Below are 46,673 nucleotides of genomic sequence, written 5' to 3'. Positions count from 1 at the left end.
ACGTAAAGACTTTATTTCCGATGCGATTATTGCCAAAGCGCCACGTAAAGTGGGGGTATACCGTTTGGTGATGAAGGCAGGCTCTGATAATTTCCGTGCCTCTGCGGTGCAGGGCGTGATGAAACGTATTAAGGCCAAAGGTATCGAAGTGATTGTGTATGAGCCAGTGCTGAAAGAAGATGAGTTCTTCCGCTCGAAAGTCTACCGTGACCTTGAGGCCTTTAAAGCGGACAGCGACATTATTTTGGCTAACCGGATGGTGCCTGAAATCGAAGATGTGGCGGATAAAGTGTATACCCGCGACCTATTTGGTAACGATTAATTCCCTTATTTTTCTGATCTATCACTAGCCAGCTGTTATGCTGGCTAGCTCACAGTGGATACTTGCCATTCTTTAACTATAATCTGCAACAATCGCTAAGAAATGAATGTAGGTAATTGTTAGCATTGGTTGAAACAGATGGTACGGTGAAATGGCGAGCAATGAAAAATATAATAAAGTCACAAAAAAATGGGTATCAGGTCTATCAAAAAGAGAGTGATATAGATTATTGGCAAGTCATTGATGATTATATCCAAGGCAAAATTGTTGGTAAAAATCTCAATAGTGGCAATATGGAGCGCAGTGTCGCTCGTATTACGATTAATGGGAAAAACTACATCATTAAGTGTGAAAAAGAGCGCGATAGTCGTTTAGAAAAGCGAATTATGCGTATGGTGCATGGCCCTTATTTTTCCCGCCTACTTTATCGTTTAGTGCGTGCGCAAAATCAAGGTTGTACTATCACAAATGATATCTATTTTGTGGCCGAAAAGATGCGCTGCCGAGAATCCATTGAAACATGGATTATTGCCGAATATGTTGAGGGCACAGTACTTTCGGAGGTCAGCGATATCACGCCTTATTACCGCGAAATAGCAGCACTTATTAACCAACTCCATGCTTATGATTTAGCATCGAATGATATTCATGCAGGTAATCTGGTGCTCACCGATAATGGACTTAAAATTATCGATTTATCAGACTTTGGTCATCTCGCGATTTGCAAAGCGAATGACTTAATTGCATTAAAACGGTTTTATGGTATCGAACCTGATAAAAAGAATTTTATGTACCAATTTATCATGTTGCGAAATAACATGCGTCATTGGTCGCGTAAAATACGTGGTAAGAAAACGCGTTTATAAATGTCGCGATATACGGCATTAACGCTGATTTAGCGTGATGATAATGCGTCCAAAAATTCAGGCACAAAGCTACCCGTTCCACGACAGCGTTGCTTTGCAATTTCGCCTGCTTGTTTCATGATGGCACATGTATTCGCGATATTGGCTAACCGATCTCCGGGTAATGCACAGCTTGCCGCAACAACGGCAGATAACCCACAACCGGTACCGACAACACGGGTCATTATTGGGTGGCCCCCAGAGATAGCCATCGTTCTTTGACCATCGGTAATATAGTCAATTTCTCCACTTATCACGACAATGGTTTGGGCTGTTTGGGCAAGAGATTGGGCGGCAGGTAGGGCATCATTCGTGGTGTTTAATGAATCGACACCTCGACCACCTTGGTTAAATCCTGCTAGCGCCATAATCTCAGACGCATTACCACGAACGGCAGTTGGCGATAAAGCCAGCAGTTCATGACAAAAGCGGGTGCGAAAGGTCAGTGCACCAGCCGCAACGGGATCTAACACCCATGGCTTTTCAGCTTTTTTAGCACTGTGTACCGCTAATGCCATGGCATTTTGGCGGTTTGCGGTCAATGTGCCTACATTAATTAATAAACCATCAGCAATAGCAGCAAATTGCTCCGCTTCTTCGGGTTCAATCACCATAGCAGGGGAACAGCCGAGGGCTAATAAAATATTAGCAGTAAAGGTTTGTACAACGTCATTGGTCATACAATGGATCAGGGGTGAATGTTCAATAAATCGCTGCTTAGTTTTTGAAATTTGCTCTTCTGAAGTCGTTTCAAATTGCATCACTGTCTCCTATGTCACCTGATCTCGCCAGTCTTTGTTAACCTAAAATTAATCCGCCAAATAATTTTCTAATACCATTCCACCCGCACCTTGAGCGACGACTTCATAGGAGTCATTTGCTGGAAAAATACGGGTTTTAATATGTGGAAATGCAGCCATTTTCGCTTCTATCGACTTTTTCGTCATGGCAAAAAAATGGTTTTTAGGTGTCAATGTACCACCACATACCACAACATCCGGCTGTAATGTTAAAATAGCGTTTGCAATCGCAAGGCCATAATAATAGGCAGCTTCCTCTAGCACTTCTAAACATAATTTATCATCCATAGCGAGTGCTTGGAAAATAGTATGATAATTAATCTCCGATTCAGTGCTGACTAACTGATTAATGATTGAAAATTTTCCTAATCGAATTTGCTGAATAATGCGTGCTTTTATGGCCGATAGCGAACTGTATTGTTTTAAGCATCCATAAGAGCCACATTCACATCTTAACCCTCGAATATCAATCGTCGTGTGACCAAAAGCTTGAGCGGTACTGATTGGCGCAGGGGCAAAGGTATTATTGATGATGGTACAGCTACGTATGTCCGTATCACAAGTTGTAAATAAAAAACGTTGGCTTTTTGAATGATACCTTAAACGGTATTCGGCAAGCGCGGCAAAGGTGATACCACTGCCCAGTGTCACAAAACAGGGCACTTTATTATCAATATAATTGAATAGGCTACTGATCCGCTCATCATATTTAGTAAAGTCGACCTTATCTCGTTCTAGAATATGATCAATGGCGATGCCAATACCCAGTATTTTTTCGATTGTTAATTGGTGCTCAGATAATAACTGTTCAACTTTGATCAATAGGTGATCCAGCATATTTTCTGCTGTCTCTAGCTGTTCATTTTTTATTTTCAGCATGCCTAAAATATCTAATTTTAGGTTAAGCAACATAATGGTTGAGTAGAGATCGCTCATCTCAATCCCAACAACATACCCATCATCCGAGTTGATACTATACAATATTGGCTTGCGTCCCCCCGTTGATTCCCCCAATTCCGATGTCGAAATTAATTGGCTTTTACTTAACTCATCAAGCAGTCTTGCACAAGTCGCGGGTTTCATACTGGCTAATGATGATAGCTCTTCTGCTCTTACTGGCCCATGATTCAGGATTAGCCTATACAGCATTTTGAGTTTACGAGTTTTTGAATTTTTCGAGGTGCGAAATTCATTCAATAGTGTAAGTAACAAGTCATCACCTTTTTCTTATCAAGACACGCCGCGTCCAAGATTAGCAGATCTGCTCAAAAAATCCTGCTGTTTAAATAAGATCATAGCGAGAATCTTTTTCTTAAAATGAGATTAAGATCGCTGATTGATTTTTAAATTACTTTATCATTACCTCATTCACTCTTTTGGGCACGATCCGGAGATTTCCATGCATAACACCAATGATATTTTAGAAAGCTTGCGTTTTATTGAATCACGTACAGCGACAAAACCAACGATTGGTATCATTTTAGGGTCTGGTTTGGGGCCATTTGCCGATACATTAGAAAATGCAGTCCATATCCCGTATAGCGAGATCCCACATTTCGCTAAGTCCGAAGCGGTTGGCCATGCGAATGAATTGGTGATCGGTACTATCGCAGGTAAAAATGTGGTCGCAATGAAAGGCCGTTTTCATTATTACGAAGGTTTTTCTCTCGACCAAGTCACTTTTCCTGTGCGCCTGATGAAAGCATTAGGTGTCGAGAAATTGATCATTACCAATGCTTGCGGTGCCGTCAATACTGACTTTAACCCCGGTGACCTGATGGTTATCACTGACCATATCAACCTAACTGCTAATAACCCGCTGATAGGGCCAAATAACCCGGAATTAGGTGTTCGCTTTTTGGATGTGAGCGAAGTTTATAACAAAGAGTTGCGCCAAGTGATCCTTGATGTTGCCAAAGAACAAGGCGTTTCGCTACGCCAAGGTGTCTATGCCTGGTGGACTGGCCCGACTTATGAAACACCAGCCGAAATTCGCATGATTAGAACGTTAGGGGCGGATGCCGTCGGTATGTCAACCGTACCGGAAGCACTGGTCGCTCACCATTCACAAATCAAAACAGTGGGTATTTCCTGCTTAACCAATATGGCGTGTGGCATTTTAGAGCAACCATTAAGCCATGATGAAGTGATTGAAACTGCCGAGAAAGTGAAGGCGACATTCTTGAAATTAGTCACTGGCGTGATCGCTCGCTTCTAACTTATTCTCAAAACAATATAAAGAGTGCCATAGAACACCATGTAGGTAGGTATGAAATGAAATTAAAGGGGTTAGTTTTAGTTTCACTGGGCGCTTGCAGCTATGGCATTTTGTCAACATTGGTTGTATTGGCTTATCAGGCCGGATTTTCTTTGAATGATGTCATCGGTAGCCAAACCGTGCTAGGGGCGGTTCTGCTCTGGCTATTTGTTTTGATTGGCTCCGCCATTAGGCGAAAGTCACTCAGTTGGCCATCGAAGAAACAATCAATATTGATGTTATTGACGGGGACAACAACAGGATTAACTGGGCTATTGTATTACGCATCATTGCAGTATTTATCTCCTGCTTTAGGTGTTGTGCTATTTCTGCAATTTACTTGGATGGGGGTGGCGATAAATACGGCTGTAACTCGCCGAGCTCCTACAGCAATGACGCTGGTGTCAGTATTATTTATCTTAATTGGTACGACATTCGCTACGGGGTTGCTTAATACGATGCATATCCAATTCCATTGGTTAGGTGTTGCATTAGGTTTATGTGCTGCTTTGTCGAATGCGATACGTGTCTATGTGAGTGGTGCACTCGCGGTGAAAACCGATCCTATGATGCGTTCCGCAATTATGGTAACGGGGGGAGCGATACTCACTTCAGTCATTGTACCTCCTACCTTTTTATGCCATTTCTCAACATTTAACTCACTCTTTTTTTCTTATGGATTACCCTTAGCCTTTTTTGGCTCTTTTTTTGGTATGTGGATGTTTGCTAAAGGAACTCCACTTATCGGAACGAGCCTTGCGACAATTTTAAGCTCAATGCAATTACCTGTAACAATCTTGCTGTCTGTTACCGTCTTACATCTACCTCTCGAATTCATTCAGTTTGTAGGCGTTGCCATTATCTTATTCGGTGTCACTATTGCTGAAGTGAAAATAAAAACAAATAAACAAATGCTCTTGAATAAACTGAGGCGCAGTAAGGCGACACGTTAATCAACGTTTAAACTCATCGAACAATATGTCCCGTATGAGTTAGCCAATAATGCTGCCAACCTAAAGAATGACGAGTATAACTCCAAATGGAGACTTGTATGAATATTAAAACCCGCTTAAAAATTATGTTGTTTTTGCAATATTTTGTCTGGGGAAGCTGGTTAGTGACGCTCGGTGCCTATATGATGAAAACACTCAATTTCTCAGGTGCCGAAGTCGGAATGGTTTATAGTTCTAAAGGGATTGCCGCCATTTTGATGCCGGGCATTATCGGAATAATTGCAGATAAATATATTCCCGCGAATCGGTTATATATGATCTGCCATATTATTTGTGCAGGCTCCTTATTCTACGCTGCAACAGTTACTGACTCGACATTGATGTTCTGGATCATGCTAATTAATGCGATGGCATTTATGCCAACCATTGCTTTATCCAACTCAATTAGTTACTCCTCATTAAGCCAATACCAATTAGACTCTGTGGCTAATTTCCCATCAATCCGAGTGTTTGGTACGGTAGGTTTTATTATTGCTATGTGGAGCATTAGCTTATTAAAATTTGAATTAAGTAGCATGCAGCTCTATATCGCAGGAAGTTGTTCGTTATTGTTGGCACTATATTCTTTGACACTACCTCATATTGCCGTGAATAAAAAAGCTATCTCAAGTAGTTGGGTCAGTAAACTGGGCCTTGACGCTTTGGTGTTATTTAAAAAAACTATTATGGCTGTCTTCTTTTTATTTGCGATGTTATTAGGCGCTGTTTTACAAATAACCAATACGTTTGGCAGCCCATTCCTACATGATTTTGCTCGTGACCCGCTATTTCAAGATAGTTTAATCGTACAGTATCCATCTATTTTACTGTCTATCTCACAAATGGCAGAAGTTGGTTTTATTTTAGCCATTCCATTTTTCTTGAAGCGTTATGGCATTAAAACTGTCATGTTATTAAGTATGTTCGCTTGGACATTAAGATTTGGTTTCTTTGCTTTTGGTGACCCTTCTGCAATAGGTTTAATGTTCTTGATCTTATCCATGATTGTTTATGGATGTGCTTTTGATTTCTTCAATATTTCGGGTTCTATTTTTATTGAAAAGGAAGTTGATAATCGAATGAGAGCAAGCGCTCAGGGGCTATTTATGACAATGGTCAATGGTGTCGGCGCTTATTTTGGGGCGATATTAAGTGGTCTCGTCGTTGACTACTTTAGCGTCGATGGCGTAAAAGATTGGCATACCATTTGGCTTGTTTTTGCCTCTTATACTGTTGTTCTTGCTGTTATTTTCTACTTCACGTTCCACTACCATCATGATAGGAAAGGTGAACTTGCAGCAGCAAAAGGGTAATGTATTTTATTCGATAGGAGATAAACTGCCCCCTACAATTGGAGGGCAGTTTGCATAATCATTAATGTTCAGCTTGAGAACCCCAAATTGCTTTTGAAACTGGGATTGTCGTAAATTCCTTAATGATTTGATTATAGGTTTCTTCAGGTTTCAGTGACTTAAATTGTTCGGGATAGATGAATTTCGCTAGATACTCCATACCGACAATATTGTAAGGGTGGTTATAAAAATTATGGTAAACGCCATATAGGCGGTTATTTTTTACTGCACTGATTTGGTTAAAACCAACACGTTTTTTGAGCCGTTCAAAACCACGTTGATTTTCGTCTTCAGTTACGCCATAACCAAAGGGTGCTGCAATATTATTTTTATTGACCCAACGAGAGCCTGTAACAATATAGACATCAGGCTTAGTGGCAATCACTTGTTCTAAAGAGACAGTACCAGAAGCGCCAGGCAAGAATTGGCTACCAATATTATCTGCACCAATTGCCTGTACTAACCCACCCCAACCTGCGTTGTTATGGGTGAAGCAGCAGCTATCGCTACCATTTGCGCCCGCTTTGGCTTCAATAAAAACACGTGGTTTATTTTCAATTTTTGCAGTCGTTTTCTGGATATCAGACAAGCGTGTGTTGTAGAAATCAGTATATGCTTTGGCCTCTTTTTCCTTATTGAGCACTAATCCAAGTATATCGACGCTAGCTGGCGTATTTTTGACGGGCTGTAAGAAAGTATCAATATATAGGACAGGAATATTGGCATCTTTTAAGCGGCTGACAACACCTGAACCTTCTAAGGCTGGCTTTGCACGCAGTTGAGCAATTAATACATCCGGTTTTTGCGCAATAACCACTTCTGTATTGACCTCACCTTTATCATTAAACCCCATGTCTGGGATTTTCTGCATATCCTCTTGCCATTTTTTCTCCAGTAACGTTACTGTTTGTGGATCAGATTTTTTAAGGTTGTTGTTCCATGCAACAACACGACTAAATGGATCGTCCCTATCAAGCAAAGCAAGGGTTAAAATATCTCGACCATCCTGTAGCACAACACGTTTAGGCTCTTGCTTTAACGTGATTTTTTGACCGTCCATATCGGTGATTGTGATTGGATAAGTCGTTGCTAATGCTGAAAATGAGAGTGATGTGATAAATGTTATTGAGAGCAGGTGATTAACTATCTTCATATTTAGACCCCTTTTGAGCAAGATTAGATAATAACAATTATCATTATCATATGTAAAATGTCCGGAACAATAACCTATAATCTTTTTCTATTTATTGATGAATTAATGTTTTTTTTGATTTAATTCATCAGGTTATAATCTTAATCATTTGAATAAGTTTTCGGGTGGCGTTAAAAAAGAGAGGAGAAAAATGTACCTCGATTAGCGGAGAAGTACGCTGTAAGCGACTGATGGTAGGATGATATTTGCAGTTGAATAAGGTGGGTGTTGAAGTTATCACTGCATTTTTTCGGCGTGCAGCACCTTCTTTTAGCCTTATAGTAAAAGTAAGTATAGTTTACTGATATGCATTAGTTTCAATAAATTGTATGGATTACGTTAATACTATCAAGGCCAGCGAATACAGTGTATCGGCTGGCTTGGTAATATGTTTTAAAATACTATTCGATATTCTGAATTTGCTCTCTCATTTGTTCTATCAAGACCTTTAACTCAACTGCAGAGTTAGTCACTTCACTATTGATAGACTTTGACGCTAATGTATTGGATTCACGGTTAAATTCTTGCATCATAAAATCTAAACGTCGGCCATTTGCATCTTTCTTTTTAAGAATATTGCGGGTCTCTTTAACATGAGCTTCAAGCCTATCAAGCTCTTCAGCGACATCAATACGTTGAGCGAGCAAAATCAGCTCTTGCTCTAAACGATTACTATCGACTTGAATATCAGCCTCTTCTAACTTCGCCTGTAAACGGTCACGTTGCCATTGTAAAATTTCAGGCATATGCTGACGAACTTTGGCTACTTCCACTAAAACACCATCAAGGCGCTGCTCAATAAGAGCGTGTAACGCAGCACCTTCAGCTTCTCGACTTTGAATGAAAGCATCTAAGGTCTCATCAAGGCCAGCTAATAGCTGCTCACTGATAGCATCTAAATCTTGCTCCTCAGCGGACATAACGCCTGGCCAGCGCAGAATTTCAAGTGGGTTAATTTCACCTTCGTGGCTGTAGTTTTTCACCCAGTTAGCCGCACTAATAATTTGGCGAGCTAGATCCTCATTAAGGATAAGCTCTCCACGTTTTGCACCATCTAATTCAAAACGTAAGTTACACTCGACTTTACCGCGAGTAAGGCGTGCACGGATCCGCTCGCGGATCACCGGTTCAAGGCTTCGAAATTGTTCAGGTAGGCGGATATATGTTTCTAGGTAACGTTGGTTTACGGAACGCAGCTCCCAGGCCGCACTCCCCCATTCACCCTTGATGTCACGGCGGGCAAAAGCGGTCATACTACGGATCATAATTCGTTCCTATCAAAATGAATACTAGAAGGATTATAGCGCTATGCGCGATGTCAGGATAGGCATTATCGGTTTAAGGACGTATAATGCGCGGCAATTAAGTTGAAAATGGAGATAACACCATGCGTCCAGAAGGCAGAATGGCAGACCAAATGCGTCCGATTAAAATATCACGCAACTATACTAAGCATGCGGAAGGCTCTGTTCTTATTGAGTTCGGCGACACTAAGGTGTTATGTAATGCAACAGTAGAGGAAGGTGTACCTCGTTTCCTAAAAGGGCAAGGTCAAGGTTGGGTTACCGCTGAGTATGGCATGTTACCTCGCGCAACCAACTCACGAAATCAACGTGAAGCAGCCAAAGGGAAGCAAACAGGCCGTACAATGGAAATCCAACGCCTGATAGCACGCTCTCTACGTGCTGCGGTTGACCTTAAAAAATTAGGTGAGTACACCATTACCTTAGATTGCGACGTAATACAAGCCGATGGCGGAACACGTACCGCTGCAATTTCAGGTGCTTGCGTTGCGTTGGTTGATGCCCTCAATAAAATGGTTGAACAGGGTAAACTTGCACAAAGCCCACTAAAATCTATGGTTGCAGCAGTTTCTGTCGGAATCGTTGATGGTGAAGCATTGTGCGATCTTGAATATGTCGAAGATTCAGCAGCAGAAACCGATATGAATGTTGTGATGATGGACGATGGTCGCATGATCGAAGTTCAGGGAACAGCAGAAGGTGAGCCGTTTAGCCATGATGAGCTTTTATCCTTATTAGCGCTAGCAAAAACGGGGCTAGGATCGATTTTTGAAGCTCAACGAGAAGCGTTGAAATAAAGTTATTTTTAATAGGCGGCTGAAATAGTCGCCTTTTTTATGTTCGGCGATTTGGTAAATATCGCCAGAGATATGCAACCTAATATATAGATGTTAACGATTGAGGAGATTGACCCATGAAAGCCTATCAGCGCGAATTTATAGAACTTGCCATGAAAAAACAGGTACTAAAATTTGGTGAGTTTACGCTGAAATCAGGCCGTAAAAGCCCTTATTTTTTTAATGCGGGTTTATTTAATACGGGGCGTGATTTGGCATTAGTTGGTCGCTTCTATGCCCAAGCGCTTAAGGAAAGTGCGATTGAGTGTGATGTGCTGTTTGGGCCTGCTTATAAAGGCATACCGATTGCCACAACCACGGCTGTCGCCCTTGCTGAGCATCATGATGTGGATATGCCATATTGCTTTAATCGTAAGGAAGCAAAAGATCATGGTGAGGGAGGCACTCTGGTTGGGAGCCCATTACAGGGGCGTATTGTTGTGGTCGATGATGTTATTACGGCAGGTACTGCTATCCGTGAGTCGATGGAAATTATTAAGCAACACAATGCAACGCTAAATGGTGTTCTGCTCTGCCTTGACCGTCAAGAGAAAGGGAAAGGTGAGATCTCTGCTGTACAGGAAGTTGAGCGTGATTATCACTGTAAAGTGTATTCTATTATCACCATGAGCGACTTGATCGCTTATCTGGCTGAACGTGAGGATATGCAGCAACACCTTATTGCGATGAAAGCTTATCGCCAGCAATATGGTATTTAATGTATTACACGTTGTTGGCTTTAAATTGGGCCGGAAATTAAGGGTGACTTGCCATAGTTACCCTATCAGTTTGCATAAAAGATGCCGAAGTAGCAGGCCTCTCTCTACAAGCAGTACTTTAGCTTTCAGTGAGTGTTAACTCAGGGAAATAACCCACTAAAAGAAAAAAGCCCTCGCCCAAAGAGTGGGCGGGGTGAGTAGTAGTTTAATCTGTTATTGTAACTGAGCTAAAATTAAAGGCCAGCGAGATTCAAATTCTACCGTTGGGCGATAGCGAAATTCTGAACGGACAAAACGCGATAGCATCCCTTCACAAAAAGCAAGTAATTGCGTTGCCAATAGGGATTCATCATGGATAAAGCCTTGACCGTCACGTATTTTTTTCTCTTTTAATACCTGCCGTAGCTGTGACTCAATCCGTTCAAAGAGCTGATTGATACGCCCTTGTAGCCTATCTTGCTCAAACATGAGCGCATGGCCTGTCATAATACGGGTTAGGCCAGGGTTTTTTTCTGAAAAACCTAAAATAAGCGCTAAAATCAATTTAATACGAGTTAACGTATCTTTTTCATCATTCAGGATAAGATTGATACGCGATACTAAAGAGTCCTCAATAAACTCAATTAAACTATCGAACATTTTGGTTTTACTTGGAAAATGTCGATAGAGTGCGGCTTCTGATACACCAACATTTGCCGCTAGTTTTGCGGTTGTAATTCGTTGACTACCATCACTACTTTCTAACATCAGCGCAAGTGATTGTAAAATCTCTTCGCGCCTGTTGCGTTTTTTTGTTATCGCTTTTTCTGCCATGTCTGATAAGACCCCTGCTAAAACAGCAAAACAAACTATCTAAAATTTTGCCCTGAGTAAATAGCCATCAAAGGGCAAAAAGAAGATAAAATAGGACGGTTTGTATGAGAGCTTATTAATTCCAAAGGTCTATTCTTGTTATCTATGGTTAGATGCACGCTCGTAACACTTCGTGTTAAATGAAGATATAACTATTCCTTGTTGTTGGAACGCTTTAAATCCTCTGAACACATTAGCGTATCAGCCCTCAATACGGTAAGACTTGAGGTTTTTTGTTAGAGATATCAAACAAACGTAGCACAACACATTCAACTCATCATTATTGTTAGCATTATTAAGACCCGTTGCATCAACGGATCTTTTGTCGTGATAAACAAGTGAGGGTTGAATAACAATACCCCTGGTAACAGAGCCCTTTTACTATAACGACACCGCCTATTTTCCGGTTAATTTACTGATAATTTTATTTTTATTCCGCCACTTAACATAGCGTTGATATTACCAGTAAAGCTTTGAATTAGGATTATGCAGATTTATTGACGACCTGAATGACCGAAACCACCGGCTCCACGCTCTGTAGCATCAAAGTCATCGACGATATTAAATTCTGCTTGAACAACGGGTACAAAGACCATTTGAGCCATGCGCTCACCTGGTTCTATTGTAAAGGTCTGGTTGCCTCTATTCCAAACAGACACCATCAGTTGGCCTTGATAGTCAGAGTCAATTAAGCCTACTAAATTACCGAGTACCACGCCGTGCTTATGACCGAGGCCTGAACGAGGGAGGATCACCGCTGCAAGTTGCTCATCAGCAATATGGATAGCGAGGCCAGTAGGAATTAGTTCAGTCTGACCGGGTGCCAAATCAATTGGCGCGTCAAGGCAGGCACGTAGATCTAACCCTGCGGAGCCAGATGTCGCATAAGTTGGTAACGGAAATTCATTACCAATACGGGGATCAAGAATTTTTAGATCAATTTTTTTCATAACGTTGAAGTATCTCGTCTAATAAACGGTGGCTTAATTCAAGTTTACTACTGTGTGGTAAACGGACATCACCAAAGGCATCGAAAAGATGTAACGCATTATTATCACTGTTAAAACCATTATCAGCGAGAGAAACATCATTCGCGCAAATTAGATCCAACTGTTTTTGTTGGCGCTTTTGGCGTGCGTATTCTTCCACATTTTGGGTTTCGGCTGCAAACCCAACCACATAAGGGCGATTTTGCGTTAACTGACCAACACTCGCAACAATATCTGGGTTTTTAACTAATGTAATGGCAACTTCATCACCTTGCTTTTTGATTTTATTTTCTGCGATGGTTTTTGCACGATAATCAGCAACGGCAGCACAACCAATAAAGATATCCTGTTGTGCAATAGTGTGGTGGACTTGCTCATACATATCAAGAGCGCTGATAACATCAACTCGTGTGACTCCGGAGGGCGTTGCTAAATTCACTGGGCCAGCGATTAAAGTGACTTGTGCCCCGCGTTGGCTTGCCGCTTCGGCGATTGCAAAACCCATTTTCCCAGAACTGTGATTACTGATAAAACGGACGGGATCTAAGTCTTCACGAGTAGGCCCAGCAGTAATCATGATTTTTACACCTTGTAAGTTTGTTCGAGAGCGGAAATGCTCGCAAGTTAGGCGTACTATCTCGAGTGGGTCTATCATTCGACCCGGCCCAACGTCGCCACAGGCTTGGCTACCATTATCTGGACCCCAGATAATATATTGACGTTGTTTCAGTTTAATTAAATTTTCTTGTGTTGCGGTTGCCCGATACATTTGTTGGTTCATGGCAGGTACAACAGCAATGGGGGCTGCCGAAGCTAAACAAATTGTCGTGAGTAGGTCATTAGCCATACCTGAAGTGACCCGAGCAATTAAATCTGCGGTAGCCGGCGCTAATATGATGATATCTGCCCATTTGGCCAATTCAATATGGCCCATTGCGGCCTCAGCAGAGGGATCAAGTAAATCATCAGAGACAGGATGACCGGAAACCGCTTGTAGCGTCAAAGGGGTTATAAAGGCTTTTGCACCATGGGTCATAACAACACGAACTATTGCGCCTTCATCACGTAACCGACGGGTTAGTTCAGGAATTTTATACGCGGCAATACCACCACTAATGCCGAGAACTATTTTTTTACCTAATAGCTGTGTCATGGTTCTATCCATCTAATTATCGTGAAGAGCATCTTATCATATCAGAAATATCGTTGAGAGCACTGTATATATCATCACCCTTTTATTTTTGCGAAGCGCTACGCAAATTCACCAGTTATGCGTTGTTGTGCCTAGCGTCTGCATATAAAAGTGGGAGCGCAAAAGGAGAAATAGGGGGGTGATGATGGAATATGAAGAGAACTTACAGCCAAGGGAAAAACTGTTAGCTTATGGTGCGGTAGCACTGACTGACGTAGAGCTACTAGCGATTTTTTTACGAACAGGCAGGCAAGGGGAATCAGTAATTGAACTTGCGGAACGTTTGCTCAAAGAGTTCGGTTCTTTATACCTTCTTTTACAAGCGGATTACTCAAAGCTGTCGAAATGCAAGGGAATTGGTGTGTGTAAGTTCTCTCAACTTCAGGCAATTAGTGAGCTGGCACGCCGGTTTTTTGCTGAACAATTTTTATATGAAGATGTGATATCAGACCCAAACCTATTAAAAATGAGGCTAGTCGAGCTATTTTCTGGTCAAGAAAGAGAGGTTTTCACCGTCTTATTTTTGAACAATCAACATCAAATTATTAGCTACGAAGAGTTATTTAGGGGAACGATCAATCGGGTAGAGGTGCATCCTCGAGAAATCATTCGTTTTGCAATGAAAATGAATGCCAGTGCGATTATATTGGCACATAACCATCCTTCAGGTAACCCAGAGCCGAGTGACGCTGATAGGCAAGTGACGTTTCGTATTAAGGAGGCTTGTACTTTAATGGGGATTAAATTACTTGACCATTTTGTTGTTGGGCATAAAAATTGTGTTTCGTTTCTTGAACGAGGGTGGTTGTAAAAGCATTTTTTTGACTAAAAAATGACAACTTTTGCCGCATTGGGCTTGAGTGAGAACGATTGAAAGCGTATACTACGCCACCTTTGAGGATCTTGGGTTTGGCGAGAAGAGCCTATCTCAGTAAATTTTTTTACTAAGATGATAACATTCTTTTCAGTCAATAAAGTTTGCTGAGATGGGCTCCTAAGCCTGACGAGGCGGCCATACCCAGAACAAAAAAGCTCGAGCTGATTAGATTTTTGGAGAATAGACATGTCACGAGTCTGCCAAGTTACTGGCAAGCGTCCAATGAGCGGTAACAACCGTTCACACGCATTAAACGCGACCAAGCGTCGTTTTTTGCCAAACCTGCACTCTCACCGTTTCTGGGTTGAGTCTGAGAAACGTTTCGTAACACTGCGTGTATCTGCTAAAGGCATGCGTATTATCGATAAAAAGGGTATTGATGCTGTTCTTGCTGAACTGCGTGCCCGCGGTGAGAAGTACTAAGGAGCTAAAAAATGGCTAAAGGTATTCGCGAGAAAATCAAGCTGGTTTCTTCTGAAGGTACTGGTCACTTCTATACCACTACGAAGAACAAGCGTACTATGCCAGAAAAACTGGAAATGAAAAAATTCGATCCAGTTGTTCGTAAGCATGTAATCTACAAAGAAGCAAAAATTAAATAATTTTTGTTTTCTTATAAAAAACCCAGCTTTGGCTGGGTTTTTTTATTTTAAAAATCAAAAAGCTATGACGATAGGCATTCAAAGCTATATCGATTATTACTAAAGTAGTAACATGTTTATTATTGATTGAATTAATAGTGTTAGTTTTTGTCAAAGAACTATGTCATTTTACGTATAGATATAATTAAGAGTGTCTGGTGAAAAAACAGTTTAAAAAAATTCTTGTTATCAAGATGCGGTTTCATGGGGATATGTTACTGACGACGCCCGTCATCAGTACATTAAAACAAAACTATCCTGATGCCGAGATTGACGTGTTACTTTATCAAGATACGATCCCTATTTTGTCTGAAAATAGGGAAATCCATGCCTTATATGGTATGAAAGGTAAAAAGGCTAATGGTCTAAGTAAAGCATGTAATTTTATTCGTTTATTATTCAAACTACGCCGTAATAAGTATGATTTAGTTGTGAATCTAGCCGACCAATGGATGGTGTCTCTTCTGGTGCGTTCTATCCCTGCCCAAATGAAAATCTCCCATAAATTTGGTCATCGAGATTCCAAATATTGGCTAAATAGCTTTACACACTTGACCGAGCCTCATGGTGAACACGTTGTTATGAATAATCTTTCTGTGCTTGAACCGTTAAAAATAACGAATCTAAAAACCAATTTAACGATGTCATACACAGAAGAAGATTGGAAAAATATCGATCAAAAGTTATTAGAGCTAGGTGTACACAGCAGTTATGTGGTGATCCAGCCAACCGCACGGCAGATATTTAAATGTTGGGATGATGAAAAATTTGCACAAGTCATTGATGCATTACAATCTCGTGGGTATCAGGTTGTTTTGACTTCAGGGCCAAGTAAAGAAGACCTAAACTGTATTGAGACGATTGCTTCTCATTGCCAAACCAAGCCTATTACTGAATTGGCAGGTAAAACGACGTTTCCTGAGCTTGGTGCCTTAATTGCGCATGCCGCGTTATTTATCGGGGTTGATTCAGCACCGATGCATATTGCAGCGGCTGTAAATACACCAATAGTGTGTTTGTTTGGCGCAACGAATAATGTATTTTGGCGTCCGTGGAGTGATAATGTTGTGCAGTTTTGGGCGGGTGATTATGAGGCGATGCCACCAAGAGAAAAGCTCGATAGAACTAAAAAATATCTTTCTATCATTCCCGCATCTGATGTTATTGAGGCAACAGAAAAAATGCTGCCTATGAATATTCGTTCAATAATGACAAGGCTCTGAGATGATTTTGGCATTTTGTCTGTACAAGTATTTTCCATTCGGTGGTTTGCAGCGTGATTTTTTGCGTATTGCATTAGCATGTCAGGCAAGAGGACAGCAGATCCGCGTCTATACTCAATCATGGGATGGCGATAAACCTGCAGGGTTTGAAATTATCATTGTGCCTGTGACTTCTAAAACCAACCATGGACGTAATGCGCAGTATTGTGAGTGGGTTCAGGCACATATTAAACAACATCCTGTAGCTCGTGTGGTTGGCTTTAATAAGATGCCGGGCTTAGATGTTTACTATGCAGCGGATGTTTGTTACGCAGAAAAAGTCGCCAATGAAAAAGGTTTTTTCTACAAATTGACGCCTCGCTATAAACATTATGCCCGGTTTGAAAAAGCGGTGTTTCAGACAGGGAAGCCGACTAAGCTATTAATGTTAACACCTCATCAAATTGCACATTTTAAAAAACACTATGCTACAGAAGCGTCGCGTTTTTATATGCTGCCGCCGGGGATTGCGCAAGATAGAAAATACGATAAACAAATCCCCAATGCGCGGCAAATTTATCGAGAGAAAAATCAGATACCTCAGTCAGCGTATTTGTTGTTGCAGGTTGGTTCCGACTTTAAGCGTAAAGGGGTCGATAGAACCTTAAGAGCGATGGCTGCATTGCCTGAGGAGATTAAGAAAAATACGTTATTAATGGTAGTTGGGCAGGATAAGCCTGAAAAATATCAGCGTCTAGCAAATACACTGGGTATAGGTAAACAAGTCTCCTTTTTTAGTGGGCGTAATGATGTTGCTGAGCTAATGGCAGCGGCTGATATCTTAATGCATCCAGCATACCAAGAAGCGGCGGGTATTGTGTTGCTGGAAGCTATAACAGCAGGTTTACCTATTATTGTTACGGAAGTTTGTGGTTATGCTTCATTTATTGCTGATGCTCAATGCGGTATTGTGATCCGTGAACCATTTGAGCAAAAAACGTTAGATTCTGCACTTTCAGAAAGCCTGCAAAATAAACAACAATTAAAAAATTGGGCAGAAAAGGCGCGGCATTTTGCGGATACAGAGGACTTATATAGTTTACCTGAAAAAGCGGCTGATATTATTTTAGGACATCTAGATGATTGAACTTAAAACACCTTTTAGTGAGCTATGGAAAAATAAAGATCCTTTTGTTGAAACTGAGCAGTTAGAAGGTGAGGTTTTTCGTCAGCTAGAAAGTCGCAAAACATTGCGCTTTGAGCTTGGTGGTGAGAGCTATTTTATCAAAATCCATTATGGTACAAGCTTAAAAGAGGTGTTAAAAAACCTGTTTTCATTAAGGCTACCAGTATTGGGGGCTGATAGGGAGTGGAACGCAATTCATCGGCTAACAAAAGCGGGTGTAGATACGATGGATGGCCGTGCATTTGGGCAAAAGGGTGTGAATCCGCTACGCCGCCATTCCTTTATTATTACGAAAGATTTAACGCCAACGGTGAGTTTGGAAGATTACTGTGCAAATTGGCCAAGCCTAGCGCCTGATTTTAGAGTTAAACAATTGATTATTCGCCGTGTTGCTCAAATGGTACGTAAAATGCACGCCGTTGGTATTAATCACCGCGACTGTTATATTTGCCATTTTTTACTACACTTGCCTTTCTCAGGTGAAGAGCAGGATTTGAAAATCTCGGTGATAGATTTACATCGAGCGCAACTTAGAAAGAAGGTTCCAACTCGTTGGCGTGATAAAGATCTTATTGGGTTATACTTTTCTTCATTAAATATCGGCCTAACAAGCAGAGATATTTTCCGTTTTATGAAGGTTTACTTTGATTTGCCTTTACGAGAAATTTTAAAAGAAGAACAAGCTTTGGTACTCAAGGCAGGAAGCAAGGCAAAAAAAATCCAAGAGCGTACAATTAGAAAGTCATTGTAACATTCTCCGAAAAAGAGAGTAAAAAGAATATGTTTTTTGATAAACAAAATGCAGTAACTAAACAGATAAATCTATCTTCTTCTGGTGAGGAACACCCTAGTACTAGCTTACATATCTCTTATGGTATAGACCGTAACTTCTTGTATGGATGTGGGATCTCTATTGCATCGATATTAAAAAATAATTCGGATATGCATTTTGTCTTCCATATTTTTACTGATTATTTTGACGATGAATGGAAAGGTTTATTTAAACAACTCGCAAGCCAGTATAATACTAGTATTATCATTTACCTAGTTGACTGTGAGCAACTAAAGTCATTACCAAGTACTAAAAATTGGTCATACGCAACCTATTTTCGATTTATTATCGCAGATTATTTTTCAAATCAATTAGAACGTATGATTTACATGGATGCAGATATTATATGTCAGGGTTCATTAAATGAATTGTTAGATATTAAGTTTAGCGATGATCAAGTTGCTGCTGTTGTACCTGAAAGAGATGCTGTTTGGTGGCAGAAAAGAGCTGATGCTTTAGGGGTTCCTAATATTTCCACTGGGTATTTTAACGCAGGGTTTTTACTAATCAATCTGATAAACTGGTCTCGACTAGATATTTCGGCTAAAGCGATGGAATTATTATCTCAAGAAGAGATAAAAGCAAAAATATCCTATTTAGATCAGGATATTCTTAATATATTACTAACAGGCAAAGTTATTTATCTTGATGGAAAGTATAATACACAATATAGCCTAAACTATGAGCTGCAAAAAGATAAAAAAGAGAACCCAATAACAGATAATACGATATTAATTCATTATATTGGTCCGACTAAACCATGGCATGAGTGGGCGAACTATGCGACTGCACAGCCATTTATTGAGGCCAAAAAATCTTCACCATGGAAGGATATTCCATTGCTAAAAGCAAAAAGTAGCAACCATTTGCGTTATAGTGCTAAGCATATGTTTAACCAAGGTAAATTATTTTCTGGAATCAAAAATAGCATTCAATACTTTTGGGCTAAATTAAGTAATTAATCATTGGATAAATTATGTCTTTTTTAGAAAGAAATCAAAATACTCTTTCGAAGTATAATAAAGCTTTAATCTTTATATTTGTTGTGCTTTTTTTTGTGGATAATGTTACTAGGTATAAACACATACTATTCTACCTAATGATAGCTACATGTTTGGTATATTTATCATTAGACACAAGAAAGGTGCTAAAAAGATTAAATAATAAACTTTTATACTTAGTCGTGTTGTTTTCATTGGTTTTTTATATTTCAATAAGTTACTCAAGCATGCCTAATGTATCAATGAGAGCGATTAATAATAAGTTCTTGAATTATGGGATACTTAGCCTATCTCTTTTATTACCGATTCTTCTCTACAAAGAAAATATAAAAACGATTTCAAATTTACTATTGACTAGTTTTTTTGCATCATTAGTGGTTGTTTTACTTATTGAACTATATCGGTACTATGAGGCTTATCAGAATGGTATTTTACCATTTACAACCTATAACTTTAGGAGTGTTTCAGATGCCTTGGTTTTTTACTTTCCTATAATTCCGATCCTTTGGTATCTATTGCCTAAATCTAAGCTGATTTATTTTTATATACTAAGTGTTGTATTTTTATTTGTTTTGCTAGGGACTCTTTCCCGAGGTGGGTGGGTTGCTGTGGCTATGGCAGGTTTATTATTTTTATGTTTTAAACGTCCATGGAAATTGATTGGCTCGATACTATGTATCTTGTTAATTTCATTGATCTCATTAAAATCAATCTACCCAGATATGACTAAAACTCTATTTTATAAGCTTGAACAAACTGATAGTACTCATCGATATAAAAATGGTACACAGGGAACAGCACTTGAGTTAATTTTAGAGAATCCAATTATTGGATATGGATTTGGTGATAAAATATACATTGATAAATATAATAGTGTTGTACCAGAAAAGCCTGATTGGGTATTTAAGAAGTCATTGGGGCCTCATAATATCTGGCTATATGTCTGGTTTGGTGTAGGTATCTCAGGGCTGATTGCTTTTAGTGCGGTTTTTTTGTCGATGTGTTTTTCCTTATTCAAGGAAATCAAAAGTACAGTCAATGAATCAAAAAGTTATTTTGCATTTATAGCGTTATTAATGAGCCTCATTAGCTTTTATCTGGTTCGAGGGATGTTTGAGCAAGTGGACCTAAAACCATTAGGTGTTCTTTTAGGTTTTTTAATTGCTATGATGGGGCACAGTTCAACAAAGAATAAGAGAAAGCACTATGAATAACCTCATAACAAATAAATATGTGCTCGGCGAAGTGTGTAAAGCTGATAATACCTTGTTATCATGCTTAGATGTTATTTATGGTTCTGATGAAAACTATCAGTTTGGGGCTGGGGTTTCAGCGGTGTCTTTACTCATAAATAATCCAACCACATTTTTTAGATTCCATTATTTTTTAGATAAAGTTAGCCCAGATTTTCTAGAGAAACTTAAAGTTATTGCAAGTCAGTTTCAAGTGGAATTTCATGTTTATGAATTAGATAACAAATTACTGAAAACACTTCCCGCTTCTGATGTTTGGTCATCAGCGATGTACTTTCGGTTAGTTGCCTTGGATTATCTGTCGAGTGATTATGATTTTGCTCTCTATTTAGACGCGGATGTTATGTGTAATGGTATCTTAGATTTAACGACTAATTTAATCAAAGACAAAGTCTGTGGTGTCGTTGCTGATGATATCGGTGTAAGAACAAAAAGTGAAACAAGGCTTCATGCGCCTTCACTAGCAAAGACTTACTTCAATTCTGGTGTCATGTTTGTCAACTTTAAAAAATGGCATGAAAAGCAGATTACCCAACAATGTTTTGAGTTGTTATCAGCAGAAAATGCTAAGCAACGATATAAATATCCTGATCAAGATGTGTTAAACCTTATTTTAAGAGAAGACTTAGAACTACTTAGTCAAAGATTTAATACTGTTTATACACTAAAAAATGAATTATATGACTCAACTCACCAAAAATATCAACAGGTTATTACACCTGAAACAGTCCTAATTCATTACACAGGTGTGAGTAAACCTTGGCACACATGGGCAAATTATCCCGCTTCCCAACCTTTTTATAAGGCTTTGATGCAATCGCCTTGGACAACGAATGACTTAAAACCTGCAACTAAATTTGTTGAAAGAAAAAAAGAGTATAAACACTTATTAAAACAAGGTAACTATTTAGCAGGTATCTTGTCTGGTATTCGGTATTCGTTTGAAAAACTCATGGGTAAAAGAAAATCATACTATGATTAATAAAATTGTCTTAACAGTTTCTCCAATATTTTCTATACCACCGAAAAGCGCGGCTGCTATTGAGTCGTGGATGTATAATGTTGCGAAGAGATTAGATATCGAAAACCGTATTGTTTGTATACAAAATGAAGGGTATTCGAGCCATTCTATTGTGAATAAAAATTGTGAAATTGAACGCATCAAATTTGGAAAGGTGTACACAAGGTTATTTAAAAAATGGACAAGGCTGGATCCTTATTCTTACGCTGATAGGATTGTTAAAATTAAACATAAATTCGCTCCAATTCCTAATGAAAGCGTTATTTTTGTGCATAATCATATTAAGTCTTTCAAGAAAATAATAAAAAAAGAAGGGCATAGCAATGTTGTATTGCATATGCATAACTTTTTTGAACCTAAAGACATACCAGAAGACATCAAAATTATTGTACCAAGCCGTTTTATGAAGGATTGGTTCCGTGAGCGATTGCCAAAAGCATATATTGAAGTGGTTCGTAATGGATTTGATGGTGAAATTTATGCTCAACCACCGGAAATCAATCGCGAAGATTTTGGACTGACACAAGAAGATAAAGTTATTTTATTTGCAGGTAGAATAGCTAGAGACAAGGGAGTGCTTGAGTTAATGCAGGCTTGTCAGGTTTTCTTCAAAGAAGATAAACGCTATAAGCTAGTGATTGTCGGTGACCCAAACGCGGCATTGAAAGGTGAATTAGCACAATATCAGGATGAGGTCAAAAACTACGCAAAAAACTTGGGTGAGCAGTGTATTTTCTTAGGTGGAGTGCACCCTGATAAAATTAGACACTATTATTCATTTGCAGATGTAATTGCAGTACCTTCTATAGCACCAGAACCATTTTGTATGGTAGCACTTGAGGCTATGGCTTCGGGTCGACCAGTTATTGCATCTCAACGTGGTGCAATGGTTGAATTTATTGCACATAACGAGACAGGGTTTATTTTCAGAGAACCACTTTCTCCTTTGAGTATGGCTGAAGATATTACTGATGCATTAAATAACCCAAAAAGTCAAGAAATAGCATGCCATGCGAAAAAATATGCTTATGATAATTTTACTTGGGAAATTGTTAAAGATGAGCTTCTTAGTGTGATCAAAAAATGGTATCCATAAGTTAAAAAGAGTTTGCATATGCCTGAATTACCAGAAGTTGAAACAAGCCGCCGTGGAATCGAGCCGCATTTAGTCGGTAATACAATTTGTTATGCAATTGTTCGTAACAGCCGCTTACGTTGGCCTGTATCAGAGCAAATTAAAAGTTTATCTGATGAAATGATTTTAAGTGTACAAAGGCGCGCTAAGTATCTGTTAATCGAACTAAAAAATGGTTGGATTATTATCCACTTAGGCATGTCGGGTAGTCTGCGTATATTGTTGGAAGAATTGCCTGAAGAAAAACATGACCATGTTGATTTGGTATTAAAAGATGGCAAAGTACTACGGTACACGGATCCTCGGCGCTTTGGCGCGTGGTTATGGTGTGATGATCTTGAAACGAGTCGTGTTTTATCCCATCTAGGCCCAGAACCTCTTTCTGATGAATTTAATGCTCAATATTTATTTGAGCAGGCAGGAAAGCGAAAAATAGCCATTAAACCTTGGCTGATGGATAACAAGGTTGTTGTGGGTGTTGGTAATATTTATGCTAATGAAGCACTATTTGCGGCGGGCATTTCACCAGAAAAAATCACGCACACATTGACTCTTGAACAATCGATTGATTTGGTCCAGCAGATCAAAAAGGTACTACAGCGCTCTATTGAGCAGGGTGGAACCACGCTGAAAGATTTTCTACAATCCGATGGGAAACCAGGGTACTTCGCCCAAGAATTATTTGTATATGGTAAAAAAGGTGAGCCTTGTTTGATATGTGGCACGCCAATTCTTAGTATCAAACAAGGCCAACGCAGTACCTTTTATTGTCCTCAATGTCAAAAATAAGCTTAAATTTTATTCAGCTTTTTTAGCATCGCTTCAGCGACAACGGGCGGAAGGAAAGAAGAAATATCGCCATCATGGAGTGCCACATCTTTTATCAGTGACGATGAAACAAAAGATAAGCTTTGTGAAGGGAGTAAGAATACCGTTTCCAATTCAGGAACAAAATGGCGGTTCATGTTTGCGAGCTGCCATTCATATTCAAAATCTGCAACAGAACGAACGCCACGGATAAGTATATTTGCGCCATGTTTTTGTGCGAAATTAGCCATTAGCTCAGAAAAGCCAACCACCTCAACATTGTTTAAGTGCGAGGTGACTTTTTGGGCAAGTTCAACACGCTCTTCAAGGGTAAACATGGGACTTTTGCGTTGGCTATTAGCGATAGCGAGTAATACGTGGTCAAACATTGCCGCCGCACGAGAAACAATATCAATATGGCCTGAAGTAATAGGGTCAAATGTACCAGGGTAAATCGCTTTATGTTTCATAATATTGATATCTCGTTGTTTGTTAACGCTAATTTAAAAAATTTAAATTAAGTAATATGTGCATATTATCAACATTATCGACTATTAAGTGCTGTTGCAACCGACTAATGATCCCCTAAGCGAATTTTAAAGCTATTTTTAGGTGCATATTCTGCACACTTTAATAAAAGGTTTATGTTAAGATAGCGCCAATTTTGGTAAGTGAATCAGATCGAATGTTATTGCGTTTATATCAGGTACTTCTTTATCTTATCCAGCCACTCATTTGGGTACGCCTATTAGTGCGGGGTCGCAAAGCTCCCGCGTATCGTAAGCGTTGGGGTGAACGTTATGGTTTTTGTGCTGGTAAAGTTGCGCCGGGCGGTATTCTGCTGCATTCAGTATCTGTTGGTGAAACCCTTGCTGCTGTGCCTTTGGTACGGGCATTACGGCATCACTATCCGTCATTGCCGATCACGGTAACCACGATGACACCAACAGGCTCCGAACGAGTCGTTTCGGCATTCGGTGATGATGTCTACCATGTCTACCTTCCTTATGATCTCCCGTGCTCTATGCGCCGTTTTCTTAATCAAGTTGATCCTAAATTAGTAATTATTATGGAAACGGAATTATGGCCGAATATGATTAATCAACTTAATCGTCGCCAAATACCCTTAGTGATTGCGAATGCGCGTTTGTCTGAGCGCTCTGCGGCAGGCTACCAAAAGTTAGGTAGTTTTGTGAAACGTATGTTGCGTAATGTCACGATGGTTGCTGCACAGCACCAAGAAGATGGTGAGCGTTTCATCAAGCTAGGGTTAAGACGTGTGCAATTAAATGTCACGGGGAGCCTTAAGTTTGATATTTCCGTTACCCCAGAGCTTGCGGTTAGAGCCGTCACATTACGCCGGCAGTGGGCGGCACATCGACCCGTTTGGATTGCCACTAGCACCCATGAAGGTGAAGAGGCTATTGTGTTAGCGGCACACCAGCAATTATTAAAACAATTTCCTGATTTATTACTGATTTTAGTTCCTCGTCATCCTGAACGTTTTGCCAAAGCAGAAGAACTCACCCAAAAAGCAGGCCTTAAGTTTATTCGTCGTAGTGAAGGTATTGTGCCTACTCCTGATATACAAGTGGTTGTCGGGGATACGATGGGGGAGCTGATGTTGTTATATGGAATTGCGGATTTAGCATTTGTTGGTGGCAGCCTTGTGGAAACAGGGGGACATAACCCGTTGGAAGCGGCAGCACATGCGTTACCTGTTTTAATGGGACCACATACGTTTAATTTTAAGGATATTTGTGGGAAGCTGAAGCAGGCGGATGGCTTAATTACGGTGACTGATAGCGATTCAATGGTTCAAGCCGTCACTAGCCTCCTGTCGGACGAAGATTATCGTTTATATTATGGTCGTCATGCTGCGGAAGTTTTGCATGAAAATCAGGGGGCGCTACAACGTTTATTAAAGCTTTTACAACCTTACTTGCCTCCGAGAGAGCAATAATTTTAACGATTATTTCTAATTCAGAATATTGAACTTGAATAAAACGACAATAGATGATGACTATTTGTCTTCCTTTCTTATTATTCGCTATAAACTATAGTAGAATCTGCCGTTTAATTTCCATTGGTGCTATTAGGTTTGTATTTTATGCATGATGAGTCTGCCTAATAGATAGTGGGTACTTTTACTCAATTATTTAAGACAGTATGCCAGCAATCAATCAATCAACATCAAACAAATATGTTTATTTATGGGTCATTGGCTATGCGGTTGCATGGATTCTAGCCAGCTTTCACTTAGATCCTACAGTGCCTTATGATACGGTGGAAGCCGTTAACTGGGGGATGAATGGGGAGTGGGGTTCACCAAAAAACCCTTGGTTTGTTGGTGTTCTTATGTGGCCTGCTATTTATTTGGGTATTTCCTACAGTTTTTACTGGTACTTTATTCATTTTGTCGGGGTTGCCTTTGGTTTATTGGGGGTCTGGAAATTAGCATACCGTTTAACAGCACGTCGTGACCTAGCTTGGTTTGCGATGTTGATGTTGAATTTATCGGGTGTGATTAATTTTGATATCATTCCTTACAATGATAACTATATTTTAGTGACCTTTTGGGCTTGGATAATCTACTTTTTCTTACGAGCCGTTTATGAAAATCCGGCTTGGTGGCTGCTTTTTGCTTTATTTGCAGGTTTGGCGACAATGGGGAAATATTCAACATTATCGCTGGTAGGATCGGTATTTTTATTAACGTTATTTGTTAAACAAGTTCGCCAAAGTTATCGTTATCCTGTTTTTTATTTAGCGATTGCACTTTGGTTTGCGATTGTATTACCTAATTTCTTTTGGTTAATGGCGAGTGATTTTTCTGCCTTTAAATGGGTGGATTCACAGATTGACCCAGGCTTTAATTTGCATACGACTAAGGCGGCGCTCAGCGTATTTTATCCTTTAATTATTGCCGCCATTATTTTATATAGCTGTGGTGGGAAATTAGGTTGGCCGAAATCGCTAGCAAATCGTATGGCGAATTTCTTGGTTCTTTTCCCATTAGCGGTGATCTATGGTTGGTTCTCTTTCCATGACGGTGGGCGTATTACCGAATGGTTGCAACCCTTTATGGCAGCTTGTGCCCCGCTATTTATTGGCTCTATAACAGTCATGCCGACTAAATCACTCAGAAAACCACTGATTGGTTTAGCCCTTTTCGGTGTCGTGGTTCTGTTAGGTTATTGTGTTGTGCAAGCGGCTAATATTAAGGGCGCAGGGCAAAAATTTATTGGCGTGAAAACGTTGATCGCGGAGGGTGAAGATCGCTGGCATGAACGTTATGGCGTTCCACTAAAATATGTTGGTGGTGAAGATAATTTACATCAATGGTTTATTATCTACGCAAAAGATAGGCCACATGTGATCCAGCCTTGGACCCTTGAACATCATATGCCGCCGAATGTGTATAATCGCAAGATTACAGAAGCGGAGATCCGTCAGCATGGTGCATTGCTGTTAGGTCGTAAGTATGATGATTGCACTCATGAGAACTTTGATAAGGTTCGTCAGTACTGGCCACAATTTACGATTGAGAAAGAAGAGGTTATCTATCGTTCAGAGCCGGATGCTGAGCCAGAAACCATGTGTTTTGGGTTTATTGCGCCAGAGAAATAATGATAAGGATAATGCCTTAAATAAGGCATTATCCTTGCGTAATAACTTGTTTATTTAATTAGTTTTAGGTAAATACCTAAACGGAGTAGCTTGTTATATTTTGAATTTTTATTAAATAACTTTAAAGCACTACGCCACTGCATATGTCCCAAATAATTTAATTTAAAAATATCAGGATGTTGGCTTGCACAGGTCAAAAAAATACCTTGGTCATCATCAATTATTCCTGAAGATAAAAATTTTTTTTGGGTTTCAAATACCATTTGATAGAATTCAGACCACTTTTCTTTACTAGCAACCAATACTCCACCAATAATATGAGGGTCATTACTTAAAACTTTTTCTAATACTGCTTTTTCATCAGTGAGGTCTAAATTATCTTTAATAGAAAAGAGGTGGATCTTATTTTTGTCGAAAGGGTGATACCATTCTGTTATTCCATAACGGGCTTTATTATTTCGAATATAACCAAAATCAACCCAAGCGGCAGTCTCACTATTAACAAGTTTTAGGTCAATGGCTTTTTTAACAAAAAAAGGTTTTAAGTTATTGATCAAAACATATTCAGGTGACCAGTATTCAGGGCAATGTAATAGGCTGGGATCAATCAGCTTTTTGAAATCATCGCTATTTTGAATATACGCTATTTTTTTGAGAATAAAGTTAAATTTCTTGTGGAGGTTGATTGTAATTATATGGGTTGGCTTGCCTTTTCTAATAGAAAGGATTTTTTCTTTGAAATCTGCTGATGTAAAAACAACCATATTATTTTCAAGTTTTGCCAGCCTGCTAAAATACTCGAAATAAGTATCGTTGGTGCATTCAAAAGATTTTGAATGGCCATTTTGGCTATTCCAGTTTCCTCTACCAATATCAAAAAAAGCAGTTACTATTGTTATTGATTCTTTCATAAAATGTGGCTAGCCCGTCGTAGTATAAAATTTAGTTATAATCAATCAGTGATATATAAATCATGAGACTCTAGATTTCAATTTTTCAAATACTTCATTAGGTTTTATTGAACTCATAGTACCATCCACAGATTTAATTTCATGTTGCTCTAAACCATAGCCGCCAATCAGCCCGGGATCTGTTGGGCCAAACAGGGTGAAATTCGGTTTATCTAATGCGGCGGTTAAATGGCTAAGGCCTGTATCAACAGAAACCACCGCCTTAGCATTAGCAATTTGTAGAGCAACTTCGGCTAAGGTTAATTTAGGCAAAACTTCGACAAAATCAAACCCATCTGCAAGACGTAATGCCCTTTGGTGTTCATGCTCTGCGCCCCATGGCAGTTTTATTTTTAAACCACTGTCGGCCATTAACCCAATCAGTTCTCGCCAGTGCTCTTCAGGCCAGTGTTTATCATCACGAGTGGTTGAATGCAAGAACACCACATAGTCATCCTGTGTGACTGTGGGGACATGTAAAAAATGTTGAGCGATGGCATAGTCACCTTGCGCTTTAGGACAATCGTAGCCAAGACTCGCGGCAAACAGTTGGCGAATACGTTCTACGGCGTGCTGTTGCTTACTAATTTGGTATTTATAGTCGTAAAAAAAACTGGCAATTGGCTCTCGAATACTGTGGCGATCATAGCCATGTTTAGGGCCATCTGCGAGACGCGTGACCAGAAAGGCACTTTTCAATAGGCCTTGAGCATCAATAATCGCATCATAGCGGGTTGCAGTCAGTTGCTGGCGAAATGCAGCACGTTCGGCGCGAATGGGGGCAGAAAACCAGTTTTTACGCCAACGGCGGATAGCAACAGGGATCACTTGATTGACTGCGCTGTGCCATGTGGGGATCTGCGCAAAACCCTCTTCCACAACCCAATCGAATTGGATATGAGGAAAGGCTTGCTGTGCATCCGTTAGTGCGGGTAGGGAGTGTAACACATCCCCCATCGATGAAGTCTTTACTAGCAGTACGCGCATCAAGCAACACCTATTTGTAATCGCGCCAGCGCATCAACCACTAATTGAGGCTGAATATCGATGAGACTTTGATGATAACCGCTTGCCCCATCACCTTTACGAACTTTATGGTAGCCACTAATTAAGCGGATAACTTCTGCTTTATTCGATAGTGGAGGCGTAAAATCAGGGCTACTTGGGCCATATAGGGCAACAAGCGGTTTATCCAATGCAGCAGCAACATGCATCAGTCCTGAATCATTGCTGACAACGGCCTGACAGCTAGCAATTAAATTCACGGCTTGCTCTAAAGACGTTTTACCCGCAAGGTTGCTACAATGCTCATGCGCACTGTCCGTTAGGCTTTGGCGAATTTCCTCACCTGCATCATGATCTTTTTGTGAGCCAAATAAGAGAATTTGATAACCTTTTTCGCTGATCAACTGCTCCGCTAGCGCGGCGTAGTGATAGTGCGGCCAACGTTTAGCCGGACCAAATTCTGCACCAGGGCAGAAGCCAATAATTGGGCGTGTGGTATTGATATTAAACGCTTTAATAGCCTCAGTGATTTCTTGTTCATTAACAGCCAGTTTAGGCCATAAGATAGGCTCTGGAATATCTGCTGCGCTGTGAATGTTTTGCTTATCATAAGCTAATGCAACATAGCGCTGCACCATCAACGGAAAAGCGGCTTTATCTAATGTACGGAGGTCATTAAGTAGTCCATAACGCATCTCACCGCGCCAACCCGTTCGTTTGGCAATTTTGGCAAAGAAGGGCACCAAAGCAGATTTAAATGAGTTCGGAAGAACAATGGCTTGGTCATAACCATTTTGGCGTAAGCTAAGGCCAAGTTTACGGCGCTCACCAATCGCGAGCGCACCATGGCCTAATGGCATTGGGATGGCGGCATTGACTTCGGGCATTTTCGCCAATAGAGGGCGGCACCATTGAGGTGCCATCACATCAATTTGTGCTTGGGGATATTGAGCCTTTAGCGTGCGATATAGGCTCTGTGACATCATCATATCCCCTACCCATGAGGGGCCGATCACCAATATTTTCATAAAGTTGTATTAATCTTCTTTATTCAGCCATTGCATATATTCAGCTACGCCTTCGGCAACTGTTTTAAAAGGTGCCTTATAGCCAGCCGTACGTAATTTTGTCATGTCTGCTTGTGTGAAGCTTTGATAGCGCCCTTTTAGTTTCTCAGGGAATTCAATGTATTCAACAGAAACATTTTTATCACTGTGGAATTGTGTCACTGCATCGGCGACGGCTTGGAATGACTCGGCACGGCCTGTACCACAGTTAAAGATCCCTGAAATATTGTTCTGCCAGAACCATAAATTGACTGCGGCAACATCGCCGACATAAATAAAGTCACGGCGGAAGTTTTCACTGCCTTCAAATAGCTTGGGTTGTTGGCCTTCATTAATTTGCTTATTCAGATGGTAAGCGACACTTGCCATGCTGCCTTTATGACCCTCACGAGGACCATATACGTTGAAGTAACGGAAACCACAAATTTGCGACTGTGCTTCTGGCAAAATTTCGCGAACGTACTGGTCAAAGAGGAATTTCGAATAGCCATAAACATTGAGTGGCTTTTCGAACTGGCGATCTTCAATAAAATTATCACTACGACCACCGTATGTTGCCGCTGAAGAGGCGTAGAGGAATGGGATTTCGCGCTCTAAGCAAAAATGCAGTAACTCTTTCGAATACTGATAGTTATTGTCCATCATGTACTTGCCATCCCATTCAGTTGTGGATGAGCAAGCTCCTTCATGGAATACCGCATCGACATCACCAAAATCATCACCGGCGATAATACTCGCAATAAAATCTTCTTTATCAATGTAATCAGCAATATCGAGGTCAACAAGGTTGGCAAACTTAGTACCGTCTTTCAGATTATCGACAACGAGAATATCTGTACGACCAGCATCATTTAATGCTTTGACAATGTTGCTACCAATAAAACCAGCTCCGCCAGTGACAATGATCATCGGGCATACCTCAAATGGGTTAAGAACAAAAAGGATACGAATTGTTTTTCATAATAGCATTTCTGCGCGCTGACGACACCATAACTGGCAGACAAACATTCTAGAGGCTACATTTTTATAGGGGAATGATCGTGATCTTGGCTGCAAACTTAATTTATTTATGCTGCATCAGTCGATAGTTTTAGTATCTATTATTAAACTCTAAAAATCGTCACATAACAGGAATAAATCATGTCAGAACTATTTTATCAGCAGATTAAAGAGCAGTTAGCCCAAACAGAGGCTGCTGGTTTGTTTAAGCATGAGCGGATAATTACTTCCTCGCAAGATGCAGATATTGAAATTGTTGGTAATAAGCGAGTTGTTAATTTTTGTGCCAACAATTACTTGGGATTAGCAAATCACCCAGATTTGATTGAAGCCGCGAAGCAGGGTATGGATAGTCACGGTTTTGGTATGGCTTCTGTCCGTTTTATTTGTGGAACACAAGATAGCCATAAACAACTCGAAAAGAAATTGGCTGATTTTTTAGGTATGGAGGACGCCATACTCTATTCCTCTTGTTTTGATGCGAATGGGGGATTATTTGAAACCTTGCTAGGCCCCGAAGACGCGGTCATTTCAGATGCGTTAAACCATGCTTCCATCATCGATGGAATACGCCTTTGTAAAGCTAAACGGTATCGTTATGCAAATAATGATATGGCAGAGCTTAGGGCTTGTCTTGAAGAGGCTAAAGCCGCAGGTGCACGCCACATTTTGATTGCGACGGATGGTGTCTTCTCAATGGATGGTGTTATTGCCAATTTGAAAGCGGTTTGTGACCTAGCAGATGAATTCCAAGCATTAGTGATGGTTGATGATTCTCATGCGGTTGGTTTTGTTGGTAAAAATGGCCGCGGCACCCATGAATATTGTGATGTGATGGGGCGAGTAGACATTATTACAGGAACACTGGGTAAAGCGCTTGGTGGGGCTTCAGGCGGTTATACGGCGGCAAAAAAAGAAGTCGTCGAGTGGTTACGTCAACGCTCTCGTCCTTACTTATTTTCCAACTCATTAGCCCCCGCTATCGTTGCGGCCTCGATTAAAGTCATCGATATGATGAGTGAGGGGGATGCGCTACGTGAGCGGTTATGGCGTAATGCCGCGCTATTTCGTGAAAAGATGTCTGCGGCAGGCTTTACTCTCGCTGGCGCCGATCATGCCATTATTCCCGTTATGTTAGGGGATGCGGCGCTTGCTCAAGTTTTTGCAAATGAATTACTAGAAGAAGGTATTTATGTAACGGGTTTCTTCTACCCTGTTGTTCCTCAAGGACAAGCGCGTATTCGTACACAAATGTCGGCGGCACATACGGAAGAAGATATTTTACGCGTTGTAGACGCATTCACCCGCATAGGCAAAAAACTGAAAGTCATTTCCTAATGATAATAATATAAGGCCGTTCTATGAAAGCACTGTCTAAATTAAAAGCAGAACCAGGTATATGGATGACAGAAGTTCCAAAACCGGAACTCGGGCACAATGATGTGATGATAAAAATCCGTAAAACTGCCATTTGTGGTACGGATGTTCATATCTATAACTGGGATGAATGGTCACAAAAAACCATTCCTGTTCCAATGGTTGTGGGCCATGAATATATTGGGGAAATTGTTGAGATAGGACAGGAAGTCAAAGGCTTTAAAATCGGTGATCGTGTTTCCGGTGAGGGGCATATTACATGCGGTCACTGTCGCAACTGTCGTGGGGGGCGCACGCATTTATGCCGTAACACGATTGGCGTGGGGGTAAATCGCCCCGGCTGTTTTGCACAATACCTTGTGTTGCCTGCATTTAATGCGTTTAAAATCCCCGATAATATTCCAGATGAAATTGCTGCTATCTTTGACCCATTTGGTAACGCGGTTCATACTGCGCTCTCTTTTGATCTTGTTGGTGAAGATGTTTTAGTTTCAGGAGCAGGGCCTATCGGTATTATGGCTGCCGCGGTGTGCCGACATGTGGGGGCTCGTCACGTTGTTATCACTGATATCAATGACTATCGATTAGAGCTAGCCAAAAAAATGGGTGTCACTCGTGCGGTGAATGTGGGGCGTGAAAATCTAAAAGATGTGATGAAAGAGCTTGGCATGCAAGAAGGCTTTGATGTGGCTTTAGAGGTATCTGGCTCGCCTGCGGCTTTTCACTCTATGCTAGACACGATGAACCATGGCGGTCGCATTGCTTTACTGGGGATCCCATCTTCAGAAATGGCGATTGATTGGAGTAAAGTGATCTTTAAAGGCCTATTTATCAAAGGTATTTATGGCCGAGAGATGTTTGAAACTTGGTATAAAATGGCGACCTTGATCCAATCTGGGTTAGATCTTTCACCAATAATCACCCATCAATTTTCTATCGATGATTTCCAAAAGGGCTTTGACGTGATGCGTTCAGGGCAGTCAGGAAAAGTGATATTAAATTGGGATTAGTCGGTGGTATTCCAGTTGCCGAATTTGTGCGGCAACTGGAAAGCAGTGTTAGGTTTTTGTTGTGTAAAGAACGGCTATTTTGGGGCAGATAATAGTGGCTGTAGCGTCTTATCTTGATAAATTGATTCAACCACAAACATCAGAAAATCAATCCCTTCTAGCGACGCATTTTCTGGCACTGTAAACTCACATACCCCGAGCCTAACTGGCTCCAGCGCCGTATCTTTAGGGTTGACTGTAGAAGGCGTGGGCTGTTTATTCGGCGTTTCAGGCTGCATTTTTAACGGTTTTTGGTCTGAGGGTTTCGAACTTCCTTGTAATAAGGCGCTTACCGAGACAAGTTCTATATCTGCAGGGAGTTGCGGCAAGTATTTCTGCAAAGCACGAACGGTTGAAGGGTGTGGATGACCTATCGCAATCGCATTGCCATGTTTACGTGCATAGGCGACCGCTTTATTAAGTTGAACGCGAGTTTCTTCCTCTGATTGATGGTTATCAAGGAAGATATGGCGGCGTACAACGGGAACACCAAATTCATTTGCGGCTTTTACGGCCTGCGTATTTCCGATGGTCACGCTATCTAAAAAGAAAAAGTTCGCCTTAGACAGTGAGTTCATGACATGGCGCATACCTGAAAGACTAGAGGTCATTTCACTGCCCATATGATTATTCATGCCCTTGGCATAAGGTACTTGGCTAATGGCTCGTTTGATAATACGGTCAATTTCTTCGGCGCTCATGGTTGGTGAAAGGGTGTTTTTTTCGAGTGGTTGCTTGCTAAGGGGTTTCATCGGCATGTGAATGATAACCTCTCGCCCTTGCTGATGGGCTTTATTGGCAACAAGCTGACCATGAGGTGAATCAGGCAAGATAGCAATCGTGATTGGCGTCGGCAGCGCCAATATTTGGTTATCTTCTTTTGTGCGATAGCCAAAGTCATCAATGACTATCGCTAATTTTGCTGCACTAGCCTGAAGGCTCATCATCAAAAGAGATAAACCGATGAGTCGCATAAAAGGCCGGCGTTTTGACATAATTATATTCCTAACTATTTATTTGGCTATCTACCTAGCCAAGGGCGAGGGTTGACCGTTTTACCCTGCCGACGAATTTCGAAGTACAGTGCTGGTCGCTCTTGCCCACCACTACTTCCCACAAGGGCGATAGGTTGCCCAGCGCGAACTTCTTGCCCAACATTGACGAGAGCACTTTGGTTATAGCCATATAAGCTCATATCGCCTTTACCATGTTCAACCACGACGACGAGGCCATAACCTTGTAGCCAGTCAGCAAGTAGTACACGGCCATCGGCAATGGCTTTGACTTGTGTGCCTTCGTTAGCGCCGATAACCATACCTTTCCAGCGTAGCTCACCTGAAATTGCCTCACCATAATTGTGCAGGGTCTGTCCGCGAACTGGCCATAGTGCTTGCCCCGCAGGGCGGCCTAAGCCACCAGTACGAGACATGAGTGAACGCTCACTCTCTGAAGGTTTATAAGTCGAGCCTTTTTGTTTGGCTTTACGCTCTTTTTCGGCCACCTCAGCACGAATACGTGCGGCTTCACGTGCTTCACGCTCCGCTCTGGCTTTCGCCTCACGTTCAGCACGCGCGATCTTATCTCGCAACCTAGATTCATTTTGTTTCATGATGGCAAGATTTTTTTGATCTTCTTTAAGCGTACTTTCAAGGGCCGCAAGAGTTTGCTTACGTGCTGCCTGAGCCTTATCGAGTTTACGTTTTTCTTGCTGTTGGCGAGCTAAAGCTGTTTTTTGTTCCGCTTGTTTTTGCTGCTCAAGCTGTTTTTGCTGATTTAGCTCAAGGGTGGTGGCCTCAAGCTGTTTAATATTTTTTTCGCGCGCTTGATTGAGGTAGCTGTAATAGGCGAGGATACGCTCTTCCCGTTGGCCTTCTTCACCTTTTAAAAACAGTGATAGACCTTGGTGCTTACCTAATCGGAAGGCTGCGTCAAGTTGCTCGGCAAGTAACTTTTCGTGCTCGGCTTTTTGCTTTTGCAATCGGTTAATATTGCTGTTTAATGAGGAAATCTCTTTATCTAATTGCTTAAGTTGAGATTGTGTCTCATGTAGCTCACGCCCTGCCGCAGAAATGTTTTTCTCTTGCTGTTGGAGTTGATTCAGCAATGATGCCCGTTTGGCTTGCTGGTTTTTGACGCTTTTTTCTTTTTCAGCGATATTTTGCAGCAAATTTTGGAGCTGATCTTTATTTTCGGTGATCTGATTGGCCGCCAATACCTGATTAGGCACCAGAGAGATTAATCCACAAACGAACAGGGTTGAAGCAATAGCCTGACGAATAGCTGCTCTTTTCATCCGGTTATGTGTATTGGCCATTCTGATAGAAAACCTCGAATAAATGCGATAGCTGATTATTTCATCTGATAGCGTGAGTTACCAGCACCCTATTCTGAATATTGCAACAAATCGCGCCGAACCAAACGCGTTTTATGACCTGATGAAAACTAAATTATCTTGTAATAATTAGCATATCATCATTTGTCATCCTATTGATTGTATAGTGTATCGCGCCATTTTGTAGCATTAAATCAAATATTTTCAGTGCTCGTTAGTGCCTCAGTGTCTTTTTTCACCACACAGAATGCTTGATTTTAACAGTGCAATTTTTTGTCACGCTTTGTGCTTATGGTAAAATGGTTCGTCTATATTGATAAATAAACGCTATTTTGTTGGGATTAGAGACCATTTCTGCGGAGTGTTTCGCAAAAAAAACAATGTAGTTTGCGTTAACTGGCTGTAATTAGCTCAACACAAAGGTATACTCTGAACCCTTTGGTATTCGTTTTTAACTAACGGGAGTGATTGCCCCCCATGATGCAAGAAATCATGCAATTCGTCAGCCGGAACATGTTATTGAGTCTGGTTTGGATCGCACTATTTGTCGCGGTGGTCGTAATGACCTTTAAAGGTTTGTTCTCTAAATCAAAAGTGATCACTCGCGCGCAGGCGATTGCTCTGATTAATAAAGAAGAGGCAGTCGTTGTGGATTTACGTACTCGTGACGACTTCCGCAAAGGGCACATTATTGATTCTATCAACTTAACGCCATCTGAAATTAAAGACAATAATTTAGGTGAGCTAGATAAACACAAACAGAAACCCGTTATTGTGGTCTCTGCAAGTGGTATGGAATCAGGCAAACCGGCTGAGCACCTTGTCCAGCACGGTTTTGAAAAAGTCTTTATCTTAAAAGAAGGGATTGCTGGCTGGTCAGGTGAAAACCTGCCGTTGGCTCGTGGTAAGAAATAATTTATCCGGCGTGTAAATTGTCATATATCCAATGATGCTCATTTGAGACAGGTTAGTTTGAACATCGGCGGGTCTATACAGTCAAATTCATATGGAAGTTAAAAGGTATTAAAACTATGTCAGAACAAAACAACTCAGAAATGGTATTCCAGATCCAACGTATCTATACAAAAGATGTTTCATTTGAAGCACCGAATGCACCACATATTTTCCAGCATGAGTGGCAGCCAGAAATCAAACTGGATTTGGATACTTCTTCTACTCAATTGACTGAAGGTGTTTATGAAGTTGTTTTGCGTGTTACCACAACAGCAAAACTGGGTGAAGAAACTGCATTCCTGTGTGAAGTTCAACAAGCCGGTGTATTCTCAATCGAAGGTATTGAAGGCACGCAAATGGCACATTGCTTAGGTGCATACTGCCCTAACATTCTGTTCCCATATGCACGTGAAGCAATCACTAGCATGGTGAGCCGTGGTACATTCCCTCAACTGAACCTTGCGCCAGTTAACTTTGATGCACTGTTTATGAATTATTTGCAACAGCAGCAAGGTGAATCAGCGCCAGATACAGAAGCTCAACAGGACGCTTAATGAAAACTGCTTCAATGACAGTCATCGGTGCCGGATCTTACGGCACCGCTTTAGCCATTACGTTAGCTCGTAATGGTCATCAGGTTGTGCTGTGGGGGCATGATCCTCAGCATATCCATACATTACAACAAGAACGTAGCAATCAGGCATTTTTGCCTGGCGTTTCTTTCCCTGATAGTTTATCTCTCGAAGCGGACCTCAAACGTGCCGTGGAAGCGAGTCCGAATATCTTGATCGTAGTACCAAGCCACGTTTTTGGTGATGTACTCAAGCAAATTCAACCTCATCTCCAAGCCAATTCTCGTGTTATTTGGGCGACTAAAGGCTTAGAAAGAGATACAGGACGCTTATTACAAGATGTGGCACGTGAAGTATTAGGCAATGAAATTCCACTCGCGGTGCTATCTGGCCCTACGTTTGCCAAAGAGCTGGCGGCGGGGATGCCGACGGCAATTTCGGTTGCGGCAACCGACAGCCAATTTGGCGATGAACTGCAACAACTTTTCCATTGCGGTAAGAGTTTCCGTGTGTACAAAAACCCTGATATGGTCGGCGTACAGCTTGGCGGAGCCGTGAAGAACGTCATTGCGATTGGCGCGGGTATTTCTGATGGTATGGGGTTTGGCGCGAATGCGCGTACCGCATTAATTACCCGTGGCCTTGCCGAAATGAGCCGGTTAGGTGCGGCATTAGGTGCTGATCCTGCCACCTTTATGGGTATGGCGGGGTTAGGTGACTTAGTGTTAACCTGTACTGATAACCAATCACGTAACCGCCGTTTTGGTATGATGCTCGGCGATGGGGTGAGTGTCAGTGAAGCCGAAAAAGAGATTGGCCAAGTGGTGGAAGGCTATCGCAATACTAAAGAAGTGAAAGCGCTTGCTGAGCGTACTGGTGTTGAGATGCCTATCACGGAGCAAATTTATCAAATCCTCTATTGCCATAAAAATGTGTTAGAGGCTGCACAGGCTCTATTAGGGCGTGCAACAAAAGATGAAATTGCTTATACGCCGACGTCGAAAGATTAAAGTTAAAAGATAAGTGAGTCATTATGTCGCGAGAAGAATTGGATAGGATCTGGGGGTTTATTAAAGAGGAAGCAAAATCGCTTGCTGATTGTGAACCGCTACTAGCCAGTTTTTTTAATGCAACACTGCTAAAGCATGACAACTTAGGCAGTGCGCTCAGCTATATGTTAGCAAACAAGCTAAGCTCTCCCATTATGCCTGCGATGGAAGTGAGGGAGATTGTTGAAGAAGCGTATCGTAATGATGAGCAGATGATCTTTTCAGCCGCAATGGATTTATCCGCCGTGCGTCTACGTGACCCCGCGGTGGATAAATACTCTACGCCACTCCTCTACCTTAAAGGGTTCCATGCATTGCAAGGTTACCGTATTGGGCATTGGCTATGGAAAGAGGGGCGCCAAGCGCTTGCGGTTTACCTGCAAAATCAAATATCAGTCACTTTTGCAGTGGATATTCACCCTGCTGCTCGTATTGGTTGTGGCATTATGCTGGATCATGCTACGGGCATTGTGATTGGTGAAACTGCCGTTGTTGAGAACGATGTTTCTATTCTTCAATCCGTGACTTTAGGTGGTACAGGCAAAACCTGCGGTGACCGTCACCCTAAAGTACGAGAAGGCGTGATGATCGGCGCTGGCGCGAAGATTCTTGGTAATATTGAGATAGGTCGTGGCGCAAAAATTGGTGCTGGCTCGGTTGTTCTTCACCCTGTTCCCCCTCATACAACCGTCGCGGGTGTACCTGCTCGGGTGGTTGGCAAGCCAAATAGTGATAAACCATCATTTGAGATGGATCAGAACTTTAATGGTTCGATTTATGGTTTTGAAGATGGCGATGGGATTTGAGAAGAGTCATTATTTTATCTGAGCTGAAACTGCTAAAAGATATGGATGAATATACTAGCCATACAGATGAGTTATTTCATGTTACTGTATCACAATTTATTGAACCTTTTAATAATAACGACAAGCAATAATAGTTAAACCCTCATCGTCTATTGAATAAATGAGCCTATTTGTTTCATCTATTCGTCTAGACCAGAAGCCAGCTAAGTTTTCTTTTAGTGGTTCTGGTTTTCCTATCCCATAAAAGGGGGTTCTTTTAGTATCGTCAATGAGCTTATTAATGCGTTTGAGCGTTTTTTGTCTTGGGTTTGCCAGTATAGATAGTCTTCCCATCCTTGGTCAGTTCATATTAAAAATCTACTCATTTATAAGCTCTCTTTTGCTGGTGAGCGTAATAAATCGTTTCCATTAGGCTATTGTAATAACTCTAAAGACATAACTACAGCATCCTCTGAGTCACGACGAGTGATGATAGTTGTATCTGCATCATCAACAACGCTATCTAATACCGATTTTAGATTATTTCTAGCATCACTAAATGAAATTGTTTTCATTTACCCTCCTATACTTGTACTTTATTCTGTACAGGTATAATGGCGTTATAAGGACAGTTCAAGCATGCATGGCTGCTAAATCAGTCGCGTAATAATGCTCCTGCGTAACCCAACTGCCTCCATGCCTCGAACACCACCACTGCAACAGAGTTGGATAGGTTCATACTGCGACTATCTGCCAACATAGGGATACGAATTTTTTGCTCAATTGGCATATTGTCGAGTACGTAAGGGGGTAATCCCCGCGTTTCTGGACCAAACATTAAATAATCATCTTGCCGATAGCTTACATTACTGTGGCTTGGCTTACCTTTGGTGGTTAAAGCAAAAACGCGAGCACCGCTAGCAGATTGGTTATTATCAGGACTTAAGCCTTCGCTATCTAAAAAAGCATAATAGTCATGATGGTGTTTGATATCGGCGAATTCACTGTAATCTAAGCCTGCACGGCGTAGTCGCTTATCATCCCAAGTAAAGCCTAGCGGATGGATAAGGTGCAAACTAAATCCGGTATTGGCACAAAGGCGAATAATATTGCCCGTATTTGGCGGGATCTCTGGTTCGAATAAAACAATATGTGGCATAACGAATGGTTGTATTAAACAGTCAAGTTAGATGGAACAATGAGGAAGGATTTTACGCGCAAATGGTACAAGTTGCATGTAGTTGTTGAAGCTAAATAAAAAAGCGGGTTCGATAAGGAACCCGCTGTTAAGTGAAGGATCTCAATTAAAGGCTATTGCTGCTTATAGCCGTTAGGGTTTTGAGATTGCCAACGCCAGCTGTCATTAACCATATCTTGTACTGAATATTGTGCTTTCCATCCTAAATCATTAAAGGCCTTTTTAGGGCTAGACCAACATTCAGCGATATCGCCAGGGCGGCGCTCAACAATTTTATACGGGATAGGTTTACCTGATGCTTTTTCAAAAGCAGCAATCATCTCTAATACACTCGTTCCTTTACCCGTACCTAGGTTATAGATATGTAGGCCTGCTTGATGGCTGACATTGTTTAATGCTGCAATATGACCGCTAGCTAAATCCATAACATGGATATAATCACGTACGCCAGTACCATCTGGAGTTGGGTAATCAGAGCCAAATACCATGACTTCTTTATGACGACCAACTGCTACTTGAGCGATATAAGGTGTTAGGTTATTTGGAATACCCTGTGGGTCTTCACCAATTAAACCTGATTGGTGTGCGCCAACGGGATTAAAGTAGCGTAGTAAAGTAACCGACCAATCGTTATGTGCAATATATAGATCAGCAAGAATACGCTCAACCATATATTTACTGGTGCCATATGGGTTGGTAGTACCACCGACTTTAGAGTCTTCGGTTAATGGTACTTCTTCTGGATCACCATACACAGTAGCCGATGAGCTAAAAATTAAGCTTTTGACACCCGCTTTTTGCATACTGGCAAGTAATACTAACGTGCCATTGACGTTATTATCATAATACTCAATCGGTTTTTGAACGGATTCACCAACCGCTTTTAACCCAGCAAAGTGGATCACCGATGTGATTTGGTGCTCAGCAAAAATCGTATCCAGAATAGCGTTATCACGTACATCACCGGCATAGAAGACAGGTTTTTTACCTGTGATGGTTTCAATGCGGTTGAGTACTTCTGGGTTGGCATTACATAAATTATCTAAAATAATTGGCTGCATGCCTTGTTCAATCATCTGCACACAGGTATGGCTACCAATGTAGCCAAGACCGCCTGTGACTAAGACCTTTGTATGATTCATTTTAAATTCCTGTACGACTAGTACTCATAGACATAGTTATAGTCGTCTGATTTCGCATCGATACCATTGAGGATCACGCCTGTGATTTCGATATCGTTTTGTTTAAAGCGTTTTAGCGATAGCTCAATATCTTTCACCGTATTGACACCATAGTAGGCAATAAGCAGTGAGGTGCCGACGTACTTACCGATAATCGCAGAGTCAGTGATTGCTAAGATTGGGGCGGTATCGATAACCACGATATCATATTGTCCTTTCATCGTGTCGAGTAGGTGTTTAAAACGTTCTCCCATCAGTAACTCAGAAGAGTGAGTGACATTTTTACCACGGCAGATCACATCTAGGTTTTCAATCACACCACGGTGGATGGTCGGTTGCGTAATGTCCTGCTGAGCCAAATATTCGGATAACCCCGCTTTATTGCTTAAACCAAAGGCTTTATGAATACGGCCTTTACGTAAGTCGGTATCAATTAGGAGGACTTTTTTACCCGCATTAGCTAATACAACCGCCATATTAGAGGTAACAAAGCTTTTACCTACGCCCGGTGACGCACTACTGATCATCACCAAGTTATTCCCTTGGTTCATCACCGAGAAGTAAACGCTGGTACGCAGGGAACGGATGGCTTCTACTGCCGTATCGGCTGGGTTTTCCAATGCAAGTGGGCGCTTATTCCCCGCTGCAATTAATTTTTTCTCATGAGTAGAGAATGGAATAGTGGCATAGACGTTAACACCCAATGCATCGATATCTTCAGTACCTTTAATCTTATTATTAAAGAACTCACGGGCGATCACATAAGCGCAACCCACAATAAAACCGAGGATCGTCGCCAGAACCATTATGAGCGCTTTTTTCGGTGCCACGGCATTAGGTTGGGATTCTGCCGAGTCAATAATGCGTACATCGGCGGTGATCCCGGAGTTTAATACGCTCAGCTCTTGCTGTTTGGCCACTAGCTGATTATAGATAGCTTGCTCGGACTCTACATCACGTGTTAAACGCACAATCTGTTGCTGGGTATTGGGAAGTTTTTGGATATTTTTACTGATTTTCTCTTTTTCACGTAACAGTTGCTGACGCTTATCCAGCAATGATTGGTAAGCAGGGTGGTTACGGGTATAGAGCTGCTGGATCTCTACCTCTTTAAAGGTTAACTCATTGAGTTTCTCTTCGACTTGCAAGGCGCTATCAAGAGCCGATTTAGCCTCTAAGGACAGGTCGATAGATTCATTCTTTTTACGGAAAGCATTTAATTGGTTTTCATAGTTGTCCAATTTAGTTTTTACTTTCGGTAAATATTCATCTAAGAATAATAGCGTATTGTTGGTGACCTCTTTTTTACGCTCAGTATTTTGATCCACATAGTTTTGGATAATGCTATTTAAAATCTGTACATTTTCCGCTTTGTCAGCACCTTTAATAGCAAGATTAATAATCCCCGTGCCTTTACCGACTTCTGCAATCGTTAAGGTATTACGTAGGTTTTCAATGGTCGAATAACGGGCATCTTTAGATAAGGTAAATTCTTGTCCGACTTCAGCATTGATTGAGGATACCAGCAAGCTGATTTCATCTTGTTTTAGGAGTTCGCCCACTTTGCCTTCAACGGTTTGGTTATCAATATGAAGAGCATAACGGTTTTCGCCTAAATAGGTCACAATAGCGGGTTCACCAATAAGATGTTCAGGTAAAGAATAGAGGGAAATAGCGACAGAAGCTTTGTCTCCCCAAAGCCTATCGAAAAAACCAGCGGGTGCGACTTGGGTATCTAAATTAAGGTCTGCAACCGTTTTACCGAGCACCATCCGAGACTTAATGACCTCGATTTCGGAATCGGCTTGGCTATTACTATTAGCAAATGGCATCACATCGCTCATTTGATCTAACAATGAAACTTGGCTCATTTTATCGTATTGCAGTGTCGCATTGGCTTGATAGATTGGTGTCGCTAGAAAGCTATAAGCGGCACCAATTACAATAAAAAAGAGGGTAAAAAAGCCGATTTTAAGGTAGCTGGATTTGAGTATCTTAAAGAGCGCCAGCAGATCGATTTCGTCCGAGGCAGCGGAGCTGGTTTTTGTCGTGTTCATAATCAATTAACGTTAAGCCTTCAAATAGTAAAATTAAATTTTCCCTTGCCACTGTATAACGGCTTTTTCCATCAGTTGATAAACATGCTCGAACATTTCATCACTGCGTTTATGCGGATCTGGGATCTCGGTTTTATTTAGCCACTGGCCGAACAGCATGACTTTGCCACGCGTTTCAGGGAACTGTTGATGGATTCTATCAATATGGTCGTTTTCCATCACTAGGATTAAGTCTGCTTCTTTACATAATTCACTGGTTAAACGACGTGATTGGTGGCCATCTAAAGAGAGATTGTGGTTTTGTGCAATACGGATGGCGCTATCATAAGCGGGACGATCCTCTTTGGCGATAATGCCCGCGGAGTGCACCTTTTTATCGGGGAAATGGGTTTGTAATAGGCGCTCCCCCGTGGGGGAGCGGCAAATATTCCCCATACAGACAACGAGAATATTATTAAACATATGGATTACCAGTCATGAATACGTTTAGTACCTTCGGTTAACTGATTATAAGTTGCGATGGTTGGTAGCAATTGGGTGATTAGGCGGTTCCAACGTACAACGGGTGCTGCGGTAACATAAACTAAGTCATAAGGTTGCAGTTTAAATTCCGTTCCCATCACCATGGCAGTGGCATCGGATAAATCTAACTGATAGACCGCCGCCATTTTTTTCGGCAGTAGGGCATCCAGCTCTTTATCGCCCGAGGTTTGGTTTTTAATTGGACGGATGACAAATACGCCGGTTGCATTAGCGGTATTTTGATCTGTACCGCCTGCTTTACTCAGTGCCTCAGTAATACTCATGCCAGCACGGTCAATGGTTAGGGTGTTTGGCTGACCTACTTCTCCCATCACAAACACTTTTTGCCCGTCGTTACGTGGTACATATAGTACATCACCCGGTAGCATCAGATGGTTTTGGGTTAGGTCGCCATACTGAACTAATGCTTGCAGTGAGATTTTTATTTCTTTGCCATTTCGGGTGAGTACGACATTGTCCCAATCGGCTTTTTCAGTCAGGCCGCCTGCATTATTAAAGGCCTCTAAAACCGTTAACGGTACGTTAGTAATCGGTAATGTACCGGGTTTAGCCACTTCACCTGACACATACATTTTCTGTGAGCGGAAGGCGGCAATGCTGACATCCACTTGCGGAGACTCAATATAGGTTGCAAGGCGGTTGCTAATTAAGTTACGGATTTCAGTGACGGTTTTACCGATAACTTTAACTTTACCAATATACGGATAGTAGATAGTACCATCGGAATGCACCCAGTTACCGGAGTCCGCGGCGCTACGGTAAGAGCCAGCAGGAATGGTTAACTCAGGGTGATCCCATACCGTAATGGTTAATACATCACCCACACCAACACGGTACTCATAGGTTGCAAGTTGCTTCTCTAAGGTTGGGTTGGGTTTTGCGATAACCTGTGGGGTATACATCTCATCTAATAGTTTTGGCGAGATCGGGTAGATATCGACAAATTTAGAAATATCACGATCGCCAGTGTCGACGACATTTTTGCCCGAGGTAGACATATAGACACCAGGGGTAACAGTACAGCCAGTTAATGCTGTGAGCATTAGCGCAATAACAGAAAGATGTTTCATAAACTAGCTATTCCTTTAGTAGGAGTTTATCGTAAGTAAAGCTAATAGAATATAACGGTTATTCTAATGAAAATCATTTATTTCATGTTATTAGAACACTTTTACTTCTTTAGTATACTCGAATGTTTTAAGAAACCATTGATGGTATAAAAAGAAAAATACCAGAAAGTCTGAAAAGGATTAAGTTTTAAAACTTCTCGATAAAATTGCCACTGATATCTAGCAGCATTCAACTTATTTTGAGTCATACCGGAGTCTGTCCGATAATAAGCTAACACTTTAGGGTAACAATAAGCTTTCTTTTCGATGGAAAGCAATGTTAACCATAGTCCAAAGTCTTGCCTTTTTCTAATCAGCGGCATGTATTGTTTACCAAAGTAATCAGCATCATAGATTACTGTCAGACAACCTATTACATTACCGTATAATGATTTATGGTAGGTTGTGAATGTTGGAGCTGTGACAATTTTTCCTAATCCGTTGTTACTTATATGTTGGTAATAACTAAAAGTAAAATTGTAATTATTATCTAACATAAAAGAAACTTGTTCTTTTAATTTATTTTTTAACCAAATATCATCACTATCTAAAAAGGCAATAAAACGTCCTTTAGCACTTTCGATACCTTTATTTCGAGAATACCCAGCACCATGATTTTCATCAGAAAGAATGATATGAACCCTAGGGTCATCAATCTTTTTAAGAATACTTCTAGTATTATCTGTTGAATTATCGTCGATAATTATCAATTCAAGATTATCATACTCCTGCTCTAAAACAGACTGTATTGACTCCTGAATGTTTTTTTCTGCATTATAACAGGGCATGATTACAGAAACTAAAGGCTTGTCAAAAAACAAATTCATTTAATCGTTACCAAATAGGTCGCGGGTATACACTTTATCCGCCACATCTTCGATTTCAGGCACCATCCGGTTAGCCAAAATAATATCGCTATCCGCTTTAAAGGCCTCAAGGTCACGGTAGACTTTTGAACGGAAGAACTCATCTTCTTTCAGCACTGGCTCATACACAATCACTTCGATACCTTTAGCTTTGATACGTTTCATGACGCCTTGTACCGCAGAGGCACGGAAATTATCAGAGCCTGCCTTCATCACCAAGCGGTATACCCCCACTTTACGTGGCGCTTTGGCAATAATTGAATCGGAAATAAAATCTTTACGC

Annotated in this window: 48 protein-coding genes and 1 pseudogene; 26 read left to right on the top strand and 23 right to left on the bottom strand. The window is 41.0% G+C overall.

The annotated features are described in order from the left end of the window. A partial coding sequence (locus PSF11_RS19540) for a UDP binding domain-containing protein (RefSeq protein ID WP_272682875.1) occupies nt 1-322 on the top strand: 322 nt, incomplete at its 5' end. Nucleotides 323-483: 161 nt separating this feature from the next. Then, nucleotides 484-1,188 (top strand): lipopolysaccharide core heptose(II) kinase RfaY, encoded by a 705-nt coding sequence (locus PSF11_RS19535; protein WP_225829611.1) that lies wholly within the window; start codon nt 484-486, stop codon nt 1,186-1,188. 29 nt (nt 1,189-1,217) lie between these two features. Here PSF11_RS19535 and thiM read toward each other — a convergent pair whose 3' ends face one another. After that, nucleotides 1,218-1,988, bottom strand: coding sequence for a hydroxyethylthiazole kinase (thiM, locus tag PSF11_RS19530; RefSeq protein WP_014657183.1), 771 nt, complete (start codon nt 1,986-1,988; stop codon nt 1,218-1,220). Nucleotides 1,989-2,036: 48 nt separating this feature from the next. Beyond that, nucleotides 2,037-3,239, bottom strand: coding sequence for an ROK family protein (locus tag PSF11_RS19525; RefSeq protein ID WP_040132607.1), 1,203 nt, complete (start codon nt 3,237-3,239; stop codon nt 2,037-2,039). Between the two features lie 187 nt (nt 3,240-3,426). On the opposite strand from PSF11_RS19525, the gene PSF11_RS19520 reads away from it, so the two are divergent. The 3 genes from PSF11_RS19520 (at nt 3,427) to PSF11_RS19510 (ending at nt 6,589) form a co-directional block, all read left to right on the top strand. Further along, complete coding sequence (locus PSF11_RS19520; protein ID WP_004924203.1) at nt 3,427-4,245, top strand: purine-nucleoside phosphorylase; 819 nt, start codon at nt 3,427-3,429, stop codon at nt 4,243-4,245. Nucleotides 4,246-4,301: 56 nt separating this feature from the next. Next, nucleotides 4,302-5,237, top strand: coding sequence for an EamA family transporter (locus tag PSF11_RS19515; RefSeq protein WP_004924207.1), 936 nt, complete (start codon nt 4,302-4,304; stop codon nt 5,235-5,237). Nucleotides 5,238-5,335: 98 nt separating this feature from the next. Beyond that, a complete protein-coding gene (locus tag PSF11_RS19510; protein ID WP_061064529.1) occupies nt 5,336-6,589 on the top strand; it encodes a nucleoside permease in 1,254 nt (417 codons plus the stop codon). 61 nt (nt 6,590-6,650) lie between these two features. Here PSF11_RS19510 and PSF11_RS19505 read toward each other — a convergent pair whose 3' ends face one another. Further along, a complete protein-coding gene (locus PSF11_RS19505) occupies nt 6,651-7,781 on the bottom strand; it encodes an ABC transporter substrate-binding protein (RefSeq protein ID WP_014657190.1) in 1,131 nt (376 codons plus the stop codon). A 440-nt stretch (nt 7,782-8,221) separates the two neighbouring features. Then, the gene (locus PSF11_RS19500; protein WP_014657191.1) at nt 8,222-9,085 is read right to left on the bottom strand and encodes a YicC/YloC family endoribonuclease; all 864 of its coding nucleotides are present in this window, start codon (nt 9,083-9,085) and stop codon (nt 8,222-8,224) included. 122 nt (nt 9,086-9,207) lie between these two features. On the opposite strand from PSF11_RS19500, the gene rph reads away from it, so the two are divergent. After that, entirely contained in the window at nt 9,208-9,921 is a 714-nt protein-coding gene (gene rph, locus PSF11_RS19495) for a ribonuclease PH (protein ID WP_004924220.1), read from the top strand. 116 nt (nt 9,922-10,037) lie between these two features. Then, the gene (pyrE, locus tag PSF11_RS19490; protein ID WP_060560789.1) at nt 10,038-10,679 is read left to right on the top strand and encodes an orotate phosphoribosyltransferase; all 642 of its coding nucleotides are present in this window, start codon (nt 10,038-10,040) and stop codon (nt 10,677-10,679) included. 213 nt (nt 10,680-10,892) lie between these two features. Here pyrE and slmA read toward each other — a convergent pair whose 3' ends face one another. From slmA to coaBC, 3 genes are all read right to left on the bottom strand, one after another. Continuing rightward, nucleotides 10,893-11,492, bottom strand: a complete 600-nt coding sequence (gene slmA / locus PSF11_RS19485; protein ID WP_004924223.1) for a nucleoid occlusion factor SlmA — start codon at nt 11,490-11,492, stop codon at nt 10,893-10,895. A 533-nt stretch (nt 11,493-12,025) separates the two neighbouring features. Then, nucleotides 12,026-12,481 (bottom strand): dUTP diphosphatase, encoded by a 456-nt coding sequence (dut, locus tag PSF11_RS19480; protein WP_004924226.1) that lies wholly within the window; start codon nt 12,479-12,481, stop codon nt 12,026-12,028. Next, entirely contained in the window at nt 12,468-13,673 is a 1,206-nt protein-coding gene (coaBC, locus tag PSF11_RS19475; RefSeq protein WP_060560790.1) for a bifunctional phosphopantothenoylcysteine decarboxylase/phosphopantothenate--cysteine ligase CoaBC, read from the bottom strand. Before coaBC ends, dut begins: the two co-directional genes overlap by 14 nt. A gap of 181 nt (nt 13,674-13,854) precedes the next feature. On the opposite strand from coaBC, the gene radC reads away from it, so the two are divergent. From radC to mutM, 11 genes are all read left to right on the top strand, one after another. Continuing rightward, nucleotides 13,855-14,523, top strand: a complete 669-nt coding sequence (gene radC, locus PSF11_RS19470) for a RadC family protein (protein WP_004924233.1) — start codon at nt 13,855-13,857, stop codon at nt 14,521-14,523. Between the two features lie 252 nt (nt 14,524-14,775). After that, entirely contained in the window at nt 14,776-15,012 is a 237-nt protein-coding gene (gene rpmB, locus PSF11_RS19465; RefSeq protein ID WP_004924239.1) for a 50S ribosomal protein L28, read from the top strand. Nucleotides 15,013-15,023: 11 nt separating this feature from the next. Next, nucleotides 15,024-15,191, top strand: coding sequence for a 50S ribosomal protein L33 (gene rpmG, locus PSF11_RS19460; protein WP_004924244.1), 168 nt, complete (start codon nt 15,024-15,026; stop codon nt 15,189-15,191). A gap of 197 nt (nt 15,192-15,388) precedes the next feature. After that, complete coding sequence (gene rfaQ, locus PSF11_RS19455) at nt 15,389-16,453, top strand: lipopolysaccharide core heptosyltransferase RfaQ (protein WP_004924247.1); 1,065 nt, start codon at nt 15,389-15,391, stop codon at nt 16,451-16,453. 1 nt (nt 16,454) lies between these two features. After that, nucleotides 16,455-17,579: a glycosyltransferase family 4 protein gene (locus PSF11_RS19450; protein ID WP_040132603.1), complete on the top strand. Its 1,125-nt coding sequence runs from the start codon at nt 16,455-16,457 to the stop codon at nt 17,577-17,579. Continuing rightward, entirely contained in the window at nt 17,572-18,369 is a 798-nt protein-coding gene (gene rfaP, locus PSF11_RS19445) for a lipopolysaccharide core heptose(I) kinase RfaP (RefSeq protein ID WP_004924252.1), read from the top strand. The genes PSF11_RS19450 and rfaP overlap by 8 nt, the downstream gene beginning before the upstream one ends. A 29-nt stretch (nt 18,370-18,398) precedes the next feature. Further along, entirely contained in the window at nt 18,399-19,412 is a 1,014-nt protein-coding gene (waaO, locus tag PSF11_RS19440; RefSeq protein ID WP_004924254.1) for a lipopolysaccharide 3-alpha-galactosyltransferase, read from the top strand. Between the two features lie 14 nt (nt 19,413-19,426). Further along, a complete protein-coding gene (rfaL, locus tag PSF11_RS19435; protein ID WP_004924256.1) occupies nt 19,427-20,665 on the top strand; it encodes an O-antigen ligase RfaL in 1,239 nt (412 codons plus the stop codon). Further along, nucleotides 20,658-21,686, top strand: coding sequence for a glycosyltransferase family 8 protein (locus PSF11_RS19430; RefSeq protein WP_272682874.1), 1,029 nt, complete (start codon nt 20,658-20,660; stop codon nt 21,684-21,686). The genes rfaL and PSF11_RS19430 overlap by 8 nt, the downstream gene beginning before the upstream one ends. Beyond that, on the top strand, nt 21,679-22,821 hold the full coding sequence (locus tag PSF11_RS19425) for a glycosyltransferase (protein WP_004924261.1): 1,143 nt from the start codon (nt 21,679-21,681) through the stop codon (nt 22,819-22,821). Before PSF11_RS19430 ends, PSF11_RS19425 begins: the two co-directional genes overlap by 8 nt. Nucleotides 22,822-22,839: 18 nt before the next feature. Continuing rightward, nucleotides 22,840-23,649, top strand: coding sequence for a bifunctional DNA-formamidopyrimidine glycosylase/DNA-(apurinic or apyrimidinic site) lyase (mutM, locus tag PSF11_RS19420; RefSeq protein ID WP_004924264.1), 810 nt, complete (start codon nt 22,840-22,842; stop codon nt 23,647-23,649). 2 nt (nt 23,650-23,651) lie between these two features. On the opposite strand, the gene coaD is transcribed toward mutM, so the two are convergent. Next, nucleotides 23,652-24,137 (bottom strand): pantetheine-phosphate adenylyltransferase, encoded by a 486-nt coding sequence (gene coaD / locus PSF11_RS19415; RefSeq protein ID WP_004924268.1) that lies wholly within the window; start codon nt 24,135-24,137, stop codon nt 23,652-23,654. Between the two features lie 215 nt (nt 24,138-24,352). Between coaD and waaA the strand changes: the two genes are divergently transcribed. Beyond that, the gene (gene waaA, locus PSF11_RS19410) at nt 24,353-25,630 is read left to right on the top strand and encodes a lipid IV(A) 3-deoxy-D-manno-octulosonic acid transferase (protein ID WP_014657204.1); all 1,278 of its coding nucleotides are present in this window, start codon (nt 24,353-24,355) and stop codon (nt 25,628-25,630) included. Nucleotides 25,631-25,836: 206 nt separating this feature from the next. Then, complete coding sequence (locus tag PSF11_RS19405; RefSeq protein WP_072502666.1) at nt 25,837-27,297, top strand: ArnT family glycosyltransferase; 1,461 nt, start codon at nt 25,837-25,839, stop codon at nt 27,295-27,297. 50 nt (nt 27,298-27,347) lie between these two features. Here PSF11_RS19405 and PSF11_RS19400 read toward each other — a convergent pair whose 3' ends face one another. Genes PSF11_RS19400 through rfaD form a run of 4 tightly spaced genes read right to left on the bottom strand, consistent with a single transcriptional unit; the run spans nt 27,348 to nt 31,228 of the window. Next, nucleotides 27,348-28,208, bottom strand: a complete 861-nt coding sequence (locus tag PSF11_RS19400) for a WlaTC/HtrL family glycosyltransferase (protein ID WP_004924278.1) — start codon at nt 28,206-28,208, stop codon at nt 27,348-27,350. 60 nt (nt 28,209-28,268) lie between these two features. After that, complete coding sequence (gene rfaC, locus PSF11_RS19395; protein WP_072502667.1) at nt 28,269-29,234, bottom strand: lipopolysaccharide heptosyltransferase RfaC; 966 nt, start codon at nt 29,232-29,234, stop codon at nt 28,269-28,271. Continuing rightward, complete coding sequence (gene rfaF / locus PSF11_RS19390) at nt 29,234-30,280, bottom strand: ADP-heptose--LPS heptosyltransferase RfaF (protein ID WP_072502668.1); 1,047 nt, start codon at nt 30,278-30,280, stop codon at nt 29,234-29,236. The genes rfaC and rfaF overlap by 1 nt, the downstream gene beginning before the upstream one ends. 9 nt (nt 30,281-30,289) lie before the next feature. Next, nucleotides 30,290-31,228, bottom strand: a complete 939-nt coding sequence (rfaD, locus tag PSF11_RS19385; RefSeq protein WP_004924289.1) for an ADP-glyceromanno-heptose 6-epimerase — start codon at nt 31,226-31,228, stop codon at nt 30,290-30,292. Between the two features lie 231 nt (nt 31,229-31,459). Between rfaD and PSF11_RS19380 the strand changes: the two genes are divergently transcribed. Both PSF11_RS19380 and tdh read left to right on the top strand, forming a co-directional pair. Continuing rightward, nucleotides 31,460-32,656: a glycine C-acetyltransferase gene (locus PSF11_RS19380; RefSeq protein ID WP_004924294.1), complete on the top strand. Its 1,197-nt coding sequence runs from the start codon at nt 31,460-31,462 to the stop codon at nt 32,654-32,656. Nucleotides 32,657-32,679: 23 nt separating this feature from the next. Further along, nucleotides 32,680-33,705, top strand: coding sequence for an L-threonine 3-dehydrogenase (gene tdh / locus PSF11_RS19375; RefSeq protein ID WP_036942514.1), 1,026 nt, complete (start codon nt 32,680-32,682; stop codon nt 33,703-33,705). A 74-nt stretch (nt 33,706-33,779) separates the two neighbouring features. Here tdh and PSF11_RS19370 read toward each other — a convergent pair whose 3' ends face one another. Both PSF11_RS19370 and envC read right to left on the bottom strand, forming a co-directional pair. After that, nucleotides 33,780-34,739: a divergent polysaccharide deacetylase family protein gene (locus PSF11_RS19370; RefSeq protein ID WP_072502669.1), complete on the bottom strand. Its 960-nt coding sequence runs from the start codon at nt 34,737-34,739 to the stop codon at nt 33,780-33,782. Between the two features lie 26 nt (nt 34,740-34,765). Next, nucleotides 34,766-36,058 carry a murein hydrolase activator EnvC gene (envC, locus tag PSF11_RS19365; RefSeq protein ID WP_004924302.1) on the bottom strand — a complete coding sequence of 431 codons (1,293 nt, stop codon included), beginning with the start codon at nt 36,056-36,058 and terminating at the stop codon, nt 34,766-34,768. 495 nt (nt 36,059-36,553) lie between these two features. Between envC and PSF11_RS19360 the strand changes: the two genes are divergently transcribed. The 4 genes from PSF11_RS19360 to cysE all read left to right on the top strand — a co-directional run bounded on the left by PSF11_RS19360 (nt 36,554) and on the right by cysE (nt 39,457). After that, nucleotides 36,554-36,991 carry a rhodanese-like domain-containing protein gene (locus tag PSF11_RS19360; RefSeq protein ID WP_004924305.1) on the top strand — a complete coding sequence of 146 codons (438 nt, stop codon included), beginning with the start codon at nt 36,554-36,556 and terminating at the stop codon, nt 36,989-36,991. Between the two features lie 116 nt (nt 36,992-37,107). Beyond that, nucleotides 37,108-37,584, top strand: coding sequence for a protein-export chaperone SecB (gene secB / locus PSF11_RS19355; protein ID WP_014657213.1), 477 nt, complete (start codon nt 37,108-37,110; stop codon nt 37,582-37,584). After that, the gene (gene gpsA, locus PSF11_RS19350) at nt 37,584-38,612 is read left to right on the top strand and encodes an NAD(P)H-dependent glycerol-3-phosphate dehydrogenase (protein WP_004924313.1); all 1,029 of its coding nucleotides are present in this window, start codon (nt 37,584-37,586) and stop codon (nt 38,610-38,612) included. Before secB ends, gpsA begins: the two co-directional genes overlap by 1 nt. A 23-nt stretch (nt 38,613-38,635) precedes the next feature. Further along, on the top strand, nt 38,636-39,457 hold the full coding sequence (gene cysE / locus PSF11_RS19345) for a serine O-acetyltransferase (RefSeq protein WP_004924317.1): 822 nt from the start codon (nt 38,636-38,638) through the stop codon (nt 39,455-39,457). Nucleotides 39,458-39,565: 108 nt separating this feature from the next. Here the strand turns inward: cysE and PSF11_RS19340 are convergent. The 9 genes and pseudogenes from PSF11_RS19340 to PSF11_RS19300 form a co-directional block, all read right to left on the bottom strand. Further along, a pseudogene (locus PSF11_RS19340) lies at nt 39,566-39,801 on the bottom strand (Txe/YoeB family addiction module toxin); the annotation flags it as partial. 69 nt (nt 39,802-39,870) lie between these two features. Then, nucleotides 39,871-40,011, bottom strand: a complete 141-nt coding sequence (locus PSF11_RS19335; protein ID WP_427864963.1) for a type II toxin-antitoxin system Phd/YefM family antitoxin — start codon at nt 40,009-40,011, stop codon at nt 39,871-39,873. Between the two features lie 80 nt (nt 40,012-40,091). After that, the gene (gene trmL / locus PSF11_RS19330) at nt 40,092-40,595 is read right to left on the bottom strand and encodes a tRNA (uridine(34)/cytosine(34)/5-carboxymethylaminomethyluridine(34)-2'-O)-methyltransferase TrmL (RefSeq protein ID WP_014657216.1); all 504 of its coding nucleotides are present in this window, start codon (nt 40,593-40,595) and stop codon (nt 40,092-40,094) included. 152 nt (nt 40,596-40,747) lie between these two features. Then, a complete protein-coding gene (galE, locus tag PSF11_RS19325) occupies nt 40,748-41,776 on the bottom strand; it encodes a UDP-glucose 4-epimerase GalE (protein ID WP_014657217.1) in 1,029 nt (342 codons plus the stop codon). Between the two features lie 17 nt (nt 41,777-41,793). Then, a complete protein-coding gene (locus PSF11_RS19320; protein WP_081368643.1) occupies nt 41,794-43,872 on the bottom strand; it encodes a polysaccharide biosynthesis tyrosine autokinase in 2,079 nt (692 codons plus the stop codon). A gap of 33 nt (nt 43,873-43,905) precedes the next feature. After that, nucleotides 43,906-44,334, bottom strand: coding sequence for an arsenate reductase/protein-tyrosine-phosphatase family protein (locus PSF11_RS19315; protein WP_014657219.1), 429 nt, complete (start codon nt 44,332-44,334; stop codon nt 43,906-43,908). 5 nt (nt 44,335-44,339) lie between these two features. Next, nucleotides 44,340-45,485 carry a polysaccharide export protein gene (locus PSF11_RS19310; protein ID WP_036942520.1) on the bottom strand — a complete coding sequence of 382 codons (1,146 nt, stop codon included), beginning with the start codon at nt 45,483-45,485 and terminating at the stop codon, nt 44,340-44,342. Nucleotides 45,486-45,586: 101 nt separating this feature from the next. Continuing rightward, nucleotides 45,587-46,351 carry a glycosyltransferase family 2 protein gene (locus PSF11_RS19305; RefSeq protein ID WP_036942521.1) on the bottom strand — a complete coding sequence of 255 codons (765 nt, stop codon included), beginning with the start codon at nt 46,349-46,351 and terminating at the stop codon, nt 45,587-45,589. Next, a partial coding sequence (locus tag PSF11_RS19300) for a UDP binding domain-containing protein (protein ID WP_272682873.1) occupies nt 46,352-46,673 on the bottom strand: 322 nt, incomplete at its 5' end. It abuts the gene before it with no gap.

The organism is Providencia sp. PROV119 (assembly GCF_028482435.1).
GTDB lineage: Bacteria > Pseudomonadota > Gammaproteobacteria > Enterobacterales > Enterobacteriaceae > Providencia > Providencia stuartii.
Note: the sequence above shows the minus strand (reverse complement) of the source record. Positions and strands in the feature narration are given on the sequence as shown.

What these genes read in the sequence shown, in the direction of transcription:
- cysE (WP_004924317.1), top strand. Translation starts at nt 38,636, where the DNA reads ATGTCGCGAGAAGAATTGGATAGGATCTGGGGGTTTATTAAAGAGGAA.
- PSF11_RS19500 (WP_014657191.1), bottom strand. Translation starts at nt 9,085, where the DNA reads ATGATCCGTAGTATGACCGCTTTTGCCCGCCGTGACATCAAGGGTGAA.
- PSF11_RS19510 (WP_061064529.1), top strand. Translation starts at nt 5,336, where the DNA reads ATGAATATTAAAACCCGCTTAAAAATTATGTTGTTTTTGCAATATTTT.
- PSF11_RS19370 (WP_072502669.1), bottom strand. Translation starts at nt 34,739, where the DNA reads ATGTCAAAACGCCGGCCTTTTATGCGACTCATCGGTTTATCTCTTTTG.
- coaD (WP_004924268.1), bottom strand. Translation starts at nt 24,137, where the DNA reads ATGAAACATAAAGCGATTTACCCTGGTACATTTGACCCTATTACTTCA.
- rph (WP_004924220.1), top strand. Translation starts at nt 9,208, where the DNA reads ATGCGTCCAGAAGGCAGAATGGCAGACCAAATGCGTCCGATTAAAATA.
- pyrE (WP_060560789.1), top strand. Translation starts at nt 10,038, where the DNA reads ATGAAAGCCTATCAGCGCGAATTTATAGAACTTGCCATGAAAAAACAG.
- rfaL (WP_004924256.1), top strand. Translation starts at nt 19,427, where the DNA reads ATGTCTTTTTTAGAAAGAAATCAAAATACTCTTTCGAAGTATAATAAA.
- PSF11_RS19360 (WP_004924305.1), top strand. Translation starts at nt 36,554, where the DNA reads ATGATGCAAGAAATCATGCAATTCGTCAGCCGGAACATGTTATTGAGT.
- rfaP (WP_004924252.1), top strand. Translation starts at nt 17,572, where the DNA reads ATGATTGAACTTAAAACACCTTTTAGTGAGCTATGGAAAAATAAAGAT.
- PSF11_RS19535 (WP_225829611.1), top strand. Translation starts at nt 484, where the DNA reads ATGAAAAATATAATAAAGTCACAAAAAAATGGGTATCAGGTCTATCAA.
- rpmG (WP_004924244.1), top strand. Translation starts at nt 15,024, where the DNA reads ATGGCTAAAGGTATTCGCGAGAAAATCAAGCTGGTTTCTTCTGAAGGT.
- trmL (WP_014657216.1), bottom strand. Translation starts at nt 40,595, where the DNA reads ATGCCACATATTGTTTTATTCGAACCAGAGATCCCGCCAAATACGGGC.
- rpmB (WP_004924239.1), top strand. Translation starts at nt 14,776, where the DNA reads ATGTCACGAGTCTGCCAAGTTACTGGCAAGCGTCCAATGAGCGGTAAC.
- thiM (WP_014657183.1), bottom strand. Translation starts at nt 1,988, where the DNA reads ATGCAATTTGAAACGACTTCAGAAGAGCAAATTTCAAAAACTAAGCAG.
- tdh (WP_036942514.1), top strand. Translation starts at nt 32,680, where the DNA reads ATGAAAGCACTGTCTAAATTAAAAGCAGAACCAGGTATATGGATGACA.
- gpsA (WP_004924313.1), top strand. Translation starts at nt 37,584, where the DNA reads ATGAAAACTGCTTCAATGACAGTCATCGGTGCCGGATCTTACGGCACC.
- slmA (WP_004924223.1), bottom strand. Translation starts at nt 11,492, where the DNA reads ATGGCAGAAAAAGCGATAACAAAAAAACGCAACAGGCGCGAAGAGATT.
- envC (WP_004924302.1), bottom strand. Translation starts at nt 36,058, where the DNA reads ATGGCCAATACACATAACCGGATGAAAAGAGCAGCTATTCGTCAGGCT.
- PSF11_RS19430 (WP_272682874.1), top strand. Translation starts at nt 20,658, where the DNA reads ATGAATAACCTCATAACAAATAAATATGTGCTCGGCGAAGTGTGTAAA.
- PSF11_RS19335 (WP_427864963.1), bottom strand. Translation starts at nt 40,011, where the DNA reads ATGAAAACAATTTCATTTAGTGATGCTAGAAATAATCTAAAATCGGTA.
- PSF11_RS19310 (WP_036942520.1), bottom strand. Translation starts at nt 45,485, where the DNA reads ATGAAACATCTTTCTGTTATTGCGCTAATGCTCACAGCATTAACTGGC.
- galE (WP_014657217.1), bottom strand. Translation starts at nt 41,776, where the DNA reads ATGAATCATACAAAGGTCTTAGTCACAGGCGGTCTTGGCTACATTGGT.
- waaO (WP_004924254.1), top strand. Translation starts at nt 18,399, where the DNA reads ATGTTTTTTGATAAACAAAATGCAGTAACTAAACAGATAAATCTATCT.
- coaBC (WP_060560790.1), bottom strand. Translation starts at nt 13,673, where the DNA reads ATGACACAGCTATTAGGTAAAAAAATAGTTCTCGGCATTAGTGGTGGT.
- mutM (WP_004924264.1), top strand. Translation starts at nt 22,840, where the DNA reads ATGCCTGAATTACCAGAAGTTGAAACAAGCCGCCGTGGAATCGAGCCG.
- PSF11_RS19505 (WP_014657190.1), bottom strand. Translation starts at nt 7,781, where the DNA reads ATGAAGATAGTTAATCACCTGCTCTCAATAACATTTATCACATCACTC.
- PSF11_RS19315 (WP_014657219.1), bottom strand. Translation starts at nt 44,334, where the DNA reads ATGTTTAATAATATTCTCGTTGTCTGTATGGGGAATATTTGCCGCTCC.
- rfaC (WP_072502667.1), bottom strand. Translation starts at nt 29,234, where the DNA reads ATGCGCGTACTGCTAGTAAAGACTTCATCGATGGGGGATGTGTTACAC.
- PSF11_RS19400 (WP_004924278.1), bottom strand. Translation starts at nt 28,208, where the DNA reads ATGAAAGAATCAATAACAATAGTAACTGCTTTTTTTGATATTGGTAGA.
- rfaD (WP_004924289.1), bottom strand. Translation starts at nt 31,228, where the DNA reads ATGATCATTGTCACTGGCGGAGCTGGTTTTATTGGTAGCAACATTGTC.
- waaA (WP_014657204.1), top strand. Translation starts at nt 24,353, where the DNA reads ATGTTATTGCGTTTATATCAGGTACTTCTTTATCTTATCCAGCCACTC.
- PSF11_RS19520 (WP_004924203.1), top strand. Translation starts at nt 3,427, where the DNA reads ATGCATAACACCAATGATATTTTAGAAAGCTTGCGTTTTATTGAATCA.
- secB (WP_014657213.1), top strand. Translation starts at nt 37,108, where the DNA reads ATGTCAGAACAAAACAACTCAGAAATGGTATTCCAGATCCAACGTATC.
- PSF11_RS19405 (WP_072502666.1), top strand. Translation starts at nt 25,837, where the DNA reads ATGCCAGCAATCAATCAATCAACATCAAACAAATATGTTTATTTATGG.
- dut (WP_004924226.1), bottom strand. Translation starts at nt 12,481, where the DNA reads ATGAAAAAAATTGATCTAAAAATTCTTGATCCCCGTATTGGTAATGAA.
- radC (WP_004924233.1), top strand. Translation starts at nt 13,855, where the DNA reads ATGATGGAATATGAAGAGAACTTACAGCCAAGGGAAAAACTGTTAGCT.
- PSF11_RS19380 (WP_004924294.1), top strand. Translation starts at nt 31,460, where the DNA reads ATGTCAGAACTATTTTATCAGCAGATTAAAGAGCAGTTAGCCCAAACA.
- PSF11_RS19320 (WP_081368643.1), bottom strand. Translation starts at nt 43,872, where the DNA reads ATGAACACGACAAAAACCAGCTCCGCTGCCTCGGACGAAATCGATCTG.
- PSF11_RS19305 (WP_036942521.1), bottom strand. Translation starts at nt 46,351, where the DNA reads ATGAATTTGTTTTTTGACAAGCCTTTAGTTTCTGTAATCATGCCCTGT.
- rfaF (WP_072502668.1), bottom strand. Translation starts at nt 30,280, where the DNA reads ATGAAAATATTGGTGATCGGCCCCTCATGGGTAGGGGATATGATGATG.
- PSF11_RS19515 (WP_004924207.1), top strand. Translation starts at nt 4,302, where the DNA reads ATGAAATTAAAGGGGTTAGTTTTAGTTTCACTGGGCGCTTGCAGCTAT.
- PSF11_RS19425 (WP_004924261.1), top strand. Translation starts at nt 21,679, where the DNA reads ATGATTAATAAAATTGTCTTAACAGTTTCTCCAATATTTTCTATACCA.
- PSF11_RS19450 (WP_040132603.1), top strand. Translation starts at nt 16,455, where the DNA reads ATGATTTTGGCATTTTGTCTGTACAAGTATTTTCCATTCGGTGGTTTG.